Raw genomic sequence first — 57,671 nt, forward strand, 5'->3', positions numbered from 1 at the left:
TGTTTTGGGATAAATAAATTATCCCTGACTAACTACACTTCACTACCCCGGTGGCATTTGGCGCCGGGGTATCATTAAACGGGCCACAAAACGTTGCGGGTTGCTGAAGTAACTGTTTACTCACGAGTGTTCAACTTTTAAAAGTGTGAACAGTTGATATTTTTTCAAAATAAATCACCATTGATAATCAATTACTTAAGGTTGAGTTAAAATCTAATAAATCTCAATTTGAACAAATTATTATTGATAATCAATTAGTTGTGAAATTGTATTTTAATTGATTGAACACCCGTTTTTTAAAAATTGAACACTGACAAGATATTGTCATAATTCCTCGCTGATGCAATTGCGCCTGCGTAACTACGGGTTCCCAAATCCGTAGTTCGATTTTTTAACTAAGCGTTTAATGTCTTTGATCCATATCTTCCGGCCGTCGGTTTCCAGTACGCCTTCCTCTTTAAATTCTTTTAACAAGCGGATCACATTTTCCTGCGCTATCCCTGCCATGCCGGCCAGGTCCATTCTTGAGATATTGAGAATAACATCTTTTTCACCTAATCCGTCCCCTTTAAACTTTTCTCTCAAAATGATCAGGGAAATAGCGAGGCGTTCAGATGCTGTTCTCTGAGAGATCACGGAAATACTATTGGCCAATACACTAAATTCATGGCTCAATGATTTTAATAAGCGCCGCATAAAAAGCGGAGATCTGTCCAGAATGGTTAAAAAGTCCTCTTTAGGGATAAAACTGATCAGGCAGTCTTCCAACGCAGCCGCAGAATCAGGGCAACGCTCTTCCGCCAAAATCGCGTGATACCCTATTAATTCGCCTTTATTAGCTACATATATGATCTGCTCCCGGCCATTCCGGTCAACTTTATATTTTTTTATTTTTCCCTGGTGAATAAAATAGATACCGGAAGGTACAATGCCTTCCTTGAAGATGATTTCTCCTTTTTGATATTTCTGCGCGCCTTGCCGGGAGATTAAAAAGTTATAATCTTCTTCGGAAAGTGTATTAAGAACAGATTGTGTTGTGAATTCCCACTTATCAATTGGAAAAATTCCGGATAAACTCATATTACAAATATATGAATTTAATGCAGCCGATGTTATTGGCTGGTATGCCCGGTATGACGGGTAAAACCCGTACAGCATGTACAGGCGCGGGCTTGCAGTCTAAAACTGATAAATATCAGTTTGTTTGCTGATGTCATACCATATCAAGCCTGTATTAGTAATTATAGCTTTGTATTAATGGTAAGAACATCAAAATCATGGGCAATGCTCCATGCAAAATGCCCGCGCTGCCGCAGGGGTAATATGTTCGAAGGAGCAACATACCGTTTGGGTTCCAACAAGATCAACCTGAATTGCCCGCATTGTCAGATGATCTTCGAGATCGAGCCCGGCTATTTTTATGCGGCGATGTATATCAGCTACGCTATGAATGTAGCAGAGGGAGGCATCTTATGGGCCGCCACTTTCCTGATAACCCAAAATAACGATTCGCCATGGTTATATCTCAGTACCATTCTCGGTGGTTTGTTCTTGCTTGCACCTTTGAATTTCAGGTATTCCCGCGTAATATTGCTTTACTGGTTATCTCCCAAGGTACATTATCACCCCGAACTTGATATTGAAATGCCGGTGGACGGGAATAAATTTAAATGGTTTCAATAATGAACAGGATGATGAATTTGTTCAGGCCCAAGCTGATTGACACCCTTAAAGGTTACACCCCTGCACAATTTTATAAGGATGTTGTTGCCGGAATAATTGTAGGTGTTGTTGCTTTGCCCCTGGCCATAGCTTTTGCAATTGCTTCGGGCGTGTCCCCCGAAAAAGGAATTTTTACGGCTATCATTGCGGGGGTAATTATATCCGCTTTGGGAGGCAGCAAGGTACAGATAGGAGGACCCACAGGCGCGTTTATCGTTGTGGTTTATGGGATTGTTCAGCAGTTCGGTGTTAGCGGGTTGGTTATTGCCACATTTATTGCCGGAATCATTTTGATCATTATGGGGGTAGCTAAATTAGGTAATACTATTAAATACATTCCCTATCCGCTGGTCATTGGTTTTACTACCGGGATCGCCGTCATCATTTTTTCTTCAGAAGTTAAAGACTTTTTAGGGTTGAAAATGGGAAATGTCCCTGCTGATTTTATCAGTAAATGGATCGACTATAGCCGGCACCTGTCTTCGTTGAACCTTTATGCCTTGTTTATCGGGGTTTTTACCTTACTGGTTGTTTTGCTGTGGCCCAGGGTAACCCGGAAAGTTCCCGGTTCGCTGATCGCAATTGTTATAAGCACACTGGTTGTCCGGTACTTCCATCTTCCGGTAGAGACTATTGGCAGCCGTTTTGGAGTGATCACTGCTGCTTTACCGCACCCGGTCATGCCAGATGTAAGTCTGGAAACCATCAGGCAGTTGATCAGGCCTGCTTTTACCATCGCTTTGCTGTGCAGTATTGAGTCTTTACTATCAGCGGTTGTGGCAGATGGCATGACCGGCGGAAATCATCGGTCCAATACAGAGCTCATCGCACAGGGAGTGGCCAATATCTGTTCATCGGTGTTAGGGGGCATTCCAGCCACAGGGGCAATAGCAAGAACGGCTACCAATATTAAAAATGGCGGAAGTACACCCGTAGCGGGGATCATACATGCCATTACCTTACTTCTTATTATGCTTTTTATAGGCCAATGGGCAGCGTTGATCCCCATGGCAACACTTGCAGGTATATTGGTGGTGGTGGCTTGGAATATGAGCGAACTGGAGAATTTTATAGACGTATTTAAAGGCTCAAAAAGTGATGCTTCCGTTTTGTTGATCACCTTCGGCCTCACTATCTTAGTAGACCTGACCGTAGCTATTGAAATTGGGATAATTCTTGCTGCTTTCCTTTTTATGCGCAAAATGATGCAGTCCAGTTCGGTACAGCAAACGATTTTGGCTCCGGATCAATTATCTGATGATGAATTTAATCAATCAGTTATCCCCAAAGGGGTTGACGTTTTTGAGATCAATGGGCCTTTGTTCTTTGGTGCGGCCTATAAATTTAAAGACACGATGAAAGTGCTGGAAAAACCCGCCCGGGTATTGATTATCCGGATGAGGAATGTACCAGTCATTGATGCAACCGGTATCAGGGTATTAAGGGATGTTCATCAGGAAATAAAAAAGAAAGGAACTAAACTTATCCTGTCGGAAGCAAACAGCGAACAGGTAACAGGAGCATTAAAAAAGACGCGTTTATTATTTCAAATTGGGAAAGGGAATGTCCGGGACACATTTGAAAAAGCATTAAAACGGGCAGATGAAGTTTTATCAGACACCGACTACTCAAAAAATCCTATGCAGGTTAATAAAGGCTTTGATCTGTTATAATCCTGTTATTAAATAGGGTAACGCAAGGTCACCGCTCTGCTTATGGCCAGCACCAACCCCTGATCGAGAGGACGATCTTTATCCGGGTCTTTTTCGATCCATAGTTTATTTAAACTCAGAATAAAGGTGTAACTTTTAGCATCTAAAAGAATTTCAAGGGTATGGTTCTTTTTACTCGGGGCAGCGATGATATAATAAATAAAATCTTGCTGCTGATAAGTGACACGTAGGGGAAATCCGATCATATATTAAAAAGAATGATTTATCTGGCTGTTATTGATAAAATAAACCAGGCCAGAGTTGACCAGGTTTATTTTCCCAAAACAGTTCTTAAACTATTATTTATTGTTTTTCTTTTCTGTTATTTCTTTACGGATATCTGTTGCCATAACTTTTAATTGCTGCATAGCATTTCTAACCCTGGTTCCTGCAGCTTTGTTGCCTTTTTCGTAAAAGCCGAACATGTCTTTCTCTATGGCATCTATCAAATCTTTTGCCGCTTTAAATTTTTCCATTGTGTTTTGTGTTAAATGAATGATGTGTTTGATTTTATTTTTTAGCCAGTAAGGTTAAATATTTGGCTTAATACCGTCAAAATGGTATCAACGCAGAGGATTAGTTACCTCCGATCTGTGCCAGGTATTGCTCTGCTGTCAACAGCGACTCGCGGTCGTCTGCTAAGCTTACCAGCACTTTGATCATCCAGCATCCATAAGGGTCCTGGTTCACCAGCTCGGGGTTAGTTTCAAGCAAAGGGTTAACCGCTATTACTTTACCATTTACCGGCATAAAAAGATCTGATACTGTTTTTACCGCTTCAACTGTGCCAAATATGGCCTCTTTAGCAATGATCTTGTTCAGGCATGGGATATCAACATAAACGATATCACCTAATTCCTTTTGTGCAAAATCGGTGATACCGATCAATGCATGGTCTTGCTCGAAGCTGATCCATTCATGGTCTTTGGTATAAAATAAATGTTCGGGGTAATTCATGATTTTTATTTTTTATCGTTCAATAATTATTTAATAAATATTGCCGCGTTTATCAGCCTGATTTTGATGTTTTCTATGGCAAGACTAACCACCGCCTTTACTGCTTGATCCACATTTTCAGCACCCGGCTATAGGAATTGTTCACTAATCGATAACTAATCGGAATCTGTTTTTCCGGGGCATGGAAGGTAACCAACCGGGTGCCGGCCGGTCTTTTGTTCAGCATTTCGTAAATGAACAAAGTATAGTAATTGTACAGATCAAATGAGGTATTGACGCTATAATCGATCCGGATGCTTGGTTCTATGTTTTCATAAAAAGGATTGAAAAAGTAAAAATGATCAAACAGGTCGTAGTCCAGGTTAGTAAGGTTACCATGCATAAACTGCACATTGGGTACTCCTATCTGCGCTTTGGCTGATTCTGCATAATTGAACAACTCTTCCCGTTGCTCAATGCCGTAAAAGGTAGCCTCCGGATGATAAACGCCCGATGCGATACAAAATTTGCCAACACCGCTGCCAATATCGAGGATGCTGGCCCCCGGAGCTGCAAGGAAATTGCTGGCTTCGAGCGAAATGTCCAGGCCTGTCCAGTGCATTTGTGATAGTTCCCGGATATGTATCGGATACAAAGTATCGAAAGCCGCGTCTTTGCGGAAATAAGAAATGCTTATTGTATCACTATACATAAAAAGGAACTGTATGTTATTTATGTGTTTAAGTTAAATCCTAATTAATCTTTGACCCATAGCTGAAGTAAGGAATCGTAAGCGAGATCTTTCATGCTGTAATCTATCGGAATAACTTCTCCGAAACTCTGATAGGTCACTACTCTGGTTCCCGACGGTTTATCATTCAGCATCGATTTTAAATACCGTGAATAATAAGCGTAGAGGCCGTAGGAAGTCTCTATATGATCATCAATAGCATTCTCCTGGTCTAAATTTTCAAAGAAAGAATTATAGAAATAGAAATGGTCAAATTGATGAAAGTTAACCTGAGTGATATTGGCATGTATGAAACTGACATTGTTAATATCCAGGTATCTTTGTGTGGTTTGGGCGTAATGCACCAGTTCATGCCGCTGTTCAACCCCGAAATAAAAAGAATCAGGATAAAAATGCGCCGCGGTTAAGCAGAATTTTCCTATGCCGCTACCAACATCCAGTACTTTGGCGCCTTTTACTGCTAAATATTCGGCGGCCTTTTTGGCGATGGCAATAGGCGTCCATTGTTTTTGTGATAACGACTGCAAATGCTCCGGGTAGAGCCAGTCAAATTCCGCATCATTGCGGAAAAAACAATCATTGGGATTTTTTTTCTTAAAAAGTGTCGTCGCGCGCTGCTGCTGTTCTTCGGAACGGGCGGGAAATGCTGAAAATGGATATTGTGTGGGCACATGCAAATATATCCGCCATTACAGGCCGCTTTACCTGCAAGAAATCAATGATAAAGATGATATTTATCAGTTTTAGGTAGCAGGGTTTGGATAATTGAGGCAGGAATGATCCGACCGTAAACAAGTGCCTTCGCGACATTGTTGGCGAAGGCACTTGTTCAGTTAAACCATATGGCCCGCCACCGGCAGCGGGGAGAGCTATCACATCTGCAGGTGTGCCGAAAGCCGCCGCCATGATTTCATGGGCATATAATTCGAAGCGCGAATCATAGGCGCCTGCCATCAGGATGGCTGCATTCTGCAAGCGCTTATCAAGTGTTTTAACGCCAACCCAGCCCGGGAGCTACATGCTCCAGGATCGAAGACAGCACATGCACATTGTAGTCAACACCTAAGGTGTTAGGTATTGTCAAAAGCACCGTATCTGCTTCCTGGATGGCTTCATCTTTAGATAGTTCGGCGATCAGCCGGTCCGGTTCGGCGGCGTAACTTCTGCCGAAGACCGCCCGCTTGTCTGCCTCGATATAACCGAAGCTGTCTGCTCCTTTCCCTTGCTGGCCAAAATAAAGCCTGTCCTGGTCGTTTACCAATGCAAAAATAGAACGGCTTACTGACACCCTTGGCTCGCGATCATGACCGGCCTTCTTCCACGCCTCTTTATACGCTCTGATTTGCTCGGCCTGCTGTACATGGAAAGGCTTGCCGCTTTCATCGAACTTTAATGTAGAACTTTGCAGATGCATTCCCTGTTCGGCTGCCCAAACGGCCGTGGCGTTCGAAGCGGCGCCCCACCAAATGCGTTCCCGCAGTCCTTTTGAGTAGGGCTCCAAACGTAACAAGCCCGGTGGATTTGGAAACATAGGGTAGGGGTTTGGCTCGGCGAAACCAACACCTTTTAATTTATCCAAAAAAGCCATCGCTTTTTTACGCCCCATATCCGCATCATTTTCGTCCTCAGCAGGCTCATATCCAAAATAACGCCAGCCCTCGATCACCTGTTCCGGAGAACCGCGGCTGATGCCCAGCTGTAACCGTCCGCCCGAGATCAGATCAGCCGCACCTGCGTCTTCAACCATATAAAGCGGGTTCTCATACCGCATATCTATCACGCCTGTGCCGATCTCAATCCGACTTGTTTTTGCACCGATAGCCGATAGCAAAGGAAAGGGAGATGCCAGTTGAGATGCGAAATGATGGACGCGGAAATAAGCGCCGTCAAGGCCGATTTCTTCGGCAGCAACCGCCAAATCAATAGATTGCAGCAAGGTATCAGCCGCGGTACGCGTCTTATATGCAGGGTGATCGGACCAGTGTCCGAATGATAAAAAGCCAATTTTCTTCATACTAACAACAAATCTAAGGAATGAATCGCTGGTTCGGTATCAGCGAAAAGTCAAGGTTTTAGTTCATGAACCGCGGGTTTTTATCCGTACTCATTTTGGATTGAGCGTATTTTGCGGTTTATTTGTTCCAAAAAACAGCATGGAAATCATACAGGTACCGGAAGTTACACGTCACCATTCCCACATTTCGGCTGGTGAGATCACTTTCGTGGATTATCATGATAAGGGGAGCGCTTTCCGTACCCGCGTTTTTTTTAGCCGGTGCGCGGTCAGCTTTGTACAAAATGGTCAAAAGCAGATCTATCGTGCCGCTGAAAACACTGTTCTTACTCCGGGTTACGGCATGTTGATACCTGAGGGCAATTCAATTATTGCCGAGCACAGCAATAATGCCGAGCCCTATGGTAGCGTAATCATCTTTTTTCCGCGCAGCATCGGGCAGGAATTCACGGTAAGCCGCCCCGGCAAGGGGGGAGCCAGCGCCGGCGATGCGCCGTATATTTATTTCAAGACCAACACTTATATCAATGAGTATGTGCGCAACATCAAATCCCTGATCGCCGGCAGGCAAAGCCTTTCTTATGAAATGGCCTTACTCAAACTTACCGAATTGCTCACCGCTTTGCATGAGTTGGCGCCCGAACTTTTGAACGGCATGTTCGGCAACCCTGCAGATATATCCCTTAAAACTGTTGTTGAAAATAACCTGTTAAGCAGCCTTACACTCGATGAACTTGCCTTTCTGAGTAACCGGAGCGTGTCGTCATTTAAGCGTGACTTCGAAAGAGATTACGGGGTAGCTCCTCAAAAATACATCCGGGAGCGGAAACTGGAAATGGCATGTACCGAACTGCTAAAAGGCAAGTCGGCCAGCGAGCTCTACCTGGACTACGGTTATCAGCACGTGTCCAATTTCAACACGGCTTTCAAAAGGAAATATGGCGTAACTCCGGCGAATTACCGCAAAACGCCATAATTTGAGCTTATCTCAATATATTCTGAACTTTCCGCAACAATTGCCTTATGCAATACGCAGGCATATTTGAGGCATGAAAAAGTTTATCCTCTTTTGCGTCTTTGCAATCAGTTATTACTGCTCATCTGCACAGACATTCACCCTTAAAAGTGCAGACCTTGGCGGTCAGTTTACCAATGAATTTGTGGCCGGTAACTTTGGCTGCAACGGACAAAATCATTCGCCGCAGCTCGGCTGGTCAAATGCACCTGCAGGTACAAAAAGCTTCGCGATTACCATGTATGACGCTGATGCACCCACCGGGAGCGGGTTCTGGCATTGGGTAATTGTCAATATCCCCCCGGTTGTTACGGAACTGAAATGTGGAGCAGGTGACCCAAAAGCCAGCGCGGCGCCGGCCGGTAGTTTGCAAAGCATTAATGATACGGGCGGCGCCGGTTACCAGGGGCCCTGCCCTGGTGAAGGAGAAGCACCGCATCGCTACATCATCACGGTTTACGCGTTGAATACAGATAAATTGGGTATTGCAACTGGCACGCCGGCTGCTTTATCAGGATACCTGCTTAACAAAGCGGCCCTGGCTAAAGCCTCCCTCGTGGTTTATTGCAAGCGATAACCTGGGAACAAAGCAGATATGAAAACGATATATATTGCCGGAGCGGGCGTCATTGGCCGCACACTCGCGGTTATATTAAAGCATGCCGGTAAGAATGTGCTGTTGATCCGTGGAACTGTTGATGGCTTGCCGGGCACATCTGAAAGGATCAGGATTAACTTGCCCGACGGATCAGAAGTAAGTGAAAACATTGATGTAAAAACTTTCAGTCAAATAAAAACGATTGATGGTATCGTTGTCATCACCGCCAAATCATTTGCCAATAGCGCTTTAGCGGCGAAGTTAGCTTTGAAGGGAGTCCATTATCCTGTCCTCCTTTTGCAGAATGGTTTGAATGTGGAGAAGCCATTCATCATGCTTGGTTTTACGCAGTTATATCGTTGCGTGTTGTTTGTGACGGGCCAGTTTACTTCCGAAAACGTGGTACGGTTCAAACCGGTAGCAACCTGCCCGGTAGGGGCGATCAATAGCAATGAGGAAAGTCTTGCAGCAGTCGTATCAGAAATAAACAGCCCTGCATTTTCCTTTAAACCAGAATCAAACATCCAGGCAGTGATCTGGAAAAAAGTGATCGTCAACTGCGTGTTCAACTCTGTGTGCCCTTTGCTGAGCATTGATAACGGTATTTTTCACCGTAATAATGAAGCGCTGGCAATCGGAAAACGAATAATTAAAGAGTGTATCCAGGTGGCTAACGCTTGTGGCGTACCCCTTCCGGAGGAAGAGGTAACCGAGACCTTACTTGCCATCAGCCGTTCATCCGATGGACAATTGATATCTACCCTTCAGGACATCAATGAACATCGTCCTACGGAAATCGCCACCCTCAACCTGGAGATCGCAAGGATAGCCAAAGAGCTGGGTATGGAAGATATGGTAAAAGAAACGCGCCTTTTAGGAGAACTGACAGCAATCAAGTCAAGCTTAAGCCTGATTCAATAATTAGCCGGCCTTATATCTATCTATCTATACTACAAACCGAAAGCAACTGACCCGGACAGTGTATTATTTTGCGCGGTTCAAGTGAGGGGCAAAATCTGCGGAGTTTTTGATAGTTGTCGTTTTATTTCGTGAGATACGCAAGGCAAGACAGCGGTTGATCGACCGGGTTTGCTCCAGAAGTGTTCGGAAGAAAAAAAAAGCGAGGATTGTGCGATTCCCTCCCCTGGGAGGGTGTAGGGAGGGGTTTCATTCACAGACTTATTCGCCTGAAATGACGTATAAACCCCTCCCTGCCACCACGAAATCCAGCCGCACCCCTCCCAGGAGAGGGAATTAAAAATCTTCCGAACACTTCTGGGGTTTGCTCCGACAGACAGTTGGGGACGGTTACGGATACGCATTATATATCTTAGCAGGCTGTTTGAAAAAATCGAATTATGATAACTTAGCGGTTGCAATCGCTATAAACCAGCCAAACGGAATACTTGATCATCCGCGCGCAAAGCTACCGATACCTGTTCCCGGAAAATAAAATAAAAGCACTATCGTTTATGAGATTTAAAACTCTTTTGATCTTCACTTTAGCGGTAATGGCAGCGGTCGTTACCACGCCTTTATTCGCTCAAAAAACAAAGCCAGGCAATGCGCCTAAAATCGTTAATATTGTCAATTTTATCCGTGATATCGAACCACGTGATGCGAACATCACCAAAGATGTCCTGTACCAAACCGTGGTGAACCAGATTGCGCTGATGAAGCAATATCACCTGGGCGGAACTTTTTTGTTACAGTACGATGCCCTGATCGATAAACGTTACCAGGAATTGCTGAAAACACTTCCGAAAGGCGAGTTTGAGATTGGAGGATGGTGGGAACTGCCGCAACCGCTGATTGAAAAAGCCGGGATCAAATGGCGGGGAAAATATGCCTGGGACTGGCATTCAGACATCGGTTTTTCTGTGGGTTACACGCCTGCCGAACGCGAAAAGATCATCGACGTTTATTTTGCTGATTTTAAAAGCATATTCGGGTATTATCCCAAATCCATCGCTTCATGGGTCATCGATGCGCATTCGCTGAATTATATGTATGATAAATATAAGATTGTTGCCTCTGCCAACTGTAAAGACCAGGTAGGTACCAATGGTTTCACCCTTTGGGGCGGTTACTGGAACCAGGCATATTACCCCAGCCGTTTAAACGCTTATATGCCTGCCCAGCATGCGGATAAGCAGTTGCCCGTGCCGGTATTCAGGATGCTGGGCAGCGACCCTATACGGCAATATGCCGATGGCAGCTCGGTAACCACGCTTGAGCCTGTTTACCCCCACGCGGGCGGAAATGAACAGTGGATCAACTGGTTTTTGCAAACTTTTGCCGATGATTCCTCGCTCGGCTACAATTATACGCAGGCTGGGCAGGAAAATTCATTCACCTGGGATGCCATGAAAAAAGGGCTGGAGTGGCAGATGCCCGTTATTGCCCGTCTCCGCCAACAGGGCAAGGTTCGCGTAGAAACCATGGCACAGTCGGGCGAATGGTTTCTACGTACCTATAAGGTAACCCCCGCTACTACCTTTACGGTAAGCAGGGATGTGGCAAACAGCGATAAAAAAACCGTTTGGTATAACAGCAGGTTTTACAGGACCAACCTGCTTTGGGAAAATGGAACGTTGCGGATAACCGATATCCACCTGTTTAACGAAATAGTGCCGGATAAATACCTCAATAACGTTGCTACCGTTAATCAAAGTTTCTTTTACACACTCCCGCTGGCAGATGGTTTTCAATGGGGAAAGCGCGGCAAACCCGAGGGCTTTCGCCTGATGATGAACGACGGGGGCGGGGAGGTGCCGGTTCAGGGAGGAGATCCTGTGTTCACAAATCTGAATACGACGACGGCCCATGCTTCATGGCCTGTTGGTAAAGGTTCTTTCGAAATCAATATGAGCGAGAAATCCCTGACCATCACTGCGAAGAACCACCCGGCCGGCGACTGGTTCCTTGACTTGTGCATCGCGGAAGGAGCTAAAACCCCGTTTAAACAATTGACAGGCAATAGCGCCCTGTATGAATTTGATGGCCATACCTACCGGCTTGCTATGCAGCAGGGCACTCTGGAAAAAAGCGCCAATGGCAGTTTATACCGCATCCGGCCACAACACCAGCGAGTTGTATTATTACTGGCAGATCAATAAAAGATCTGCCGGTATACAGGCGGCCGCCTGCTTGTGAGGCCGTATCAATTTATTTTGATACGGCCTCTTAATGTAAACCCGTTTTTGCCAATAGATCACTATAATTATAATAGCTGTAACTGTGAAATAATTTCAGGATGGCCCAATTCGTTGATTGGGAAAATGACTTGGCAGATCGTTCGACAAGACCAGGAAAGCCCGGATAAAAGCAAGAAAACCTTGGATGATGAGACTCCGCTGAGAAGCATTCTTACATGCCGATGCGGTTGCTGTTTTTTCAATTAGTTTATGATGGTTCCGTCTTCCATTTCAATAATTCTTTGGGTCTTACGCGCAAATTCACTGTCATGTGTAACTACAAGTATCGTCTGTTGATAATTGGTAATCAATTCGTTAAAAATATTAAAAACGATTTCAGTGTTTTTTTTATCCAAATTACCGGTTGGCTCATCAGCCATGATGATTAGCGGATCATTGATCAATGCCCGTGCAATGGCTACCCTTTGCTTTTGCCCGCCAGATAATTGATTCGGCTTTTTTTTTGCTTCCGTTTCAATGCCTAATACTTTCAATTTTTCAAAAGCCCGGTGTTCAGTTTCTTCTGCGCTGTATTTCCCAAGTCTCAGGCCTGGGAGCATCACATTTTGGAGTACAGAGAATTCATTTAACAGGTAATGGAACTGAAATACGAAGCCTATTTTTTCGTTTCTTACGTAAGCCAGCTCCGGTTCGTTCTTTTGTTTCATACTGATATGATCAATCCTTAGGTCTCCTTCATAATCAGTGTCCATGGTTGAAAGGATATATAATAGTGTTGATTTGCCGCAGCCTGATTTTCCCATAATTGAGGCGAATTCGCCTTTATTAAGCGAAAAGTTAACATCCCTCAATACTTTTACCGCTTTGGGTTCATAAAAGGTTTTTGAGATGTTTAAAGCTTCTAATATTATTGAGTCCATGTTATTTCCCTCTTATAATGATTACAGGATCAACTTTACTTGCTTTTTTAGAGGGAAAATATCCCGCAAAATAGGTGGTTAGAAAAGAGAACAGACCAGCAATAAAATAAAAACCTATATTGAAATCAATGGGATAGGTTTTAATTGTGGGAAGCGCGGTTGTATTAAATGGGATGTGGTTTATGATAACAGATAAGATGAAACCCAGAATCAGCCCTGCCAGGCCGCCAAAAATACCTATGCCTAATGCAATTGTACTAAATATGCGACTTACATCTTTGCCTGAAAATCCTGTGGCTTTTAATATTGCGATTGAATCGAGCTTTTCATAAATCATCATATTCAGAATGTTATATATCCCAAAACCTGCTACAATCAGTAAAGTTACCCCAACTGTGTAAGATATCAGCGAGCGGATAAAGCTACCAGTATCAAATTGTGAATTGGCCGTTTGAATATCCATCGCATCTATATTAAATACCTGCCTGTAATAAGCTGCAATTTTCGGTGCTTCGGTGATGTTTTTTAATTTGACCTGGATGTCTGTGATATAATTGTTTGATTCGTCAAGTAATTTTTGAGTTGTTGCGATAGAGGTATAACTTTGCTTGTTGTCAATCTCTTCAAGACCGGATTGATAAATTCCTACTACTTTTAAAGGCACCTGGTTGCCATTAGCCGGGGTTACGTGAATGATGTCCCCCAGATGGACTATCATTTTTTTTGCAATGCCTTTTCCTAAAATAATACTGTTGGGAGTGTTTTTCAGGTCAATGAATTTGCCCGCTATAATATAGTCCCCAAATAAAAAAAGTTCATTTTCCATATTCGGATCAATCCCGTTAATAAGGCCGGTGATATTAACCTGTCCGGTATTGTAGAATATTTGCGCTGTAATTAGCGGTGAAAGTCCCTGCACGCGTGGATCGACTGCGATAGCCTTCATTATAGCCTTGCTATTGTAAATGCCCAGGCGCTTGTTCTGCGGCTTAACGGAGCTTACAAAGTTGTAACTGTGGCGATATGCGTTGGTAAGGTCCACTGGTTGGTGCCGTGCAGCTGCAATTTCATTATACAATCTGATATGGGGAGTGCGGTTTATTACCAGCCCATCTAAAAGCTTGTTTAAGCCACCCATAAAACTCAATAGGGCAATAAACATTGTTATGCTAAAAGTTACACCGGTTGCGGCAACAATCGTCTGTCTTAAGTGAGCTAATAATAAAGCTACCGCGATGTTCCAGGTCAGCTTAAAATTCATGGTATCGGTTTTATTAGTTCATCATTTAACTGGAGGCCAGAAATTACTTCTACTTGCAGGTAATCACTAAGACCTGTTTTTATTTTAAGTTTTTCACCGTTGCTTCTTATCACAACGGAATCATTGAGCAAGTAGCTTCTGGGGATAAGCAAAGCCTTTTTTCGGGTTTGGATAATTATATTTGCTTCCAAGGTAGTGTTAGGATACAATTTTAGCGGTGGGGTAGTAAAAATAGCTTCAACACGAAATGTTTTGGTGTGTTCGTTCATTTCCGGATATATTTTGGTAACTCTGGCTTCAAATACCTTGCCTCTGTAACTGTCCATCGTGACAAAAACGGTAAGCCCCGGATTTACCTTAACGATATCATATTCGTCCACTTGTAATTCAAGTAAGAAACTGTCGGCTTTGCCAATGAGGGCCAGCGGCGTTTGCGGGCCAACAGTTTCGCCCGGATTTTTGTAAAGGTTATATACTATTCCGTCTATATTGCTTTTAACAGTAAAGTCACTTTCCTGTTGTTTGTTAATACTGAGATTGTTTATGCTTTGCGCGGCGTTATAACGCAATTGCCTTTTCAATTCTGTGAAATTAATTATGGCTGTTTGTAAGGCTGTTTTTGAATTGACTACAGCTAATTCCCTTTCCTCAAGCTGTACTTTCGTACCGATCTGCTGCCCCCACAGTTCTTTTTGCCTGACCAACATTACCGAGTCGTTCAGCATCCTGTACCGGGCCTGATCAACCACGATTGCCGCTGCGGCCAGTTTATCTTTATTTAGCTTAAAGTCGGCAAATGAAGCCGATATCATCGCGTTTTCAACATTTAGCTTTTGATTTTCTTTTTTAATAGATATTAAGGGGGTGCCAGCAGTAACATATTGACCTTCAGTTACAAATTGCTCCTGAATGATGCCGCTAACTGAGGCAAAAGCTTGATATTGATCCTCGCTTTTAATTATGCCGGACGCATATACGGACTCTGATATGGAATCAACTACCGGCCTTATTTTATCGCCTTTTAATTGACAGGAAACGCTGAACAGAAACGTGGATGCAGTAATTATCGCTTTTACAATATTTATTTGATGGTTTGTTATATTATCAGTAATACTAAAGCTCCTAACAATTTTCATATTGCTAATGTCATCACTCTTAAGTATTTTAAGGTTGATAAATATCAGGATGAATAGTGACGGTGATCACACCAATTTAGTGGCAGTCATGATTTTATGATCTGCATCAACAAGCTATTTGATGTGTGTCATTCTTTTTGCTGAGTGTTATTCAAAACTTTACACAATATCAAGGTAGCCTTGGGCTGCACTGAAGAAGATTTGGATACTCACAAAATATTGCAATGAAAAAGTCGGTTCTTTTGTTATTCACTTTCGGTTCGTTTTTTCTGGTTAATGTATTTGCCCAGGAAAAGAAGGGGATTACCAATTACGCAATTAACGAACAGCTCAAAAGCGCTGCTACGTCGCAACAATTACATTACCCACAAAGCGTTACAAGGTTTTATCGCCAAAACAATTACCTTCCGGTATGGACTAATCCGGAATCACGTCAAAACACCGGGAATGCAATGGTGCTTTTAGATTGTGTGTTACAATACGGATTATCGCATGATGATTTTCATCCTAAAGAGCTTCAGTTTGATATGCTCCGCGATATTTTGGAAAATCCAGGTTCGGTTAGTGACTCCTTAAAGGCACAGTTTGATGTTTTGCTTACAGATGCTGTCATTACCATGCTAAACTATTTGCATTATGGAAAGCTCAATCCTGACTACGGATCCGACAGGGTAGATCATGGAATGGATGTACCATTTCATGCAGAAGCTAAACTGCAGGACATTATACATTCGCCGGAGTTTGCGAAAGATGTTTTGGAAGTACAACCTAATGCAAAACTCTATACTGCTTTTCAGGAAATGCTGCACATAATCAGAGGACAAGCTCCGGATGATTGCTATGGAACCCCAGGAAATGATGTAATGAAAATCGCCGTCAACATGGAAAGAATCAGGTGGGCAAACGTTGATGACGGGGAAAAATATATACAAATCAATATCCCTACCTACGAGCTGACATTTCATTTGCCGGATACATTGGTGGTATTTAAAGCTATTGTCGGGACGCCACAAACTCCCAGCCCGACTTTGCAGAGCCAAATCACCTATTTTACTTCTTTTCCAGACTGGCTTGTTCCTGACCGGATATTTATCCGCGACATCCTCCCGAAAGCAATAGCTGATAGTTTGTTCCTTGATCGGCTTCAGATCAGCATTTATAATAAGGCTGGTCAATTAACAGATATCACTAACGCCCAACTTAAGAGCATATTGGCTTCACCCCAGGGCTATTACGCTAAACAGGCTCCCGGCTGTGATAACACCTTGGGATCGCTGGTTTTTCATTTTCAAAATGTGTACAACATATACTTAAACCAAATTGCTGATCAAAAGCTGTTTGAAAAAGATAAACGTGATTTAAGTAATGGTTGTATCTGGTTAGATAATGCTGCCGGGCTCGCCGCGTTATTGCTCAAACATGACGCTTCAGACCAAGGCGACAAATTGTTTAAAATTCTTAAAAAATCAAAGACACATAATTTCGTGCTTAATAAACCTGTTCCTATAAAAATCACTTACCTGACATGTGACATAAAAAAAGGTGAATTAATCAGGTTTGAGGATATCTATAATATGGACACAAGCCTTGAATTGGCTATTTACGGCAAGCTTCAACGCAATACGAGCATAAGATAAGCTTCGTTTTGCGCAAAAAATGTTAAATCAAATTTTGAACCTTTAACTTATAAGCGGCCACTACTACCAGCGTCAAAACATAGTAGGTGATCAGAAAATTCATCATTTAGTGTATGGGAATAATATAATTTTCTGATATTCAAAACCATGAAAGGTAATCAACAGGTTAAGAAAAAAAAGAACCGCTTTTTGAGATTTTTTTCAATTTTAGGCCCGGGCCTTACTACTGGTGCTGCTGATGATGACCCCTCTGGCATTGCTACTTATTCGCAAACCGGCGCACAGTTTGGCTACAATCAGCTGTGGACAGCGCTATATATGTTACCTTTTATGATTGCCGTTCAGGAAGCTTGCGCACGTATTGGCATGGTAGCAGGTAAAGGCCTATCAGCTGTAATTAAGGAACATTACAGCAAAACTGTTTTATATGCAGTTGTCGGCCTGGTATTAGTGGCCAATACAATCAATATCGGGGCCGATATAGGAGCTATGGCAGCTGCGGCCCAATTACTTATCCCAGCCTCATTTGTTGCATTAACATTGTTTTTTACACTGTTAACCCTTCTTCTGGAGATTTTTACTTCTTATCATTCTTACGCCAGGATACTAAAATGGCTTGCAGTAACTTTGTTGGCGTATCCCATAACTTTGTTTATTGTACATCAGCCATGGCTTACCGTCCTGAAAGCAACTGTTATCCCTCATTTTGAGTTAAATTTTAATTTTCTATTTATCATAACCGGGGTATTGGGAACCACAATTTCTCCATATATGTTTTTTTGGGAAGCCTCACAGGAAGTGGAAGAACAGAAAGAAAAAGAAAGGCTTTCGCGGCATAAACCCAGGCCCGGTTGGATGCAAATTAAAAAAATGCGTATTGATAACACTATCGGCATGATATTTTCAGAATTCACAACCTGGAGTATTATAGTGGTTGCTGCAACCGTTTTGCACAATAGCGGTGTAACTGACATAAAAAGTGCGTCTGATGCGGCAAGGGCAATAGAGCCGTTGGTGCATACCTTTCCTAACGCCGGATTTTTAGCCAAATTAATTTTTTCGATCGGTATTATAGGCCTTGGTTTATTGGCTATTCCGGTACTTTCAGGCTCGGTAGGATATGCCGCTTGTGAGGCTTTTAACTGGAAGGCCGGGCTTAATTTAAAATTGAAAAAGGCGCGCTCTTTTTATGCCGTCATATGCATTGCCACTTTAATTGGATTACTAATCAATTATATTGGCATCGATCCTGTTAAGGCATTAGTTTATGCGGCTGTATTAAATGGGATAGCTGCGGTACCACTATTGTTCCTGATTGCCAGGATCTCCTCTAACCCCAAAATCATGGGAGAGTACAATAGCAAGTTTATTTCCAAATTGCTGCTTTGGAGCAGTTTTGCTGCCATGGGGGCAGCTGCAATAGCTTTGTGTTATACATTGTATTAGCACGGGATTTGGACACTTCAATTTAATGATTTAAATTACACAATATACTGCTCACCGATATGAGTTTTAAAATCTTGATCATTGAAGATTCCGCGGATATTCGCGAGGGTGTAGTGGAAATACTGGGGCTGGCCGGCTATACCGTATTTTCAGCAAGTAATGGTAAAATGGGATTGGAATTGGCTAAAGTCCAGTTACCTGATTTAATACTTTGCGATGTCATGATGCCGGAAATGGATGGGTATGGTGTGCTGTTTATGCTCGGAAAATCGGCCGACACGGCTAATATCCCTTTCATTTTTCTTACCGCCAAAGCCGAACGGATCGATTTACGTAAAGCCATGGAAATGGGTGCCGACGATTACCTGACCAAACCTTTTGATGACGTAGAATTACTTAATGCAATTGAAAGCAGGTTGAAAAAGAAAAAGCAACAAAAGGAATTTTACAGTAAGGGGTTGGACGAACTGAGTAATATAGTTGCCAGGACTGATGGGTTGAACGAACTAAAGCGTGTTATCCGGGAACGCAAGGTCCGTTTTTTTAAAAAGAACCAGGTGATTTATTATGAAGGCGACAGAGGAAATGGACTATACGTTGTTCTTAGTGGAAAGATAAAGACCAGTAAACTTGCAGACGATGGGCGCGAATTGATTACTGGTTTACATATAGCAGACCAGTACCTTGGTATTCAGGCATTGCTTGCCGGTGAGGCATATTCAGAAACCGCAAGTGCCCTTGAGGATAGCCAATTGTGCCTCATACCAAAAGAGCAGTTACAGGAAATGTTGAACTTATACCCTGAAGTAACTGATAGTTTTATTAAATTGATGGCAGGCCAGATAAGGGAAAGCGAAGAGCGATTACTGCAACTTGCGTATTATTCTGTCAGAAAAAAGATGGCGGACGCGATTCTGAGGCTTTATCGCCAAAGCGATTCCCCAAATGAAGGCGTCCGGATCTCGCGTGAAGACCTGGCTGCACTTGCAGGTATGGCCACTGAAACAGTGAGCCGTACCCTGTCGGATTTTCGTAACGAGGGCCTGATTGAAAAGAATGGAAGTGTGATAACAGTGCTTGATCTGCAGCGATTGGTTAAAATGAAAAACTGAATTTGTCGAAAAAGACAGGCGTGCAATAGGGACGCTATTCGCAGAATTTCTGCGCTGAATTTATCTGTTTTTACCAATTAAAAATTACCACGGATAACCATACACTTTAATACCAGACAAAATCATCATCAGTACTATTATTGCTATCAAACTGATAGCAATCCAAAAGGTTATTGCAGTGTTTTTGTGATTCGTAACCATAGCTAATGAGTTAGTGTATGTAATTGATAAGATGGAACCTGCACCAGACCTTGCACAGGTAGCTTCAAATAATTGAATGCTTTTTCTAAGTGACTTTCTTGATCTGTTCTCATGCTCCCTGTTAATGAGTAATTAATATGTAAATAAACTATATATCAGCGATGTATGCTGTGATTTCTGTCAGCAAGATCATTGATTCTCGTCATGAATAACAGGGGAGTGGTACTCATAAAAGCTTTATGTATCTCGTTTCGGGTTAAGAATCGACTGACGCTATAATCGGCTTTGGTGTAATTGATGGTTTAGGGATGACCATTGTCATTTTTGCATAAGCTCCGGTTCAGTAACTTGTATAACCAAATCAAATTACCGGTATGAATGGAATTATTATTTATCAGGGCAAATATGGTGCAACCAGGCAGTATGCGCATTGGCTTGGAGAAACATTGCAGATGCCGGTATCAAAAGTGGAGAATGTAACACCTGCAGTTTTAGCCCTTTATGATACCATTGTTATAGGCAGTTCAGTTTATATCGGCCGGCTGGTACTACGCGATTGGTTAAAGGAAAATGACATCAGGCTAAAGGACAAAAAGCTTTTCATTTTCATTGTTTGCAGCTTCGCAGTTAATGACATAACGCAACAACTGGAGATAATAAAAAATAATCTTGGTACCAAGATCAAAGATGTTGCCGAAATATTTTTCCTGCCCGGCAGGTGTGTCGTTTCCGGACTATCGTGGAAAGACCGGCTTATGCTAAAATTGGGCGCCTGGATTGAAAAAGATCCTGAAAAGAAATCAGTGATGCGTAATGGGTTTGATCATCTTGAGCGGAGCAACCTCAAACCGCTCATCGAAAATATTCACCGTATGGCTGATGACTGACTTTTATAGGTTTGTATGCATAAAGCAAGGTTTGTAAAAGGAGGTATTTATCGATAAAAGTAGCTGCTTATCCCAATATGTACACGTATGCCCAGTTAGCGAAATGTTAATTACATATCGTTCATAACCAATACAGCAGCTCCGCTAATTTGGCCTGATCTGAATTGATTTATCGCCTCATTGGCTTCAAACAAGCGGAATACCTTCGTTTGTGTTAATACTTCGATGTTTTTTAAAATAGAAAAGAAATTCAAACCATCCTGACGGGTTAAATTAGCTACCGACTTAACAGACCGTTCGCCCCAGAGCAAGCTATATGAAAATTCGGGTACATTGCTCATATGGATACCACCACAGATTACCTGGCCTCCTTTGTCTACATCTTTTAAAGCTTTGGGAATAAGTTCCCCTGCGGCAGCGAAAATTATGGCCGCATCCAACACTTCGGGTGGTACGTCGGAACTTCCGCCAACCCAGTGTGCACCCATGGTCTTTGCAAATCGTTGCGCACGCTCGTCCCCATCTCTGGTGAACGCGAATACTTGTTTACCCTGCGCTATAGCTACCTGGATCAAGATATGAGCAGCAGCACCAAATCCATAGAAACCAACATTTTTGGCCGATGGTGCGATCATGCTATAGGAACGAAACCCGATCAAACCTGCACAGAGCAGGGGTGCTGAAGCCGGCTGATTATATCGTTTGTCTAATATAAAACAAAAACGTGCGTCGGCAACCGTATATTCGGAATAACCGCCATCAATAGTGTATCCCGTAAATAAGGGGGCATCACAAAGGTTCTCCATGCCCAACAGGCAAAATTTACAACGCCCACAGGTATGACCGAGCCAGGGAACACCCACTAACTGACCGGAAGAAAGTTCAGTTACTGTACTGCCTGTTTTGACGATGGTTCCGATAATTTCGTGGCCGGGTATCAGCGGAAGCTTTGGTTTATCCAGTTCGCCATCTAATATATGGAGGTCGGTACGACAGATACCACAGGCAATAATTTTGATCAGCACCTGATAGTCAGAAGGCTGAGGAATGGGAACCTGGCGATATACCAGTGGCCCGCCGGCTTTTTCAAGCACCATTGCCTGCATGTTACCAGTGTGTTTCATATTAATCTTTTATTACTTTACAATAATCTTAATATCCTGTTTCAGAAAGTTACCTGTTCATTAATATACCATTTGAGAGTAACCGATATATCGCAGATCTCCGGCTCTGTTGCCAGTAGATGGTTAGAGAAAAACATTTCCTCCGGCGAGGCATAGCTATGCGTTACATTGCCGGCGCGCCAACAACCATAAAAATAGATTTTCGGCAAGTAAAAAAAGATGATATTATCGGCCTTTGAAAATGATAGTGGTCACTTGTCTTAAAATCAGCAACAATCAGTAATAACATGACCAATATCATTATCCTGGTTGCCGGATGTCATTCATCCGGAATAACGCACGTTGTAACCTTGTGTTATGAAAAATCAAATCAACATTAAGCACATTAAGAACCTTAACAACGATGTGTTAAGGGGCATCGCGTTCTACACACAGGAGTTGGCTATTTTACAGGAAAGGTTGCAGGAGATTGCCGGCGACAATACGGCCCGCGAAGTACAGGAACAAGTGGAACATTTTCAGAATCAGTTCATCATCCATGAAAAATGCCTTACGGAGCTAAAACAAGACATTCACCGTAATGACCTTGACATAAAAGCAGATCTTTTGCTTTCCGGTACTATGGTTTCTGAAAGTATAGCTGCCGAACATTCCAGAGTTCATGAGCGCTATCTTAACGAAGAAAAAATATTCAACGATTTGCGCCACGAGTTTAACCGGTTTTCTGCGGAGTGGTTGTAATTGATTTAAGGGATAGTGACTACCGGGGGTATGTTTCCTGTTGCTGCCACTGTAAAAACCGGTGGCAGCAATTAAATCAGAAAAACAAGCCCGAATTGTTTCTTGAACAAAGCTTAATATGCTGTCCAGCCTCCATCCGCTGTTAGCACGGAGCCATTAATAAAGCTTGATTTTACCGAAGCAAGGAAAAGGGCAACTTCAGCAATTGCTTCGGGAGCCGCAGCACCTGGTGCATTGCCTGTTCCGGCGTTCATCCTTTCAAAGCCAAACGGATTGGGTTCCATGCCAAAAACGATATTGGTATTTACTCCCCCCGGTGCTATAGCGTTGCAGCGGATATTTTTATCCGCATATTGATATCCTATGTTTTTAGTTAAACCGATTATTGCATGCTTAGATGCTGTATAAGCGGCACCGGCCCGGCCTCCCTGGAAGCCGCTGATGGATGCAATATTAATAACTGTACCGGAGCCGCTTTCCAGGAAAAGAGGTATAGCTTCACGGCAGGCAAAAAAACAACCGTTCAGGTTTGTTCCTATTACTTTCTCCCATAATTCGTCTGTTACATCGGTCACCGGAGTAAAATTGTCCATAGCGCCGGCATTATTTACCAAAATATCAAGTGTGCCGAAAGTGTTGTGAACATACTTCATCACCAATTGCACATCGCCCTTTACGGAGATATCTGCAGCGATACATGCTACCATACCGCCATTTGCGCGAATTTCAGCCGCGACGGCTTCAATATTTGATTGATGGATATCGGTAAGCATAACTTTTGCGCCCTGTTCGGCGAAAAGCTTTGCAATGGCTTTTCCAATCCCTGATCCGGCCCCGGTTACAAGGGCCACTTTTTGTGATAGTTGTTTCATAATTGGTTTAACTTACATATACAAAAATCACTCGTAAACAACATGTAGAGAATGATTCCGGTCATTAAAAAATGTGATTAGAGGCGAATTACAAAATTGTAAACATGTTAATAGTCATTTGCCACTATATGCTATTTATGAATTTGCATATTAAAATATATTGCCCAAATGCTTATTGAGATTGCACAGCCTGTTGTTTTCTTTGCGCTTTTTCCTGGCTTTTGAAATAGCCCCTAAAAAGGAAATTGTGCTTGAGCGCTTCCATGTTTTTATTGAATCCATCTGTACCCTGGCGCAGGTTATACATAGTTGCCCTTAAGTCTTTGGCAAATGCTGAATCTTTTAAAATCATTGGCAGCGAGCCATTCCCGCTGTTTAAATGGCTGTTTACGGTACGCGCCAGGTTATTCAGCTGCCAGGTTAACGAATCGGCGTTATCGCTTGCTTTCCTGATACTCGAAATAGCCGCCTGTAGGTTGCCGGCAGCTATGGTGTCCCTGAGCAAGACCCCCGCCGCTCCTTTTCCATTTTTTATCCCTACAATCAGATCATCTATGCCATTGGTAATTTTGACAGCATTTGCGCTCGCTTTGTTTAAATTTTGCAAAGAGGCAAGTAAGTTGCCGGAGACATTTTTATCGTTCAGCAGGGTCATGAATGTGCTGCCGTTAACCTTCAGGACAGTAACCTTTAACGCTTCTGAGATAACTGCAACGTTATTATTGGTTTTGGATAAGGTCTGCAACATTTCATCGGTACTGATTTTTTTTTGCGCTATAAGAAGATCATCTTCAGTAACTTGTGGGCTTGGTAAGTTTGAAGGAACTATGTTTACTATTTTATTGCCCATCAGCCCTTCTGTGCCAATTGAGGCGACCGCATTTTTATGAATATAGGATGTGAACTTGTTGTCGATTGATAATGTTACCTCAATTGTAGTATCATTGATCATGTTGATCTTTTTTACCGTACCAGATTGAATTCCGGAGAACTGTACGTTATTGCCAACGGTGAGGCCATTGAGGTTAGAAAACCTCACCCGTATGTTGAAATCGCTACCAAACAGGTTATGATTTTTGCCGATAAGATAGAAGGCAAGTATTAACACAAATAGGCCTGATAGTACGAATGCGCCAAGTTTTATATTGCCTGCTGTTTGGTTTGCCATAATTTATTCGAAAAATTGATGAATATTTGGATCTGTCGAATGTTCGAAATCGGTGTATGTACCTTGTGCATAACAACGACCGTCCAGCAGCAGAGCCACTCGGTCGGCGGTGTTTTTTACACAGTTCATGTCGTGTGTGATGATAATGGATGATGTATGGTATTTATCCTGCAGTTTCAAAATTAATTTATCGATTTCCCGGGCTGTAACCGGATCGAGCCCTGTTGTTGGTTCATCATATAATATCACTTCCGGTTTAAGGATCATGGTCCTGGCAAGAGCAACACGTTTTAGCATGCCGCCGGATAATTCTTCCGGCATCAGATCAACAGTATGCGCCAGCCCTACGTTTTCCAAAGCCTCCATAACCAGGGCTTCCACCTCGTTCTGCGAAGCAGCAATCCAGTGACGGCGTAAAGGAAATTCCAGGTTCTCACGAACGGTCATGGAATCGTACAATGCGTTGCCCTGGAAAAGAAAGCCAATGCGGGCGCGGACCTGATCGAGTACTTCGTGAGACATATCAGGGACATTTTGACCAAAAACTTTGATATTTCCGCTATCAGGTTTCAACAAACCGATAATGCATTTGATCAGTACTGACTTGCCGGATCCGGACTTGCCAAGCACTACCACATTCTCTTCTTTTTTGACTGATAATGCAAAGTCTTGCAGCACGGTATGATCGCCGAAATGCTTACAAAGTTTTTCTATCACAATCACATTGTTTTCGGTGGCTGTTTGTGTTTTCATGCTTTAATTTAAACCAAGCAGATCCGTGAGTTGCACAGCCAGCAAGTCGATGAAAAAGATTACTACAGATGATAACACAACCGCTGAGTTGGCCGAACTTCCAACACCCCTGGTACCTTTGCTTGATGTGTAACCTTTATAACAACCAACGATTCCAACAGCAAAACCAAAGAAAAATGTTTTAAAAAATGCAGGAAGTACGTCGCCGAAACTGAGACTTCTAAACACCTGAATAAAAAAAAGATAAAAGCTGGTGGCCGACCTGATATTAACGCCTATGTATGCTCCGAACAAGGCGATAGCGTCGCCCAGGACAGTGAGCACGGGTAGCATTAATGTAGTTGCCACGGTACGCGTAGCGACAAGGTACTTGAATGGATTGGTTCCGCTTACCTCCATTGCATCAATTTGCTCTGTGACCTTCATGGATCCAAGTTCGGCTCCTATACTGCTGGCTATTTTACCTGCAAATATCAGCGCTGTTATAACCGGACCTATCTCCCTAACTATGGCAATGCCTACCATCACCGGAAGTTGAGATTCAACACCATAGGCAACCAGGGATGGCCGCAGCTGCATTGTAAGAACAAGGCCCATAATAAAACCTGTGAGGCCGATAAGCGGCAACGATTTATATCCAATTATATAGCATTGGTTTAATAATTCGCGGACCTCAAAGCGCGGTTTAATTCCGGTAGAGAAAAACTGGCCGGCAAATCCTGCGATATCCCCAGTGTCATTCAAAAAGGCTTTGATATTTTTAGTGAAAGCCATCGTTATATCTGTTTAACTTGATTTGAAAAAATGATCTACGGTAAAATTAATATGGGCCCGAAGAAAAATTTGTGATATCGGACAGCATTTTTTTTGATATCTATACCACTGATAAGTGACGCAAATCATTTTTAAGCCCGACGGAACAACTGGTTAACCAGGATATGAAAGATGGTTTTAACAGGTGTGTCATAGGCAGAAACCGGTTTGTGTTTATCCAAGAGATAGCTCATGGTTCCCTTTCTTATACCGCACTTGGTTGAGACTTGTTCTTGCTGGATTTCAAGGCAGCATTAATATTTTCAATACCTTTAATCAATGCGTCCGCGTTAAAAGCGATGCTGTCGATGCCGGTTTCAACCAGTAGCCTGGTGAACGTTTCTGAATCGCTTGCCGCCTGGCCGCACAGGCCTACTTTTTTTTTCAGTTTATTTGCCTTTTGTATCATCATGACGATCAGTTGTTTGCTCGCGGCGTCCTGTTCGTCAAATAAGCCTGCTATGAGTGCTGAATCCCGATCAATGCCTAATGTTAATTGTGTAAGGTCATTTGAACCAATTGAGAAACCGTCAAATACTTCCGCGAATTCCTCGGCAAGTAATACATTGCTGGGAATTTCTGCCATAACGAAGATCTCAAGGTCATTCAGGCCCCGTTTAAGCCCGCAGGACGACATCAGATCGATGACTTTTTGTCCCTCTTTAACTGTCCGGCAAAAAGGGATCATCAATTTAATATTATTGAAGCCCATTTCATCACGAACTACTTTCATGGCCTCGCATTCAAGCAGGAAGCCGTCGCGGTAATGATCATCATAATACCTGGAGGCCCCCCTGAAGCCAATCATCGGGTTCTCTTCCTTTGGCTCAAAGTACCTTCCGCCAATTAGGCCGGCATATTCATTGGTTTTAAAATCGCTCATCCTCACGATCACATCTTTCGGGTAAAATGCCGCTGCTATCGTGGCAACACCCTGTACAAGTTTATCTACAAAATAAGCTTTTTTATCGGCATAGCCAGCTGTTAGGTGAGCGATTTTTACCCGTTCCTGCTCGTCCAACACCTGGTTAAAGTGTACGAGTGCCATCGGATGTATCCCAATTTGGTTCGCGATAATAAATTCAATTCGCATCAATCCAACACCGTGGTTGGGAAACATCGATAATTTAAAGGCCTGTCCGGGATCGGCTATGATTAGTTGGGCTTTCGGGTGTACCGGCAGGTGGGTTTTGCTTACATCACTGACCGTTTCAGTCCACTCCAGTTTGCCCCTGTAAACCATCCCCGTCTTTCCTTCGGCGCAGCAAATGGTTATCATCTCACCATCCTCAATGTTATAGGTTCCGTTTGTTGTTCCAACTACAGCCACCGCGCCGAGTTCCCGGGCTATAATAGCGGCATGGCTGGTGCGGCCGCCATTATTAGTAACAATTCCCGCTACCTTTTTCAATACGGGGTCCCAATCCGGGCTGGTTGTTTCGGTAACCAGAATTTCGCCTTCTTTAAGCAGGTTAGCCTGGTCAGGAGTTTTGAGCACGCGTGCCCTGCCGGCTGTAATGCCATTGCCTATGGCAGCCCCCATGGTTATAACTTCTCCTTTTTCGGCAATTTTGAAACTTTTTACCTGTATCTTTTTTTCTTGATTATGTACAGTTTCGGGACGAGCCTGGATAATATAAAGTTGGTGATCGAACCCGTCCTTAGCCCATTCAAAATCCATAGGCTGACGGTAATGGTCTTCGATGATCAACGCCCAGTTGGCAAGCTTTTCAACTTCCTGATCGCTGAGCACAAATTTTTGCCGGAGTTCCCAGGGCGTATCCTGATTTATTGTTGGATTGGTTGCATCGTCGGTAGTTGCGCAAACCATGGTTTTGTTTTTGCTGCCAAGGTTTTTTTGGATAATGGACCTTAAATTTTTTTTAAGAGTTGGTTTAAACACCAGGAATTCATCAGGCGTAACAGTGCCTTGTACTATATTTTCCCCTAATCCCCACACACCCGAAATATGTATAATATCCTTGAACCCACTTTCTGGTTCCAAAGTAAATCCGATACCGGAACACCCCATATCAGATCGCACCATTTTCTGGACTGCAACTGAAAGATAAACTTTCCCATGATCAAAATTTTTATCTTCCCGATATTTAATAGCCCGGTCTGTATAAAGTGATGCAAAGCATTGTTTTACGGCAGTTAATAAAGCACTATGGCCTTTAATATTCAGGAAGGATTCGTGCTGTCCTGCAAAACTTGCCCCTGGCAAATCTTCTGCTGTGGCACTGCTTCGCACCGCCACAGTCGGTTCTGCATTTTCAAAAATATAATCGTAGGCGTCTATGATTGCCATTTGCAGGTCATTCGGCATAACGGCGTCCATGATCAGTTTTCGGGCTCTGGCGCCGCTCATCGTCAAGTTAGAGAAGTTCTGCCGGTCTAAACCGGTCATCAAATCAATAAGCTTTTTTTCGAGCCGGTTGAACCCGATGAAATAACGAAAAGCTGCTACAGTTACAGCGAAGCCGTTTGGCGTATTTATTCCATTGTTGGTTAGTTGATTGTAAATTTCCCCCAATGAAGCTGTTTTTCCACCAACATCACCAATATCACCTATGGTGATTTCACTAAACTTTCTGATAAAATGTTCCATGTTACTGTTATTAAGCCGGCCGAAGAGCGTCCGGTTGTCAAAATCGCCGGTGTTGCCGGCAAAATTTTTTTAGTCTACTTTAATTTCTTTCTTTGCCGCTTGGTTTCTGCCGCTTTTTTTAAGTTCGATTTCCAAAAGGCCATTGTGATAATTGGCATTCATCCCGTCTTCCTCAACATTGTCTGGCAGCTTAAATGTGCGACGGAAGGAAGCAAAGGAAAATTCTTTACGTGTATAACTATCAATCTCTTCCTTTTCTTCTTTATTGGTTTCCGCACTGATGATCAGTAAGCCGTCTTCGGTAATGATTTTGAAATCGTTTTTTTTAAAGCCCGGAACAGCAAGGTCAAGCTTATAATGATTTTTGGTTTCACGGATATTTACAGCCGGGAGAAATTCTCCGCCGCTGGAAGTTTTATCAAAAAAACGGTCTGGACTCCAAAAATTCTCCATCATTGATTTCCATGATGGAACGCGATGTGATTTTATTAAGGCTGTCATAAATTTGTTTGTTGAATGATTGGTTATCCAAATTTCGCCATGGGAGACATTAAGTATAATGACCACTGTCACGCTTTGGTGTGATTCATGTCAGTTTGGCGGTTTCTTTATCGCAATACCTTTATGGTAACAAGTAATAAGCTATGAATGAATCTTTTAATGGCATGGAATCGGCAATAGAAACCGGGCCTGCAATACAAAATGTTTACCTGCAATCATTAGGTGCAGCAGGTACTGTAACCGGATCCAAGCATCTGCTGCTTACCCCCGGGGGGAACGTTATGATCGATTGCGGCCTGTTTCAAGGGATAAAGGCTTTGCGGGAAAAAAACTGGGAAAGCCTGCCTGTTAACCTGGCTGATATTAGTGCACTGATACTGACCCACGCACACCTCGATCACTGTGGCTATATCCCTTTACTGGTACGGAACGGGTATCGTAACAAGATTTACATGAGCCAGCCGACCAGGGACCTTGTAGAGCTTATTTTGCGCGACTGCGCCAAACTACAGGAAGAAGATGCCCAAAAGGCTAATAAATACGGCTACTCCAGGCATCATCCGGCAAAGGCCCTTTACACCGTGAAAGATGTTGAGGCTGCGTTGCCCTATTTTGAAGTTTGTGAAATACATAAAACAATCAGCCTGGCTAAACAACTAAGTTTTAGTTTGTACCCATGTGGGCACATCGCGGGTGCTTGTTCGGTCAAAATAAGTTGCTTTGAGAAGACAATTGTATTTTCCGGGGATATCGGGCGTGACCAGTCAGAGCTATTACCTGGCCCCGAGCTATTAGGGCAAGCCGATTTTGTAGTCATGGAGTCTACTTACGGTGATCGCCTACACTCTAAAAATGACACTTCACAGGATTTGGCGGGTGCTATTAATGATACTGTTTTTAATAAGGGTAATGTCCTGATCCCATGTTTTGCAGTTGGCCGGGCGCAGGAAGTGATGCACCTGATCTATCGCTTAAAACAACATAATCTGATTCCGTCATCCATTCCGGTATACCTTGATAGCCCGATGGCCGCAGTTGCCGGAAAGACCCTGGTACACTTTCCCGAATGGTTTACTATTGATGAAAAAGAATGTGCCGACATGTTTAACAGCGTAACTATCAACAAGGATTATAAGGATACCGAAAAGATCATAAAAAGGGCAGGGCCTAAGATCGTTCTTGCGGCAAGTGGAATGCTAACCGGAGGCCGTGTGCTGGAATATTTGAAGCGTTATTTGGGCGATGAGCGTAACACTATACTCCTGATTGGTTTCCAGGCCGAGGGCACACGGGGAAGGGCGTTGCTTAACCATATCCACGAATTGAAAATTCATGGTCAATATTACCCGGTGGTGGCGAAGGTACAAGAGATAGAAGGTTTGTCCGCTCACGCCGATCAGTCCGAATTGATTACCTGGTTAAAGCAGTTTCAAAATTCGGTATCGGGGGTTTACCTGGTACATGGCGAACCATGCGCACAAGACACTCTTCGGGTTAAGATCCAGGATGAGTTGAAACTAACAGTAAAGATTATGCAGCCTTACCATAAGGAACTTTTATTCACTTTAAATCAACAGTTGTAATGTGATCAGTGGTACTGCTTAATATCTTGACTTTGAATGCAACAATACTGTTAATCGGTGCCTGGTGCTGTAAATTGACTGTATTGGTTAATTTAATGATAAGCGTCATTTTTCTTTAGCCAGTATTTATCAATATTTGAATACTGGTTACTTTCTAAGCCATTTAAAGCAGGGTTGTTAAATTGCAATGTTACGCGAACTTATTAAGTGCGGATCATGGAAAAGCTCACTTTTAATTTTTGCCATCCCGTAAAAGGTCTCCTCAGGCTTTTGAATAAACTTTATCCGGCAGAAATACGCGTAGTACCAATTGATGACCAGCACGGGGGCTTAATTGAAATTTCGGTAACAGGTCTCTGCAGCGGTAAATGGAAGGCAATGCTTGAGTGGGAACATGATGGCATGAATTATTATTATGAACAAGAATTTGAGATACCCGAAGTAAATTGAGTTTTAAATACCTATAATCCCCAATATAATTCTGGTGAAAATAATTGATTTACCGACAATCAATCCCAAGCTCCTTATAATCACTTATTAAAGTATGGGTAAATGAAAAAAATCGGACCGTGTGCCTAAAATCTTTTCGAGGTCACCTTTATCTATTTCTTCCTTAGTTAACAATAGGGTTGCTAACTGATCCAATAAAGGCTTCTTTTTGGCAAGAATTCCTTTCGCGTTCTGATAGGCCTGTGCCAGCAATCCTATTATTTCATCGTCAATAATTTTGCTGGTAGATTCGCTGAAGGGTTTTTGTATTGCCAGATCGGTTTGACCGGTTGAATCGTAATAACTGACGTTTCCAAGCTTTTCGGCAAAACCATAATACATGACCATTGATCTTGCTTCTTTGGTCGCTTTTTCCAAATCATCCAACGCCCCGGACGATATTTCGCCAAAAGTAAGTTCTTCTGCCGCCCTGCCTGCCAGGGTAGCACATAGATGTTCCACGAAAGCAGTTTTGTTACGCAGTTGCCTCTCTTCTGGCAAGTATAATGCCGCGCCTAAAGATTTCCCGCGGGGAATGATCGATACCTTAACCAATGGTTCCACATTTTCCAACAACCAACTCGCAACTGCATGGCCGGCCTCATGATAAGCGATTACTTTCTTTTCGGCCGGCGTAATGATTTTGCTTTTCTTTTCAAGCCCTGCAATTATACGGTAAATGGCTTCTGAAAAATCGGCATTTTGTATACTGTCGGCTTTTCTCCGAGCAGCAATTAACGCTGCCTCATTACAGATATTTGCAATATCTGCGCCCGAAAAGCCCGGCGTTTGGGCCGCGAGCATAGGGATGTCAATGGTATCGGCCATGGTTAACCGCTTGGTGTGCACTTTGAAGATAGCTACTCGTTCCGTTAAATTGGGTAACTCAAGGTAAATATGACGATCAAACCTTCCTGCCCTAATTAAGGCTGGGTCCAGCATATCAGCCCGGTTGGTTGCCGCCAACACAATAACCCCAGCATTGGTAGCAAAACCATCCATCTCGGTCAATAACTGGTTTAATGTGCTTTCACGTTCATCATTGACACCGCCTAAATAAGCACCTTTGCCTCTTGAACGCCCGATTGCGTCAATTTCATCAATAAAAATGATACAGGGTGCCTTTTCTTTGGCTTGTTGAAACATATCGCGCACCCGGGAAGCACCAACACCGACAAACATTTCAACAAAGGCAGCTCCGGAGATTGAAAAGAACGGCACCTGCGCTTCGCCGGCCACGGCTTTTGCAAGCATTGTTTTACCTGTTCCAGGTGGGCCTACTAAAATTACACCTTTAGGTATCTTTGCCCCGAGTTTGGTGAATACGTCAGGCGTTTTTAGAAAGTCGACAATTTCACTGACTTCTACCTTGGCTTCTTCCAGCCCGGCAACGTCGGCGAAGGTGACAGTGCTGTTTTGTTTTTCAATCAATGTAGCCCTTGATTTTCCGAAGCTAAAAATCGAAGATCCCCCTGGCGCTCCGGTACCCGCCATACGCCTCATGATGAAATTCCAAATAAGAAACATCAGAATGAAAGGTACAGTCCAACCGAGGATATTAACGAACCAGTTGCTTTTGTTAATGTACCTTACCGAAACCCTTTCACTTAAGGGAAAACCTTGCTCCGCTTTATCGAGATTAAGTTCAAAAGATTCAACTGATCCTATTGTAAAAGTGTAATGTGGCCCGTAGTTCAGGCCCTTGCCAACCACTGGTTTAAATGCGGCTTTGAAAGCGGTATCGCCTGCAAATGAACTTTTGATGTATACGTTAACATGCTCTTTATTGATCACCTCTAACTTTTCAACAGCTTTTCGGCTTAGCATATCTTTTGAAAATTGCTGCCATGTGATCTCTTTGACATTATCTCCAGACAAGAATGGGGAAAGAATCAAATACAGCAAAATGATCACATATACCCAAGCCCAACTGAATGTTGGTTTATATTTTTTTTTAATGTTTTTATTTGCTGTTGGCATCGCTTTTTTCATAAAATAAAGATGGGTTGAAGCGTACAAACCTGAAATGACGGTTGTTTGCCGAAAATGTGACTTTTGTCGTGATGAAGTGTGACAAAACTCCAATAGTTTGGAGCAAAAGAAAATTAAAGAAACCAGTATTACTCCCCGAGTTTATTCATGGGTAGGGCCACTTGAACAGGTTGCATATAACGCAGGTGGCGTCATGCTCCGGTTGGCCTGGGATGGATAACTGAACTATCCCTTTGGCTAAGTTCAGATAAACATCTTTTTTTCAGAAGTATATTATAATATAAATGGGGGAGATCTGACACAGTAACCCGGCTTCGTGGCTTGTTATTTTTTCAATAGCTCAACTACTCAGGCCTACTCGTCTTTTTCGCACATGGGATATTCTTTTTTAACTGCTGTTGATAGTTACCAAATGTCTCCGGCTTTTTCAGGTTGCGTTTTTCTTGATTTTTCATACGATAAATTTTGGCAGCACTCTTTGGTCAATAAATGACCAGAGGCATGGTAGCAGCTAATAGATGGTACTTCGGCGGCCTGATAGTAGCCAGGTTAAGGGAACTCAGAAAGATAATGTTTAGGGGTCTTATCTTATTGATGATGAACATCATATCAGTTCATGATCGCCATCATGGTGATAGCTGCCGGCTATTCGGTTCTTTGTTGTAGTTAATTACATTCAAAAATCATGAGAACAGACAATCAAATCCAAAAAGATGTAATGGATGAATTGAAATGGCAGCCATTTCTAAATTCATCTGAAATTGGCGTTGCTGTAAAGAATGGCATTGTGACATTATCAGGCAATGTAGATTCCTTTTCCAAAAAGCTAACTGCCGAGCGGGCGGCCAAAAAAGTTGCCGGTGTCAAGGCCATCGCTGAAGATATTCATATTGGTGTGTCGCCAGCCTACTGGAGAACAGACGCGGAAATTGCTGAGGCAGTACTAAATGCACTTAAATGGCACTCGGTAGTACCTGACGATAAGATAAAAATTAAGGTAGAAGATGGTGACGTTACCCTGGAAGGTGAACTTGAGTGGGAATACCAGCGTGTTAATGCCCAGACGGCGATTCAATACCTTTCAGGAGTACGTTCGGTGTTCAACCGGATCACCATTAAACCGAAATTAACCCCATTGGAGTTGGAAAAAAAGATTGCAGATGCTTTCCGCAGGAATGCAACTGTCGACGCCAGCAAAGTAACTGTGGATACAATCGGAAACAAAGTTGTCCTGACCGGGAAGGTACGTTCCCTTACCGAAAGTGAAGATGCCGAAGATGTTGCGTGGGAAGCTCCCGGTGTACGCCATGTAGAAAATAAGCTGACTATTGAAGAACCGGAATTTGTTTATTAATTCATTAAAAACAAAACAACATGAAAACGTTCAAATCCATGCTTATGCTAACCGCGCTGATAGTCGGTTTTGCTCTATGCTCATCGGCTCAGGTAATTTTACCTGAAGTGCGGATCGTTGCTTCAACTTACAAATATTTAAATGCTACGGATAACCGTGAAATGTCGCAACCAGTTAGGATGCTCGAATTTAAAGCAGCCAGTTACGATGTGAAAAAATCAGAATTTTATGATGATGACTATGATGGGTATTATATCTCATTTTATATACCTGACGGGAAAATACTCGCGGCTTATGATAAAGATGGCAAACTCCTTAGAACAGCCGAAAAGTTTAAAAATACAAAATTGCCCGAGGCAGTCAGGACTGCTGTTTCGCAGCGCTTTCCAAACTGGCGTATTTCGCAGGATGTTTACCAGGTTAATTATTTTGATCATAAGGATAAGGCTGATAAAATCTTCAAGCTCCTGCTGGAAAACGGCGATAAACGCATGAAAGTAAAACTCAACGAAAAGGGAGAATTTCGCTAAGTAACTGACCTCAATACCTTGCATCCCTGTCACAATAAGGGAAGCTCTGGCAGTCAAAGACGGAAGCTTCCCTTTAAACAAACGGTTATGAAAAAGATTATGCTCGCGTTAAACGCAGAAAAGCCGGACCCACAATCTGTGGCATTCGGTGTTTATTTGGCCCGGTTAACAGGATCTCAGCTTTGCGGAATATTCTTGGAAGATCAGACCCCTACGCACGAGGCTGGTGTTAAATTCGCCTACGGCAGTGTTTATGTAGAAACCATAGATGCAGATGAAGAACCAATAAAGGCTTTTAAGGAGAAAGCTGCTCAATTGAACATACGCGTGTTCAAAGAAGCCTGCGAAGCCCAGGGTATCAATTGCAGGGTCCATCGTGATCAGGGTGTCCCGCAAACAGAATTGATCAATGAAAGCCGATATGCGGATGTCCTGGTTTCAGGGCCTGTATTGTTCGCTTCGTCCGCTCTCGAAATGCCGGCTGGCTTTGTAAAAACATTGCTGGCCAAGTCAGAATGCCCGGTAATTATAGCACCACACCATACCCATCTAATCAATAAGATCCTTTTTGCTTTTAACGGCAGCGCTTCGGCTTTATTCGCAATCAAGCAGTTCACCTATCTGTTTCCGGAGTTGAAGGACACGGAGCTGGTGGTAATGCAGGTTGACGAAGATGCTGTATTCAATGAAGAGCAAAAAGAAAAACTTTATGAATACCTACGCGTACATTATAGCCTGATCAACTTTAAAGATTTACGGGGAAAACCAAAGGATGAGTTATTTGATTATTCCCTTAGAGAGAACAATGCATGCCTGGTTATGGGAGCGTATGGGCGTAACTGGCTGTCTAAATTTTTTAAAGATAGTACAGCAGAGTTGATCATTAAATTGAATAATCTTCCTGTATTTATTACCCATTGGTAACGCCGAAACAAGTTGATTGGTTTGAAAAAGTTTAAGTTTATCCATTAACGCTTGCTTATTATGTTGTTCAAGTTACCAATGCTATGTAATCCAAAGTAAAAGAAGCCAGTTTAAATTAATATCTTACTTATCCTTTTTACAAAAAATCTATTATTTCTATCTCCTTTAAAAAGAAACAACTTTAATCACCGGCCTGATTGAGCGCCTAAACCGTCGGGTGACCTGCCGGGGGCTATAGTACTGGCTACTTTAGATAATTGTCGGAATGAGATCCCATATATTCGGCGTTGGTAAGTGAGCTGTTGAGTAAATTATCTTTGCACAATTGAAGCCGCTGCACAAGCCATACACCCAAAGTGTGGAAAAACCTCAACTAATAAAAGCCATGACCATGAAAACAAAACATTTAACTCAAATTGCCCAAAAGTCGCCCAACTGGTTGCGCGGCAATTGGCCGCTTATTCTTTTGCTCTCATTTGTATTACTTATCATTACAGGAATGGCTGTGTTTCTCTTTTTTTTCCTGACAAATTGATAAAACGATCGGCGAATGCCGATCGGCCATTAGAAGCACACATTCAATTAACGGCACCTTTTGTTAATTTGTAAGTTCGTAATTTTTTAATGCTTATTTACTATTAGTTTTTGTTTAAAACTTTTGGGAATTTTTTTTAACTTTATTAAACAATCGCAAAATATCTTATACCCAAATCTCTCGTATTATGAACGAGTTAAATACTTTATCTCTTTGAAAATGAAGCGGGGTTTAAAGCTTTATTTCAGTACACTACAGTTGGGGTTTTGGTGATAAGTGAAGGGGGGGAGGATCGAGTTATCTAACCCATGTGCATAAAAATTGTTCGGCTATGATAAATCCGAGCTTGAAGGGCAATTGGTAGAATTATTTTTGTAAAACAATACGTAGAGTTATTGAACGGTCACATCAGTTTTATCAACAACGCTAACCTCGGAATAACTTTCATTATTGAATTTCCAATGAATCTAAGGCTATGAAAACGATCTTACTGGTAGAAGACAATAACGACATTCGCGAAAATACCTGCGAATTGTTGGAATTGGAAGGCTATAACGTCATCCCCGCATTGATGGAAAAACAGGATTAATATTAGCTATTGAACACCTGCCTGATTTAATACTTTGCGATATTATGATGCCTGAGGCTAATGGTTATGAGGTTCTTAAATATTTGCAAGACAATGCCGCGACCAGGGCTATTCCATTTATATTTTTAACGGCCAGTGCTGAAAAAAAGGATGTAGCGATCGGCCTGGAGATGGGGGCGAGCGGCTACATCCGCAAGCCATTTGACCCTGAAGAACTTTTTCAAGCCATCAGGCATTCGCTGCAGGAGTCGGTTTAACTAAATATTTGTTATCAATATGTGATAAACTATTTAAAATAGCGTGCCCAAGGTCATTTGTTCTAATATTCTGAGGAGCGATTTTTGTTGATAAATAAATAATCAATGAAAATCCCTGAAGGAAGCGAAAGCAGGAATATTTTAACCAGGGGAGGATTACGTATAACCAGACAATTGGCCCCAACCGCGCTCAAAAGCTTTCGGTTCGATTTTTACATCGGTTGTGCTGCCTCAATTATACTTGTCATATTAACAGGGGCAGTTTCTTATAATACGTTAATCCAACAAGAAAGAAATGAAAAACGGATAGAACGTACCTACCAGGTGCTTAGAAAAACTGACTCGCTGAACATGCTGTTTAATCAGGCTATGGTGTACCAAACGTATTCAAAACCGTTAGCGCCTAAAGATAGTTCCGGCTTAAATACGCAGCAGTATGAAGGGCTTAATACAAAAGTTAATTCCTTAAAAGCTTTGGTAATTGATGATAATCAATTAACGCAGGTTATTAACTTGAAACATCAAATAGACACGCTGCGGAGAACGACCTTTTCAGAAAGAAGTAACCTCAGGTTAAAAATTGAAAAAATTAACGAAACCATCCACCGCTTTAAGCACCTGGAAGAAATGTCCCTGTCTTCGCAGGAGGCCGGTTATAAACTATCCTCTAAACAAACCAGGGTTGTTATAGTTGCCGGTTCTGTTTTGATAATGGTTATTGTATCTTTTTTAGTTTATCTAATTCTGAAGGAATTAAACGCCCGTATCAGGGCATATAGGGAAGAGTTTGAATTAAACCAATTAAAAAGCACGTTTGTGACTTTGGCATCACATGAATTTCGGACACCGTTAAGCTCTATTTTACTGTCAGCCACTCTAATCGCTAAATACCTGGAAAAAGATGAAAAAACATCAATTGTCAAACATGTTGCCAAGATCAAACAGGTAGTTCATAATCTTGAAGATATCCTTGAAGATTTTTTATCTGTTGAAAGGCTGGAAGAAGGTTTGACTGAAGCCGAATTTTCATCTTTCGATTTGGTACCGCTTTGTGAAGAGATTATGGCTGCTATGAAACAAATGGCCCGGCCCGGCCAGGAATTAACTTACAAACCGGTTCAGGAAAATGCCGTTGTTTGCCTGGACCGGATGCTGATCTCAAAATCAATCAATAGTCTTTTATCCAATGCCATTAAGTATGCGGGTGATGAAACAAATATCGAACTGGTTACGAATTTGACCGCCGAAAATTTGTTAATCAGTGTGAGAGATAATGGTATAGGGATTGCAAAACAGGATCAAATGCAACTGTTTTCAAAATTTTACCGAATCAATAATACCGGGCATATTTCCGGAACGGGATTAGGGCTTAATATTGTGAAGCGGTATGTTCAGTTAATGAACGGTACACTCCAATTTTGGAGCACCCCTTATAAAGAAACCTGTTTTACGATGATCTTTCCTGTTAAATAAATAGGATAGTTCGGGACAATTTATTTATACTTTAGCAAGGCAGGCACTCCAGATTATTTTCCGGTTTTGAAAGGTAGTTTTATAAAAAACAAACCTATGATCAAATATGGGTATCACTTTTCATTTGCTGCGACAATATTGATAACGTTATAAGGCACATCTCTGAGAAATTGGATATCTGAAAAACGGTTTTTAAAGGTAATTGAGTTGGTGTTTAAGCAAAGTATCAAATATCAATATAAGTTTGCTGCCATTAGAAATTCTGAACCTTTTCGAAAAAACCACGCAGGCGCTCGCAAGCTTAATCTTTTTAAACAACTCGCGATAATACTGGTAAGCCAGATAGACGCCCCGGCGGGAAGATTTTGGTAGCTTTCGGATGTCCTTCAACGCTTCATTGAAGTCTTGTTCAATCTCTTGTTCTATATTTCTTTTATCTGTTTCGGAAAAATGCTTAAGGTCAATCCCCGGAAAGTAGCTTCTGTTGAGCTGAAGATAGTCCGCGCCGATATCCCTCAGGAAATTAATCTTTTGAAAGGCCGCGCCTAAGCGCATGGCTCCCGGCTTAAGAGCTTCGTAACTGTCCTTATCGCCGTTTGTGAACACGTATAAGCACATCAGGCCAACCACCTCAGCAGATCCAAGGATATATTCCTCAAATTTTTGTTGATCATAAAGCTGGTCGTCCAGGTCCATTTCCATGCTATGCAGAAATTGGTTAATCAATTGATGATCTATACGGTATTTATTGACTGTTTCCTGGAAAGCGTTAAGAATGGGATTTAGGCTGATACCCAGTTCTATCGCTTCAAAGCAATCCTTTCTAAATTTATTTAGTAATTCACGCTTGTCATAATTATGAAAGCTGTCCACGATTTCGTCAGTAAGCCTTACAAAGCCATAGATGGCATAAATAGGCTTATGCAATTCTTTATCAAGAAAATTGATGCCCAGAAAAAAGCTGGTACTGTACCTGCGTGTTGCCAGTTTACTACATTCCGCAGAAAGGCGGTCAAATTTTTCTTTCATCGATTAGATTTTCAGATAGTTTAATAATTGATGTATTGAAACATTGCCATAAACGCCGGCAGGCGGAACACCTTGTTCTGGTACGCTCGGGTGTCCTGCAAAAATAAGTACGCCGCGGCGCTTAATCCGGCAATGTCAGTGCCTGTTATCGCGTACCCTTTTCGTTCCTTTTTGCTCATATAACCGGCGCGATTATTTGTTCAAAATCCGGAAGCGTTTCCAACCAATACACGTTTTTGGGAAAGTGAACACTATTTATAACTTGCTTGTTGCCAGATAAGTATATTTTAACGGATTTGAAAGTAGACGCGAGCTGGTCAATATACGCCTGTGCATTAGCAATTGGCCTTACACGCGTCATAAAAAAAAGGAGATTGTGAGGTTGCGTGCTTTCAACCGTATGGTTTAAAGCCAACATTGGCACCTGCGCACCTAAATAAATCACCCGATGGCCGGCCGTCCGCAACATATAGCTTGAAAGGAGCAGGCCAATATCATGATCTTCGTCTTCCGGTAAAAATAGCAGCCATAACGGTTTGCTATTTTGCTGTTGCTCCAAACAATCATTGATTGCTGAAAATAGCTTTTGCCTGATGATGGACGAAAGAAAATGCTCCTGTGATGGACAAAGCGAATTGTTTAGCCACATTAAACCGGCACGGACTAACATGGGGTATATCACGAATTTATATGTTCCTAAAACTCCATTCTGCTCGAACGATTTGGTTATAAGTTCATTTACCGCATACTCATGAAAAATTAATGCATTGCTGATGATCTGAGAAATGAAATACTCATGCTGATGTTGCGCTGGCCGCGTTTTATCTATTTCATTCTTGAGTAGTTTGTTCATTTCCTCCCGGCTTAACGCGCAGGCTTTAGAAATTTTGTAGCCAGCGTGGTAAAGTCCGGCTATGCTCAATAATTTCTTTAGTTGGTCATCATCATAAAAGCGCGTATTCCCAGCTGTTCTTGAAGGGGTAAATGCCCGGTACCTCCTTTCCCAAATACGGATATTATGGACAGAAACACCTGACAATTGCTCAAGATCAGAAATGGAATAATTCATTTTGTCTAAGTTTTATTAATTCAAATTTAGACAAAAAAATGAATTAACAAATGTTTCTTTATGAAGTATGCCAAATTTCTTAAGCGTAAGTATTGCAGGGAATATACAGGTTGCTAAGCACAGAAAAACCGGAGGTAGTGACAAGAGGCACAATGAAGCTATAGAACCTCTGAAAAATATTAACCGATACTAACTAAAACCGGTAATATGAAACCGAAGAAGATCATGTCTTAATTAATTGATAAGGGGCGTCATCAGGATTAATTATCCATCTAAAGCGCTTGTTTCAAAATCTTAATGTACGATCAACGTACTTTCTATCACTAGGTTTTTACTTCTGAGTCCTTACGTAACCATGCTTTATAAAGCTCGAACCAAATGACGGAGGTAAACCCTATAATTATACTCATCACCAGGTCACTCACATTTAGCGAGTTGAAACCGAAGAAAACTGCCAAAGGGCGGATGTATATCAGTGAAGATGATATAAAGATTGTAAGCCCGATAACCAGCAGCACAAGGTTATTTTTATATTTGATAGTTGTAAACAGCGAGTAGTAAAACGAACGATTGACTAAAGTGAGCAAAATATTAGCCGATATCAGGGTGGTAAATACCATGGTACGGGTTACTTGTTCATCTGCTGCTTTGCTTATGGCATATTGGTAGACCGTTAGTGTTCCGATTGTGATGGCTGCCCCCTGTACTATGCTGGTCGCCAACTCTTTCCAATTAAAGAACGTGGTGCTGAACGGACGTGGCTTTTGCAACATTGCATTCTTTTCTATGGGCTCGTTTTCATAAATGATCGAACAAGTCGGCCCCATAATCAGTTCCAGGAAAATAATATGCACCGGTGAAAAAATATTCGGATAAATCCAACCTAAAGCCAGTGGTATAAATACCGTTAATACGATGGGAATGTGGATAGAAATAATATACTGTATGGCCTTTTTTAGGTTAGTGTAGATACGCCGGCCCATGGCTACAGCATCAACCATTTTCGAAAGGTCATCCTCCAATAAAATTAATGAAGCAGCCTGCTTCGCTATCTCTGTGCCCTTTTTTCCCATCGCAATGCCAATATGCGCCGCCTTCAGTGCGGGGCCGTCGTTAACTCCGTCTCCGGTCATAGCTACTATCTCATTTTGGGCTTTTAAAGCATTGATGATCTTTAGCTTGGCATCCGGGAACATACGTGTAAAAATGTTCGCTTTCTTCACTTTCTCCCTAAGTTCCTGTTCTGACAATTGCATCAGCATGTCTCCGCTGATGCATTGGTCTGCTCCATGGAAGTCAATTTGCTTCGCGATAGCGCCGGTGGTTTCTGCATTATCGCCCGTGATGATTTTAACCTTAATGCCAGCTTTGTAAAAGCCCTGTAATACAGCAGTGATGTTTTTCTTAGGCGGATCATAAAATGCAACCAGCCCTTTGAATACAAAATGAAACTCCTGCTGTGTAGCAGGAAAATCACTTCCCACAAAATTTGCTTCGCCTACGGCCAATACCCGGTAACCTTCGATAGCCAAAGCCGCTATTGCAGCAGTCACGTGTTCTTTCTCGATTTGATTTAGGTTGCTGACGCCGATCAATGCTTCAGGTGCACCTTTGGCTGCGATAATGCGATTCCCTTTTCCATTTTCAAAAAGGTGGGTCATCATAGGCGGCTTGCCGCCCAGCGGATATTCGTGGATCATTTTATAATCCGAACGCTCATCTGCCCGATTTGTGTGGGTGTAGGCATTGTGCAGGGCAACTTCCATCGGATCAAAAGGGATCGGTTCGCTGGCCCACATGGCAAGCGCGATTAGCTCTGTTGCTGCGCCGGTCGATAGCTTTTCATTAAGATTGTAAATGCAATCTTCCTTCAGGACATACGCTTTCGCCAGGCTCATCTTATTCTCGGTTAGTGTGCCGGTTTTATCAGTGCATATTACCGATGCGCTGCCCAAAGTCTCCACCGTTTTCATTTGCTTGACAACGACGCCAATTTTCATAAGCCGCCAGGCCCCCAGCGCCATAAAGGTGGTAAATGCAACAGGGATTTCCTCGGGCAGGATACTCATGGCCAGCGTAAGCGCTTTAAGGAGACTGTCTAAGATATTTGCCGAATGAAAATAGTTTATTCCCCACACCGTCAGAAACACAATTACTCCCACGATCACCATTTTCTTTACAAAATTGCTGATCTGTATTTCCAGGGGTGTTTTTTCTTCTACTATAGATTCCAGGCTCCTGCCAATTTTACCTAATCGTGTTTGGTTACCTATTGCCGTTACGGTTGCAATAGCCAGTCCGCTTGCTACTGTTGTGCCACTGAAAATCAGATTGTTTGCTGAGGAGCTGTCTTTAAAAACAGCCAGGGATTCGCCTGTGAGAATGCTTTCGTTGATTGAAAAATCATTGGAATGTTCAATAACACCATCAGCAGTAATAAAAGTGCCTTCCTCTACTATCAGGCTGTCGCCAATAACAAGTTCTTCTTTTTTTACTTCTAAAACTTCTCCGTGCCTGATCACTTTGCATTTAGGTTGCGAAAAGTCCTTCAATTTTTCGAGCGCGTTCCGGCTTCTGGAGTCCTGATACAAAGATATGCCCGACACGAGTACAATTGCTGAAGCCAAAAAAATACCGTCGCCCGCCTTTCCGCTAATAAAATAAATACATGAGGTAACTAACAATAAGATTACCATCGGTTCTTTTGTCAATCCTATCAACGCATTAACAAATCCGTTTTCTTTCTTAAACGAAAGGCTGTTCGCTCCGTATTTAGATCTCGCCGCAAGTACTTCCTGTTCGCTCAGGCCATGTATATTGAAATTATTTATTGCCATTTGTCTGATCAGCTAATAGTTAGTTACGAACTGATCAGATCATTTCAGACGGAATGACCATCAGAGGTAAATGCTGGTTGTCTAAAGCGGCCACCGTTGTAGACTTGTCAAACAGCCCCGACAAAAAAAAGTTTTGATGATGAACAAGTGTAAGTATATCCGATCCGTTATCTTTGCATAGCCTATTTAATCGTTTAATCACGTCTTTTCCCCTTATTTCCTGAAAGGTTATATTATCCTGTTTGATTGCATCAATATGGTTAAGTAAAGCCTTTTCTTTTACAGTATTGCCTTCCTCTTCTATGGCGGATACGTGGACAATTTCCAGGTGAAAGTGTAACTGTTTTTGTAAGCCGGTTAAGTAATTGATTGCATTGATATCGGCCAGTTCGAAAGCCGTGGCTAATGTTACTCTTTTAAGCTGGGCTAAATCCGCTTTTGGCGGGATGATCAATACGGGGCGGGACGAATGATCTATCACCTGCATCGTATCTCTGCCGAAGATTAAGTGGTCTAAAGAGCTATCTGTACTACTGCCGATTACAACAAGATCAATGTTATTATCCTGAATAACCGCCGCTGTATTTCGACCAAGTGAACCTTCACCAATTTGATAATCAATTTTAGGTTCAACGCCTTCTATAGTTAAATCTGCAATAATATGCCTTAGTTGACTAGCCAATTGGCCCAGCCGTACCTCGCTTTCGTCTTTACGAAAAACGAATTCTTCTACCACCCAGGGGCCGCCAGCATATGTAGGAAGTATAGGGTGGTCATAATAAGTGTTGTAAAGCAATATATCTGCATTTAAATTCCTCAGAGCTTTTGCGGCGGTTTTTGCGGCGTGGTTTGCATTTTCCGAAAAGTCAGTGAGCATTAGAATTGTGTTCATGGTGTAATTCTTTAGATTGTAAAGCTATCCGTTCATTATTCGCCAATAAATGATTAAGATCATTTATTGGCTTGATTACTATTATTTAAACAGTGCTATTAGTTGATCACCTTTGATAAAAAAGTCATGAACCAAACACACATCCACCTGCTGATCACGCACCTGCCTATCGTTGGTACGGCTTTGGGTGCATTTGTCCTGATCCATGGAATATGGAAAAGAAACAAAGGTACACTAATCGCTGCTTATAATGTTTTGATTGTCTCAGCAATTGGGGCCGGTATAGCCTATGCAACCGGCGAGGGTGCTGAAGAAACCATTGAACATTTAAAAGGGATATCTAAATATCTCATTGAAGATCATGAGGAGTCTGCCCTGGTATCTTTGATCGCTTTAATACTTACAGGTGGGGTTTCTCTGATTGGGCTCTTTGCAACATTGAAAAATACATCACAGGTTAGGCGTGTAGCCTTAATAGCGCTCACTGTATCCTTGATAAGCTTTGGACTGATTGCAAGGACTGGCTATTTAGGTGGGCAAATCAGGCATTCGGAAATCAGAACTGATACGATGTCTACATCAAAAGAGAAAAATGATAAGGATAATGATTGAATAGAATTATGTTTGTCAACCTTGCGCATAAACGGAGTTATTATATAGTAAATGCCATTACCTTTTATAGGTTATTGACGGCTCCGTTACTTTTGACATTATTATTTTATGAGCGGCTTTCAATTTTTAAATGGTTGCTTATTGTAAGTTTTCTTACAGATGCGGTGGATGGCCATCTGGCGCGCAAATTCAAGGTGACCAGTGCGTTTGGTTCAATTCTGGATTCTGTCTCTGACGACCTTACCATCGCGGTAGCGATTATCGGTATTGTTTTGGTGAACCCTGCGTTTCTTAGACAGGAACTTGTATTAGTTGTAATTCAAGTGTTTCTCTTTTTCGCGCAGATCGCGGCAGCATTATTTCGCTACCGTAAGATTAGTAGCTTCCATACCTACCTGGCCAAATTTGTTGCGGTTTTTCAGGCTGTATTCCTTATGCTCTTCTATTGGTTACCCCAACCGGTTTACATATTGTTTTACTTTGTGTCAGCTTTAACCATTCTTGATTTGTTAGAGGAGATCGTACTCGTACTTATTATTCCGAAATGGGAAACTGATATAAAAGGCTTATATTGGGTAATCAAAAAAAGCGCACTTCCAAAAGTGTAAAACTGCACCCCATGGTAAAAGAAATGCCGGTGACCGTGAAGCGGGCCATAGAACTAATTGGCCTGTTTGTTTTAGGAACTATTATAATAGCTGGTAATACGATCATTATGCCTTTGTTAATGGCGTTCTTCTTCAGCCTGGTACTTTTACCCGTCTTTCGTTTTTTCAGGAAGCTCAAAGTACCGGAGGTTATTGCGGTTTTTTTGCCAATATTGTTATTGACGATTGTCGTGGCGCTGATCATCTGGCTGTTTTCCAGTCAGATAGGTGCTTTGTTGGATGATTTTCCGCAGATTCAACGTACCGTGGCCAAACACCTGGATGACCTAAGTATCTGGATCAGCAAGTCATTTGGATATTCCCCGGCAGAACAAGTGAAATTCATTAATGTGCAAAGCAAAAAGCTATTCAGTTCCTTAGGCGGAGTTTTAAGCGGCGCGGCTGGATCTTTGTCTGGCATGGTTATATTTATTGGGTTATTGCCGATCTATATCTACCTGATCATTCTATACAGAAACCTTTTTTTAAGATTTCTGCTGATGTGGTTTAAAAAAGAGCAGTATCTAAATGTAGAGGAAGCAGTAAGGCAAACTGAAAAAATGGTTAAAAGTTATCTTGTGGGGCTGCTGATACAGATTACCTATATCATTATTCTTTTAGGTGGCCTATTATGGTTTTTCGATATTCAGAATGCACTGCTCATTGGTATTATCTTCGCTTTTCTGAACCTGATCCCGTACCTGGGCGCCCTGATCGGCAATATTCTGGGTGTGCTGTTAACGCTCGCTTCGTCAGATAGTATTGCAGATGTGCTGATCGTATTGGGAGCTATTACAGTAGTACAATTTCTGGATAACAATATTTTAATGCCGCGTATCGTAGGGTCGCAGGTAAAAATTAATCCGCTTGTTTCCATCGTTGGTATTATTATTGGTGGAAGCATGGCGGGGCTTTCGGGCATGTTCCTGGCGATGCCGGTACTATCCATTTTAAAGATCGTGTTTGACCGTAGCGAAAATTATAGGCAATGGGGTGTATTATTGGGCGATGAGCGGCCTGTAAAGAGCCAGATGCACGTTTAACTCTCTCGGCTATATATTTTCTGGAAAGCCTTGTAGCCCTGAAAAATAACTAATGGTAACAGGCTGGCTGTTGTAGCGGACAGCCACAACTTAAATGAGAGCTGCGATAACCCTAATACTAAACGCAGGCCGGGCAGTGCAAAAACCAGTAAAAGAAGACCGCTGCAAATCAAAATGGCAATCCATATCCATTTGTTCCGGGTAATTTCATTATTTATAAATCCGGAGCCTTCCGAAGACATGTTGAATACGTGAAATAGTTGAGCAAGGGTAAGAGTGATAAACGCGATATTATTGCAGGTTTGATCATCACTATGCAGCGCTACTTTGCAATAAACAACCGCAATGACCACAGTTGAGGTGATTGAAGCCGAATATAGTGCTATTGCCAGCCACTTTTTGTTGGTGATGATATTCTTTCCTGGTGCTCTTGGCGGTCTGGACATCACAGTCTTATCCCCTGTGCCTAAGCCCAGCGCCAATGCAGGAAATATATCTGTCACCATATTCAGGAACAGAATTTGTAATGGCAATAACGTGGCACCAGGTATAATTACACCTAAAACGGTAACAATGAATATCTCGCTTAAGTTGCAAGATACCAGGTAGACCACAAATTTTTGAATATTTTGAAAAATCTCCCTTCCGTGCGCCACTGCCTGAACGATTGAAGTGAAAGAGTCATCTTTCAAAACAATACTCGCCGTCTCTTTCGCTACCTGGGTGCCTCTGATACCCATTGCAATACCCACATCTGCATTCTTTAATGCCGGGGCATCGTTTACACCATCTCCTGTCATTGCAACTATTGATCCGGCTTGTTGAAATACATGAGCGATTTCCAGTTTCTGTTTGGGTGAAACCCTTGCAAAAACAGCAGCAGCCAAAATACGCTGCCGCCAATCATTTGTCAATAGCTCGGCCCGTGGTAACTCAGTGCCGGTAATTACCCCTTTGTCGTCCTCATCAATTAAGCTTACCTTCCGGGCAATGTTTAAAGCAGTTTTCGGGTGGTCGCCAGTGATCATCACTACCCTGATGCCGGCTTTTCTGCAACTAAGCATAGCACCTTTAATATCTACCCTGGGTGGGTCAAGAAAGCCGGTCATTCCAATGTAAACAAGGTCATTTAAATAATTGTGCGTATCAAGGTTGTTACCCGACCGGTAGGCAAATGCCAGCACCCGCAGCCCTTCAGCCGCCATCTTCTCCGATTGTAGCAGGATGGATTTACGGGATGCGCTATCAAGTATTTTGATGTGTGCACCCGACTGTAAATAGTTGCATTTATCCAGCAATCTTTCAACCGAGCCTTTGGCAGCAGTGAAGTATCCTGACGATGTTTTATGTAAAGTTGCCATCATCATGATCTCCGAACTAAAGGGTACTTCTGCAATACGTACAAATTGTTTGCTTAACAAATGGTTGTCTAAACCCGCTGCAATGGCCGTTTTTATTAACGCAACTTCTACAGGGTCACCGGAAAGTTGATCCGGCTCAGGATATTTTTCTTCAATAGTAGCATTATTGCATAAAATACCGGTTAAAAGTAGTTTGTCCAGATTTTCGGCGCTTTTAACTGTTCCGTTAGGAAATTTCAGCAGGTTGTTTTCTACTTGTGCTTTTACGGTTTCTTCCGGAAACGCCAAAGTATCGGTAAATATCTTGTTTTCGGTTAGGGTCCCGGTTTTATCAGTCAGGATAACCCCGGTGCTTCCCAACGTCTCTACGGCAGATAGTTTCTTGACAATTGCATTACGCCTGGCCATCAATAGCATACCATAGGATAACGCGACGGTAGCAACGATAGGTAAGCCTTCCGGTATAGCTGCCACTGCCAGCGCAATTGATGTTTCTATAATAGTTAATAAGGCTTTGCGTTGGATAAATCCGGTTATTGAAAATATTGCGGTCATGACCAGTGTAACCCAAATCAATTTCCGACTTAACCTGTTCAGCTTTTTATCAAGCGGGGTGATTGTATCAACCGAAGTTTCTACAAGCGAAGTTATTGTGCCCAACTGTGTATTTGCCGCTATACCGGTTACTACCATTTTACCGTTACCATTAATAACTGAGGTACCCTTAAAAACCATGTTATGCTGGTCGCCAACAACGGTGTCTTTTTTTAATGTTTCAACAGTTTTATCAGTAGGAAGGGACTCGCCGGTGAGCGATGATTCGTCGCATTGTAAACGGTTTACAGCAACTAAACGACCGTCTGCAGGTATAATATCTCCAGCTTCGAGTGGAATCAGATCGCCTGGTACCAATTGTTCGGAGGGGATCGATCTGGATTTACCACCACGAATAACCTTTGCCGTTACTATATCCATTTTTTTTAGCGCATTCATAGAGTTGCGTGCCTGAAACTCCATAAAAAAGCCGATCAGCGCATTAATTAAGATAACCGCCAGGATGGCTGTGGTTTCCAAAATATCTTTAAAGTAAAGTGAAGCGAGTGATCCGGCTATAAGGAGATAGACGATGGGGTTTTTGAATTGATATAGCAGAATTAACCAGAGGCTTTTTTGTTTTTGAGTTTTATAGCTATTTAAGCCATAAACACGGCTGCGTTTTTTTGCTTCATAATAAGTAATCCCCTCAACAGTATTGGCTTGAACCAATTTAGCAACTTCTTCAACTGTTAACGAAAACGGCTGATCTATAGGGTATTTCATGGTCATGCTGAAAATGGTTTTATTTACCGCTACTCAGGGACGGGACCTTGGCAAAATTATTTGCCATCCTTTTTTTTAAAGGTGAGTAAAGGAACCTTTCCATAAAAGGAATATTCTGTGGCATTAGAAGGGAAAAATAGTTTTTCGAGCATAGACCTGGACTGATGAGTGAATAAGACCAAAAGGGACGGTTTGCTGATCTTAACAGCGTGATCTATATCTTCCAGTAAATTATTGTTGACATCTCTTTGCAGGTTTAAAAGGCTAATTTTATAATTATTTTTTTTCTGTAAGGTGGCTTCAGCCAACTCTTTGTCAAAAGCAAATTCATTAGGATAGGCGATATGTACCATCTCGACACTGGCACCAATTGGCCTGGCAAAATCGACAACCTCTTTTAATTCGTTTTCATAATCAGTCATATCCGAAGCATACAGGATGTGTTTCAATTCTTTTAAATGGTATGCGCTTGGTATGCATATAACAGGAACAGTTGAACAGCTGATTAATTTTGCGGTATGCGTGCCGAATATTTTTGCAATAGTGCCCGCTCCACGAGTACTGATGCAGATATAAGAACAACTGTTCCTGCTGGCATAGTCCGTGATGCCATCAACTACATCGATATTGGATACTAAAACTAATTCGTAGTTAATTTCGCGTTCATCGATATCATGATAGATGCCTGCAATAAATGATGACAATTCGTCTGTCGTTTTTTTTCTGAATTCAGTTGTATACGCCGCAAAAGCGTGGTCTGTCCATTTGAAGGGTTTTAAAAGATGGTATACGTGAAGGATGGTTAATTGCGCTTTACGCTGACTGGCCAGTTTAATCGCAAAACGGATAGCCGCTTTGGAATTAACGGATTGATCTGTTGTAACTAATATCTTTTCCATGATTTATTCGAGGTTTAACTGTTGTGATGTTGTTTTATTCGGCATGTATATGCGTGTTGTTTAAGAACTTAAAATAACTTTCAGCGCTTTCTCTTCGGCTGCATTGCCAAATGTATCGTATGCTTCTGCCACCTGATCTAATCTGAAACGATGTGTGATTAGTTTGGCGGGCGCTATTTTCTTTGATTGTATCGTTTTTAACAACATTGGTGAAGTCACTGTGTCCACGAGCCTGGTCGTGATAGTAATGTTTTTCGACCACAGGTCTTCCAGGTGTAAACGGACACTTTTTCCATGAACGCCAATGTTGGCGATACGGCCGCCGGGGGCGATAATCGCCTCACATAGCTCGAATGTCTCGGGAATGCCGACAGCTTCTATTGCCACATCAACGCCGGTTTGGTTGGTGAGTTTCATTACCGCTTCAATTGTATTTTCATTGCGGGTATTAATAATCTGTGTTGCACCGAATTTCCTGGCCACATCGAGCCGGTTATCATCCTGATCGATCATGATAATTTCCGCAGGTGTATAAAATTGTGCGGTAAGTAAAGTGGCAATCCCGATAGGGCCGGCACCTATTATGGCTATAGTATCTCCAGGTTGTACCTTGCCGTTCAACACGCCGCATTCAAAGCCTGTAGGCAATATATCACTTAACATCACCAATGCTTCTTCGTCAGAACCGCTGGGTACCAGAAAAAGGCTGTTGTCTGCATGGGGGATACGAACATATTCTGCCTGTGTGCCATCAATCAGGTGTCCTAATAACCAACCGCCATCTGTACAGTGAGAATACATACCCTTTTTACAGTAGGTACATTTACCGCAAGATGTGATACAGGATATAATCACGTGGTCGCCCGGCTTAAAATTACTAACAGTGGTCCCCACTTCTTCGATCACGCCCACGCCTTCGTGCCCTATGATCCTGCCATCGGCAACTTCAGGAACATCACCTTTCATAATGTGCAGATCTGTACCGCAAATCGTTGTTTTGAGGATTTTTACAATGGCATCGCTTGTTGATAACAGTACCGGTTTGGGCTTTTCTTCCCAGGCTTTCTGACCTGGGCCGTGATAAACTAATGCTTTCATATTTTCTGCTTTAACCTACTTATGTTAAGCACAAAATTGCTGTTGTTTTGTTTTTTTATGATGCTGGCCGTCAGGTAAATAAATGATATATATCACTATTTAAAAATGAGAGGTAATTGACTCGTTATTTGTATATTAAACATGTGGGCGGTTTATCTGCAATGGTATTGCACTTGAAGGCCTTGAGACATGTCTGCAAAGGGCAAATCATTTTGAATGATGAGCGTCACCATTATAGTTGATCTTTATCCTGGCCAGGCTTAGGGCGGCGGATTAACTTTGTATCAACCGATGGATGGAGTTTATTCCTGTTTCGGTAAATGATCGCGGGCAGGGATTGAACCATTGTCCGACGTCGTTGCGGAACCGGAAAAACCGGTTCCGCTTTTTTTAAATATTGCAACAGGCTTCATTATCAACCAAAGGGATTCTCTATCTTTCTCCCCCCGCAGTATTATTATACCATCTGTAAGTTGTTGGCTTATAGTTTATTGTTTGCTCTGTTTTTTCGTGCAATGTGATTCCGACAATCTGAATGGATATTGAATGGTGATCGTTTTATGTACATTAAATGGCAATAATTGTGTTTACAATAAGCCAACATAGTTTTGAAATATAGTTGACTTTAATTAACTCCAGTAGCAAATTGGATTTTTACCGTAATCTTCTGCGTACCTTTTTTAGCGCCAGGTCTTTTTCTTTTTCTCGCCCCTTTTTTAATATTTTAAAATTCGCGATCTGTTAAAATCTGTTAAATACCCGAGATTTCATTTAAACTACAGAATGTAAAGATACTATTGCAATAATTAAATAAACGCACCTGAAGCTGAATTGCTTTACTCAGAGATTTACCTTCAGGAGGCTTGTTTAAGTTAGTTGAGATTTATTGATATACCCCGATCTTAAATTTATGGACAGAAAAGAATTTCTATCAATTGCCGGAATTACGGCAGCGTCATTCGCGCTGATTAACTGTATGGGCTGCAGTAAAAAATCCGACAATGCGTCGGCAGGTATCACCGGGCCAACCGGCGTGGATTTTACACTTGATCTCAGCCTTTCGGCAAACTCGGCTTTACTCGTGAACGGCGGCTATCTTGCCTCAAAAGGTGTAATAGTGGCTAAAACAACAACCGGCAGCTATATTGCTGTTCAGCAATCTTGCACCCATGAAAGCTATCCTCTTATTTATCAGAGCAGCGGACAGCAGTTTTTTTGCAATAATCATGGTTCCGCTTTCACGGAAGCCGGAGTTGTTAAAAATTCGCCTGCAAACCGCAACCTTACCGTATATCAAACAACTTTAACCGGCACCTCGTTGCGGATATTCTCTTAACCAGTTAATAAAATGAAATTACTGATCATCTCATTATTGTTGTTTACAGGCAAGCCGGTTACATGGCTTGGTGATTTTAAGAAAGCGCAGACGGAAGCGGCAACGTCGCATAAGCTCATAGTAATAAATTTTTCCGGCTCTGATTGGTGTGGCCCTTGCATCCGGCTGAGGAAAGAGATTTTGGAATCCGAAAAATTTAATGATTTCGCTGCAGATAAACTTGTTCTGGTAAGGGCTGATTTTCCCCGCCAAAAGAAAAATCAACTAAGCAAGGAGCAGGTACAATTAAATGAAGCGCTTGCAGATGAATACAATCCTGACGGTAAGTTCCCGTTTACGCTGCTTGTTGACGAACATGGTAAGGTACTAAAAGAGTGGGACGGCTATCCAAATGAATCCACTGAACAGTTTATTGACCAGATCAAAGCGTTTGTCCAATGACAGCCATCGGCAGCGGGGCAACCGTACATCAACGTGTGCTGAAACTGATGGGTAACCGTTTTGAGATAAGCGTTGTAGGAGATGACGGGCAATGGGCCGCAAAATGTATTGATCGGGCTGTAGCGGAGATAAGCCGCATAGAAAAATTACTAACTACATTCAGTGACGATAGCCAAACCAACCAGATCAATGCCGCCGCCGGAATAAAGCCGGTAAAAATAGATCATGAGGTTTTTCAACTTATTCAGCGTTCGCTAAGGATATCAGAGCTTACGCAGGGAGCATTTGATATTACCTATGGATCAATTGATAAAAGCCTGTGGAATTTTGATGTAAATATGAAAAGTCTGCCTAATGCCGAAACCGCGCGAAATGCTGTACGACTGATCAATTATAAAAATGTGATCATGGATTCTGATCACATGACTGTGATGCTCAAAGAAAAAGGTATGCGTATAGGTTTTGGAGGAATAGGAAAGGGGTATGCAGCTGATAGGGCGAAAGCCATTTTACAGCAAAATGGAGTAAACAGCGGGATAGTAAATGCAGCCGGCGACCTGATTACCTGGGGAACACAACCTAATGGTAAGCCATGGACTATAGCAATAGCAGATCCGAATAAGCAGATGACGCCGTTTTCAACGCTCAATATCAGTGATATGGCTATTGCCACATCCGGTAACTATGAAAAGTACGCTGTGATAAATGGAAAAAAATATTCCCATACCATCGATCCTAAAACAGGTTTGCCGGTAACCGGAATTAAAAGCGTAAGCATTATTTGTCCGAGCGCGGAGTTTGCCGACGCTATGGCCACACCCGTAACAGTAATGGGGATCAGCGTTGGATTGGACCTGGTAAATCAACTACAGCAACTTGCCTGTGTGATCATCGACGACAATAACCGCCTTTACACCTCCAGTAATATTAATATTAAAAATTAGTACATGAAAAAAATACCCCTGATTAAATTAATGCTGGTAAGTAGCTTACCGGCGATCGGCCTTACATCTTGCATGTCGGTAAAAGCATATCAGAAAAATCGCCTTAATGATGCAGAGATGGAGCTATCAGCCCGTAAATCGCAAAAGTTTGAGCAAAGTTTCCAATTGTACCGTGAAGGTGGTTCAGGAGCAAATGGCGGAAAGAGCGGCGGTGGCTGCGGATGTAATTAAAATGGCGACCGGAAATGAGGAAAATATATTTATGCGTTGCCGCTCTGTATTTAGGAATAGTTGCTTCGCATGCGCAAACTAAAGCCTTGCCCGTTAAAGATAGCAGCAATTACCAGGCACGTAAGCTTAAAATTGATGAAATTAACATCATATCTGCCTATTACCACCAGGATGGTAACAACTCGGCAGTTACAGGTGGTATCGGCACAGAAAAACTAACTGATTTTGCTAATACCTTCGATCTGCAATTATCCAAATATGGAATAGGAGGAAATAAACACACTTTTACTTTTGAATTAGGTGTTGACCATTATACATCCGCTTCTTCAGATAAGATCGATCCTTACAGTATTTCTTCCGCATCAAGGCAGGACACCCGTGTATACCCCTCGCTAAATTGGACAGTATCTAATGATAAAACGGGAAATGCATTTGGCTTAACCGGGTCTTATTCACATGAGTTTGATTACCAGTCTTTCGGTGGGGGTATCAACCTAACCAGGGTATCAAAAGATAAAAACACGCAGTTTGATTTTAAGGGACAGGTGTTTCTTGATACGTGGAAAGTTATATTGCCGGTTGAATTAAGGCCCCCTGGATATGGGTCAGGGTCAGAGAGGGACGGGCGGGGTAACGTAGACCATAGCCCGCGCAATTCATTTAGTACATCGTTTTCAATTTCGCAGGTGCTTACCACACGTTTACAGGCTTTGTTCATTATCGAACCGTCCTATCAGCATGGGTTACTGGCAACAAAATATCAACGTGATTATTTTACCGATGGATCTGAAAGGGTTGAAAACCTGCCGGGTAGCCGTTATAAATTGCCAATTGCAGTAAGGTTCAATTATTTTCTGGATGATCATTTTGTGATCAGAACGTTTTACAGGTACTACATGGACAATTGGGGGATCCGGGCGCACACAGCCGAATTGGAGATACCCATAAAGCTTACCTCTTTTGTATCGGTAAGTCCATATTATCGGTATAATAATCAGAAGGGTACAAGGTACTTTGCACCTTATGGGCAACATGATCCAACCGCTGTGTACTATACCAGCGATTACGACCTGTCAACGCTCCATAGTAGTTTTGTTGGTGCCAACATCAGGTTATCACCACCAACCGGCGTATTTGGATGGCAGCATTTCAATTCGCTGGAGATCAGGGCGGGGCATTACATGCGCTCGACAGGCTTAAATTCAAATATTGTAACTTTAGCAATGAAGTTTAAATAAAGCCTTATGCATCGGGAACATCATGTAACAAGTTCAGAAACCATCAGGGATATCGTTATCGGTATGTCTGATGGTTTAACCGTGCCTTTTGCACTTGCAGCCGGGCTAAGCGGAGCAGTAAGTTCGTCGACCCTGGTGGTTACCGCGGGTATCGCCGAAATAGTAGCCGGATCTATTGCCATGGGGTTGGGCGGATATCTTGCCGGTCGAACAGAAGCTGACCACTATCAATCCGAGTTGAAGCGGGAATATGATGAGGTTGAACGTGTACCTGAGCAGGAAAAGGCAGAAGTAAAGAAGGTATTTGCAGATTTCGGACTTTCAAATCATCTACAGGACGAGATTGCAGATGAGATGGCAAAAGACAAGAAACAATGGGTTGAATTTATGATGCGTTATGAATTGGGCCTGGAGGAACCTAATGCAAACCGCGCTACCCAAAGTGCCATCACTATTGGCATTTCCTATATTGTGGGTGGTATCATCCCGCTTTCACCCTATATCATTATTCATGAGGCGCAAGAGGCACTTTATTACTCATGCGGGGTAACAATAATTTGCTTGTTCATTTTTGGCTATTTCAAAAGTAAAATGACCGGCCAGCCTGCGTTAAGTGGCGCGTTAAAAGTGGTATTTATTGGAGCTCTTGCCGCAGGGGCCGCGTTTATTATGGCAAAGCTGATTACCGGTAAATAATGGTTATTTATCATTACCGCCGTTGATCATGTCTGAAACTATACCCTTGTCATCTTTCCGCTCAGCCAAAAATACGCCGGTCAAATGAACGAGTATAAACGCGATAATCAGGTACATACAAAAGCCGTGAACTTCTTTAACACTATGCCTGATCGCCTTAAATGGCGCTAACAGATCTTCAAATGCCAGAAATAAACCCGTTACTGCCATTATAATAAGTAAGATATAGAATGCTGCATAAACGGCTTTCACAATGAGCTCATGTTTGGCAAGTTCACGCTCTTTTCTTGTGGAATGAAACTGACGATAAAGGTCCTTTATCCGGCGGATGAATTTTTGATCGGTTACTTGAAAAAGTTCAAGGATGAGCCTGAACAGTAATAATCCCGCTAATACATAACCAAACCAGGTATGTATGCTCCAAACACTATCGCCAAGCGCATGAGCAACCGAGCCAGATTGATCGTCGGTTATGGTGGCGCCCTGGGTTTTCAGTTGCGTTTTAATTATTTTTGTTAAAGTTCTTCTGTCAGTAATAGTGGAATTGATCAAAACAGTAATTAATGAACCACTAATAACTATTGTGTTTGCCCAATGCCAAAAACGCAAGGGAGCTGAGTATACCCGGCGAGTGAGAGGCCGACTATCAGGTTGGATTATTGCCATAGTTGTTTTAACTGGAATCGGGTTATTTGTATCCTCATTTAAAATGTTTGTAAATTACCTGATAATTTTGAAGTAAGTCTGTAGTGTTGGTAATACTTCAGGTTCTCTTCAGTTTCAATTTTTAAATTTGATTAAAAAGCTTTGAAAATACTGGTAATAGAAGACGAGCAAGGTTTACGCGAAAACATCACGAGTTATTTGAATGTAGATGGTAACATTTGTGAAAGTTGTAATGCATTGACCCCCGCACTGCAAAAACTATCTGATTATGATTATGACTGTGTTTTGCTTGACATTGGCTTACCCGATGGCGAAGGGTTTGGTGTACTTGAATACTTAAGCACACAACAAAAAAGCGAAGCTGTTCTGATTATTTCTGCCCGCAACTCGCTCGATGATAAATTGAAGGGGCTCAACATAGGCGCAGACGATTACTTGACCAAGCCTTTCCATTTGGCCGAACTTAAAGCCAGGCTGATGGCTGTTTATCGCAGGAA

General features: G+C 42.3%; 57 protein-coding genes (2 of these 57 cut by a window edge). 30 read left to right on the forward strand and 27 right to left on the reverse strand.

Translation table 11 applies throughout. The features are described 5' to 3' along the window. On the forward strand, positions 1-17 hold the 3' portion of the coding sequence (locus tag J3L18_RS07500; RefSeq protein ID WP_129570017.1) for a SusD/RagB family nutrient-binding outer membrane lipoprotein. It extends 1,495 nt beyond the left edge of the window; 17 of the gene's 1,512 nt are visible here — the last part of the coding sequence; the start codon falls outside the window, past its left edge; it ends in the stop codon at positions 15-17. Positions 18-360: 343 nt separating this feature from the next. Here the strand turns inward: J3L18_RS07500 and J3L18_RS07505 are convergent, their stop codons facing one another. Further along, the gene (locus J3L18_RS07505) at positions 361-1,080 is read right to left on the reverse strand and encodes a Crp/Fnr family transcriptional regulator (RefSeq protein WP_129570018.1); all 720 of its coding nucleotides are present in this window, start codon (positions 1,078-1,080) and stop codon (positions 361-363) included. A 177-nt stretch (positions 1,081-1,257) separates the two neighbouring features. Between J3L18_RS07505 and J3L18_RS07510 the strand changes: the two genes are divergently transcribed. After that, complete coding sequence (locus J3L18_RS07510; protein WP_090526097.1) at positions 1,258-1,683, forward strand: DUF983 domain-containing protein; 426 nt, start codon at positions 1,258-1,260, stop codon at positions 1,681-1,683. Further along, a complete protein-coding gene (locus tag J3L18_RS07515) occupies positions 1,683-3,395 on the forward strand; it encodes a SulP family inorganic anion transporter (protein ID WP_223266189.1) in 1,713 nt (570 codons plus the stop codon). The genes J3L18_RS07510 and J3L18_RS07515 overlap by 1 nt, the downstream gene beginning before the upstream one ends. Positions 3,396-3,403: 8 nt before the next feature. Here J3L18_RS07515 and J3L18_RS07520 read toward each other — a convergent pair whose 3' ends face one another. From J3L18_RS07520 to J3L18_RS07550, 7 genes are all read right to left on the reverse strand, one after another. Next, complete coding sequence (locus tag J3L18_RS07520) at positions 3,404-3,640, reverse strand: hypothetical protein (protein ID WP_091164133.1); 237 nt, start codon at positions 3,638-3,640, stop codon at positions 3,404-3,406. 93 nt (positions 3,641-3,733) lie between these two features. Further along, positions 3,734-3,910, reverse strand: coding sequence for a BF3379 family histone-like protein (locus J3L18_RS07525; RefSeq protein ID WP_129570019.1), 177 nt, complete (start codon positions 3,908-3,910; stop codon positions 3,734-3,736). Between the two features lie 100 nt (positions 3,911-4,010). Next, a complete protein-coding gene (gcvH, locus tag J3L18_RS07530) occupies positions 4,011-4,391 on the reverse strand; it encodes a glycine cleavage system protein GcvH (RefSeq protein ID WP_129570020.1) in 381 nt (126 codons plus the stop codon). A 97-nt stretch (positions 4,392-4,488) separates the two neighbouring features. Beyond that, entirely contained in the window at positions 4,489-5,082 is a 594-nt protein-coding gene (locus tag J3L18_RS07535; RefSeq protein ID WP_129570021.1) for a class I SAM-dependent methyltransferase, read from the reverse strand. A 44-nt stretch (positions 5,083-5,126) separates the two neighbouring features. Continuing rightward, positions 5,127-5,648 carry a class I SAM-dependent methyltransferase gene (locus J3L18_RS07540; RefSeq protein WP_208102481.1) on the reverse strand — a complete coding sequence of 174 codons (522 nt, stop codon included), beginning with the start codon at positions 5,646-5,648 and terminating at the stop codon, positions 5,127-5,129. 67 nt (positions 5,649-5,715) lie between these two features. Beyond that, complete coding sequence (locus J3L18_RS07545) at positions 5,716-6,096, reverse strand: hypothetical protein (protein ID WP_129570022.1); 381 nt, start codon at positions 6,094-6,096, stop codon at positions 5,716-5,718. Between the two features lie 16 nt (positions 6,097-6,112). Beyond that, positions 6,113-7,135, reverse strand: a complete 1,023-nt coding sequence (locus J3L18_RS07550) for an LLM class flavin-dependent oxidoreductase (RefSeq protein WP_129570023.1) — start codon at positions 7,133-7,135, stop codon at positions 6,113-6,115. Positions 7,136-7,274: 139 nt separating this feature from the next. Between J3L18_RS07550 and J3L18_RS07555 the strand changes: the two genes are divergently transcribed. The 4 genes from J3L18_RS07555 (at position 7,275) to J3L18_RS07570 (ending at position 11,867) form a co-directional block, all read left to right on the forward strand. Beyond that, a complete protein-coding gene (locus J3L18_RS07555) occupies positions 7,275-8,111 on the forward strand; it encodes a helix-turn-helix domain-containing protein (protein ID WP_129570024.1) in 837 nt (278 codons plus the stop codon). Positions 8,112-8,184: 73 nt separating this feature from the next. Then, positions 8,185-8,727 (forward strand): YbhB/YbcL family Raf kinase inhibitor-like protein, encoded by a 543-nt coding sequence (locus J3L18_RS07560; protein ID WP_129570025.1) that lies wholly within the window; start codon positions 8,185-8,187, stop codon positions 8,725-8,727. Between the two features lie 18 nt (positions 8,728-8,745). Further along, entirely contained in the window at positions 8,746-9,669 is a 924-nt protein-coding gene (locus J3L18_RS07565) for a ketopantoate reductase family protein (protein WP_129570026.1), read from the forward strand. Between the two features lie 551 nt (positions 9,670-10,220). Then, positions 10,221-11,867, forward strand: coding sequence for a hypothetical protein (locus tag J3L18_RS07570; protein ID WP_129570027.1), 1,647 nt, complete (start codon positions 10,221-10,223; stop codon positions 11,865-11,867). A 281-nt stretch (positions 11,868-12,148) separates the two neighbouring features. On the opposite strand, the gene J3L18_RS07575 is transcribed toward J3L18_RS07570, so the two are convergent. Genes J3L18_RS07575 through J3L18_RS07585 form a run of 3 tightly spaced genes read right to left on the reverse strand, consistent with a single transcriptional unit; the run spans position 12,149 to position 15,223 of the window. Next, positions 12,149-12,826: an ABC transporter ATP-binding protein gene (locus tag J3L18_RS07575; RefSeq protein WP_091164152.1), complete on the reverse strand. Its 678-nt coding sequence runs from the start codon at positions 12,824-12,826 to the stop codon at positions 12,149-12,151. Between the two features lies 1 nt (position 12,827). Continuing rightward, positions 12,828-14,087 carry an ABC transporter permease gene (locus J3L18_RS07580; protein WP_129570028.1) on the reverse strand — a complete coding sequence of 420 codons (1,260 nt, stop codon included), beginning with the start codon at positions 14,085-14,087 and terminating at the stop codon, positions 12,828-12,830. Next, positions 14,084-15,223: an efflux RND transporter periplasmic adaptor subunit gene (locus J3L18_RS07585; RefSeq protein ID WP_129570029.1), complete on the reverse strand. Its 1,140-nt coding sequence runs from the start codon at positions 15,221-15,223 to the stop codon at positions 14,084-14,086. Before J3L18_RS07585 ends, J3L18_RS07580 begins: the two co-directional genes overlap by 4 nt. 224 nt (positions 15,224-15,447) lie before the next feature. Between J3L18_RS07585 and J3L18_RS07590 the strand changes: the two genes are divergently transcribed. From J3L18_RS07590 to J3L18_RS07605, 4 genes are all read left to right on the forward strand, one after another. Beyond that, on the forward strand, positions 15,448-16,860 hold the full coding sequence (locus tag J3L18_RS07590; protein WP_129570030.1) for a L,D-transpeptidase scaffold domain-containing protein: 1,413 nt from the start codon (positions 15,448-15,450) through the stop codon (positions 16,858-16,860). Between the two features lie 147 nt (positions 16,861-17,007). Further along, the gene (locus tag J3L18_RS07595; RefSeq protein ID WP_091164163.1) at positions 17,008-18,306 is read left to right on the forward strand and encodes an NRAMP family divalent metal transporter; all 1,299 of its coding nucleotides are present in this window, start codon (positions 17,008-17,010) and stop codon (positions 18,304-18,306) included. 59 nt (positions 18,307-18,365) lie between these two features. Further along, the gene (locus J3L18_RS07600) at positions 18,366-19,418 is read left to right on the forward strand and encodes a response regulator (RefSeq protein WP_129570031.1); all 1,053 of its coding nucleotides are present in this window, start codon (positions 18,366-18,368) and stop codon (positions 19,416-19,418) included. 575 nt (positions 19,419-19,993) lie between these two features. After that, positions 19,994-20,506: a flavodoxin domain-containing protein gene (locus J3L18_RS07605; protein ID WP_091164168.1), complete on the forward strand. Its 513-nt coding sequence runs from the start codon at positions 19,994-19,996 to the stop codon at positions 20,504-20,506. Between the two features lie 110 nt (positions 20,507-20,616). Here the strand turns inward: J3L18_RS07605 and J3L18_RS07610 are convergent, their stop codons facing one another. Then, positions 20,617-21,630, reverse strand: a complete 1,014-nt coding sequence (locus J3L18_RS07610; protein WP_208102480.1) for a zinc-dependent alcohol dehydrogenase family protein — start codon at positions 21,628-21,630, stop codon at positions 20,617-20,619. A gap of 357 nt (positions 21,631-21,987) precedes the next feature. Between J3L18_RS07610 and J3L18_RS07615 the strand changes: the two genes are divergently transcribed. Beyond that, on the forward strand, positions 21,988-22,371 hold the full coding sequence (locus J3L18_RS07615; RefSeq protein WP_112653711.1) for a hypothetical protein: 384 nt from the start codon (positions 21,988-21,990) through the stop codon (positions 22,369-22,371). Between the two features lie 113 nt (positions 22,372-22,484). Here J3L18_RS07615 and J3L18_RS07620 read toward each other — a convergent pair whose 3' ends face one another. From J3L18_RS07620 to J3L18_RS07645, 6 genes are all read right to left on the reverse strand, one after another. Beyond that, on the reverse strand, positions 22,485-23,243 hold the full coding sequence (locus J3L18_RS07620) for an SDR family oxidoreductase (RefSeq protein WP_129570032.1): 759 nt from the start codon (positions 23,241-23,243) through the stop codon (positions 22,485-22,487). A gap of 172 nt (positions 23,244-23,415) precedes the next feature. Further along, positions 23,416-24,411, reverse strand: a complete 996-nt coding sequence (locus J3L18_RS07625) for an MlaD family protein (RefSeq protein WP_129570033.1) — start codon at positions 24,409-24,411, stop codon at positions 23,416-23,418. A gap of 3 nt (positions 24,412-24,414) precedes the next feature. Beyond that, positions 24,415-25,164, reverse strand: a complete 750-nt coding sequence (locus tag J3L18_RS07630; RefSeq protein WP_091164175.1) for an ABC transporter ATP-binding protein — start codon at positions 25,162-25,164, stop codon at positions 24,415-24,417. Between the two features lie 3 nt (positions 25,165-25,167). Further along, positions 25,168-25,938: an MlaE family ABC transporter permease gene (locus J3L18_RS07635; protein WP_112653708.1), complete on the reverse strand. Its 771-nt coding sequence runs from the start codon at positions 25,936-25,938 to the stop codon at positions 25,168-25,170. A 244-nt stretch (positions 25,939-26,182) separates the two neighbouring features. Further along, on the reverse strand, positions 26,183-28,588 hold the full coding sequence (gene ppsA, locus J3L18_RS07640; RefSeq protein ID WP_129570034.1) for a phosphoenolpyruvate synthase: 2,406 nt from the start codon (positions 28,586-28,588) through the stop codon (positions 26,183-26,185). Positions 28,589-28,657: 69 nt separating this feature from the next. After that, positions 28,658-29,089 (reverse strand): Hsp20/alpha crystallin family protein, encoded by a 432-nt coding sequence (locus J3L18_RS07645; RefSeq protein WP_129570035.1) that lies wholly within the window; start codon positions 29,087-29,089, stop codon positions 28,658-28,660. A 143-nt stretch (positions 29,090-29,232) separates the two neighbouring features. Between J3L18_RS07645 and J3L18_RS07650 the strand changes: the two genes are divergently transcribed. Together J3L18_RS07650 and J3L18_RS07655 are read left to right on the forward strand one after the other, a co-directional pair. Beyond that, positions 29,233-30,672 (forward strand): MBL fold metallo-hydrolase RNA specificity domain-containing protein, encoded by a 1,440-nt coding sequence (locus tag J3L18_RS07650; RefSeq protein WP_208102479.1) that lies wholly within the window; start codon positions 29,233-29,235, stop codon positions 30,670-30,672. A 216-nt stretch (positions 30,673-30,888) separates the two neighbouring features. Continuing rightward, on the forward strand, positions 30,889-31,122 hold the full coding sequence (locus J3L18_RS07655) for a hypothetical protein (RefSeq protein WP_091164184.1): 234 nt from the start codon (positions 30,889-30,891) through the stop codon (positions 31,120-31,122). A gap of 87 nt (positions 31,123-31,209) precedes the next feature. On the opposite strand, the gene ftsH is transcribed toward J3L18_RS07655, so the two are convergent. Then, positions 31,210-33,153 (reverse strand): ATP-dependent zinc metalloprotease FtsH, encoded by a 1,944-nt coding sequence (gene ftsH / locus J3L18_RS07660; RefSeq protein ID WP_208102478.1) that lies wholly within the window; start codon positions 33,151-33,153, stop codon positions 31,210-31,212. Positions 33,154-33,838: 685 nt separating this feature from the next. Here ftsH and J3L18_RS07665 point away from each other — a divergent pair. The 6 genes from J3L18_RS07665 to J3L18_RS07690 all read left to right on the forward strand — a co-directional run bounded on the left by J3L18_RS07665 (position 33,839) and on the right by J3L18_RS07690 (position 38,815). Then, a complete protein-coding gene (locus J3L18_RS07665; protein ID WP_091164186.1) occupies positions 33,839-34,507 on the forward strand; it encodes a BON domain-containing protein in 669 nt (222 codons plus the stop codon). Positions 34,508-34,527: 20 nt separating this feature from the next. Further along, positions 34,528-35,037: a nicotinate-nucleotide adenylyltransferase gene (locus J3L18_RS07670; protein ID WP_129570036.1), complete on the forward strand. Its 510-nt coding sequence runs from the start codon at positions 34,528-34,530 to the stop codon at positions 35,035-35,037. A gap of 87 nt (positions 35,038-35,124) precedes the next feature. Continuing rightward, on the forward strand, positions 35,125-35,961 hold the full coding sequence (locus J3L18_RS07675) for a putative universal stress family protein (RefSeq protein WP_129570037.1): 837 nt from the start codon (positions 35,125-35,127) through the stop codon (positions 35,959-35,961). 391 nt (positions 35,962-36,352) lie between these two features. Then, positions 36,353-36,496, forward strand: coding sequence for a hypothetical protein (locus tag J3L18_RS07680; RefSeq protein WP_208102477.1), 144 nt, complete (start codon positions 36,353-36,355; stop codon positions 36,494-36,496). Positions 36,497-37,129: 633 nt separating this feature from the next. Continuing rightward, positions 37,130-37,342, forward strand: coding sequence for a response regulator (locus tag J3L18_RS07685; protein ID WP_243771466.1), 213 nt, complete (start codon positions 37,130-37,132; stop codon positions 37,340-37,342). Between the two features lie 105 nt (positions 37,343-37,447). Continuing rightward, a complete protein-coding gene (locus J3L18_RS07690; RefSeq protein ID WP_129570039.1) occupies positions 37,448-38,815 on the forward strand; it encodes a sensor histidine kinase in 1,368 nt (455 codons plus the stop codon). 192 nt (positions 38,816-39,007) lie between these two features. On the opposite strand, the gene J3L18_RS07695 is transcribed toward J3L18_RS07690, so the two are convergent. From J3L18_RS07695 to J3L18_RS07710, 4 genes are all read right to left on the reverse strand, one after another. Further along, positions 39,008-39,844, reverse strand: coding sequence for a phytoene/squalene synthase family protein (locus J3L18_RS07695; RefSeq protein WP_129570040.1), 837 nt, complete (start codon positions 39,842-39,844; stop codon positions 39,008-39,010). Positions 39,845-40,019: 175 nt separating this feature from the next. Continuing rightward, a complete protein-coding gene (locus J3L18_RS07700; RefSeq protein ID WP_129570041.1) occupies positions 40,020-40,913 on the reverse strand; it encodes a MerR family transcriptional regulator in 894 nt (297 codons plus the stop codon). 323 nt (positions 40,914-41,236) lie between these two features. Continuing rightward, positions 41,237-43,750, reverse strand: a complete 2,514-nt coding sequence (locus J3L18_RS07705; protein WP_129570042.1) for a cation-translocating P-type ATPase — start codon at positions 43,748-43,750, stop codon at positions 41,237-41,239. A 34-nt stretch (positions 43,751-43,784) separates the two neighbouring features. Further along, a complete protein-coding gene (locus J3L18_RS07710) occupies positions 43,785-44,642 on the reverse strand; it encodes a universal stress protein (RefSeq protein ID WP_129570043.1) in 858 nt (285 codons plus the stop codon). A gap of 126 nt (positions 44,643-44,768) precedes the next feature. On the opposite strand from J3L18_RS07710, the gene J3L18_RS07715 reads away from it, so the two are divergent. The 3 genes from J3L18_RS07715 to J3L18_RS07725 are packed head-to-tail and all read left to right on the forward strand — an operon-like array spanning position 44,769 to position 46,944. Next, positions 44,769-45,254, forward strand: a complete 486-nt coding sequence (locus J3L18_RS07715) for a DUF2231 domain-containing protein (protein ID WP_091164210.1) — start codon at positions 44,769-44,771, stop codon at positions 45,252-45,254. An 8-nt stretch (positions 45,255-45,262) separates the two neighbouring features. Then, complete coding sequence (locus J3L18_RS07720; RefSeq protein WP_223266190.1) at positions 45,263-45,862, forward strand: CDP-alcohol phosphatidyltransferase family protein; 600 nt, start codon at positions 45,263-45,265, stop codon at positions 45,860-45,862. Between the two features lie 11 nt (positions 45,863-45,873). After that, positions 45,874-46,944, forward strand: a complete 1,071-nt coding sequence (locus J3L18_RS07725) for an AI-2E family transporter (protein ID WP_091164965.1) — start codon at positions 45,874-45,876, stop codon at positions 46,942-46,944. Here J3L18_RS07725 and J3L18_RS07730 read toward each other — a convergent pair. The 3 genes from J3L18_RS07730 to J3L18_RS07740 are packed head-to-tail and all read right to left on the reverse strand — an operon-like array spanning position 46,941 to position 51,622. Further along, complete coding sequence (locus J3L18_RS07730) at positions 46,941-49,625, reverse strand: cation-translocating P-type ATPase (RefSeq protein WP_223266191.1); 2,685 nt, start codon at positions 49,623-49,625, stop codon at positions 46,941-46,943. The genes J3L18_RS07725 and J3L18_RS07730 overlap by 4 nt on opposite strands. A gap of 56 nt (positions 49,626-49,681) precedes the next feature. Continuing rightward, positions 49,682-50,524: a universal stress protein gene (locus J3L18_RS07735; protein ID WP_129570045.1), complete on the reverse strand. Its 843-nt coding sequence runs from the start codon at positions 50,522-50,524 to the stop codon at positions 49,682-49,684. 60 nt (positions 50,525-50,584) lie between these two features. Continuing rightward, a complete protein-coding gene (locus tag J3L18_RS07740) occupies positions 50,585-51,622 on the reverse strand; it encodes a zinc-dependent alcohol dehydrogenase family protein (RefSeq protein ID WP_129570046.1) in 1,038 nt (345 codons plus the stop codon). Positions 51,623-52,532: 910 nt separating this feature from the next. Here J3L18_RS07740 and J3L18_RS07745 point away from each other — a divergent pair. Genes J3L18_RS07745 through J3L18_RS07770 form a run of 6 tightly spaced genes read left to right on the forward strand, consistent with a single transcriptional unit; the run spans position 52,533 to position 56,508 of the window. Next, entirely contained in the window at positions 52,533-52,958 is a 426-nt protein-coding gene (locus tag J3L18_RS07745) for a QcrA and Rieske domain-containing protein (RefSeq protein WP_112653692.1), read from the forward strand. Between the two features lie 12 nt (positions 52,959-52,970). After that, a complete protein-coding gene (locus tag J3L18_RS07750; protein ID WP_129570047.1) occupies positions 52,971-53,399 on the forward strand; it encodes a thioredoxin family protein in 429 nt (142 codons plus the stop codon). Then, complete coding sequence (locus tag J3L18_RS07755) at positions 53,396-54,343, forward strand: FAD:protein FMN transferase (protein WP_223266192.1); 948 nt, start codon at positions 53,396-53,398, stop codon at positions 54,341-54,343. Before J3L18_RS07750 ends, J3L18_RS07755 begins: the two co-directional genes overlap by 4 nt. Positions 54,344-54,346: 3 nt before the next feature. Beyond that, the gene (locus tag J3L18_RS07760; protein WP_129570048.1) at positions 54,347-54,574 is read left to right on the forward strand and encodes a DUF4266 domain-containing protein; all 228 of its coding nucleotides are present in this window, start codon (positions 54,347-54,349) and stop codon (positions 54,572-54,574) included. Between the two features lie 14 nt (positions 54,575-54,588). Further along, positions 54,589-55,812, forward strand: coding sequence for a DUF3570 domain-containing protein (locus tag J3L18_RS07765; RefSeq protein WP_129570049.1), 1,224 nt, complete (start codon positions 54,589-54,591; stop codon positions 55,810-55,812). A 6-nt stretch (positions 55,813-55,818) separates the two neighbouring features. Next, on the forward strand, positions 55,819-56,508 hold the full coding sequence (locus J3L18_RS07770) for a VIT1/CCC1 transporter family protein (protein ID WP_091164231.1): 690 nt from the start codon (positions 55,819-55,821) through the stop codon (positions 56,506-56,508). Positions 56,509-56,511: 3 nt separating this feature from the next. Here the strand turns inward: J3L18_RS07770 and J3L18_RS07775 are convergent, their stop codons facing one another. Next, on the reverse strand, positions 56,512-57,174 hold the full coding sequence (locus tag J3L18_RS07775) for a cytochrome b/b6 domain-containing protein (protein ID WP_129570050.1): 663 nt from the start codon (positions 57,172-57,174) through the stop codon (positions 56,512-56,514). Positions 57,175-57,315: 141 nt separating this feature from the next. On the opposite strand from J3L18_RS07775, the gene J3L18_RS07780 reads away from it, so the two are divergent. After that, on the forward strand, positions 57,316-57,671 hold the 5' portion of the coding sequence (locus J3L18_RS07780; RefSeq protein ID WP_091164237.1) for a response regulator transcription factor. 319 nt of this gene lie beyond the right edge of the window; the window shows 356 of its 675 coding nt (coding positions 1-356); it begins with the start codon at positions 57,316-57,318; its stop codon lies off the right edge, out of view.

This window comes from Mucilaginibacter gossypii, from assembly GCF_017569325.2.
Taxonomy (GTDB): Bacteria; Bacteroidota; Bacteroidia; order Sphingobacteriales; family Sphingobacteriaceae; genus Mucilaginibacter; species Mucilaginibacter gossypii.

Coding starts and splice junctions, on each gene's coding strand:
- J3L18_RS07505 (WP_129570018.1), bottom strand. CDS start 1,080: ATGAGTTTATCCGGAATTTTTCCAATTGATAAGTGGGAATTCACAACA.
- J3L18_RS07510 (WP_090526097.1), top strand. CDS start 1,258: ATGGTAAGAACATCAAAATCATGGGCAATGCTCCATGCAAAATGCCCG.
- J3L18_RS07515 (WP_223266189.1), top strand. CDS start 1,683: ATGAACAGGATGATGAATTTGTTCAGGCCCAAGCTGATTGACACCCTT.
- J3L18_RS07520 (WP_091164133.1), bottom strand. CDS start 3,640: ATGATCGGATTTCCCCTACGTGTCACTTATCAGCAGCAAGATTTTATT.
- J3L18_RS07525 (WP_129570019.1), bottom strand. CDS start 3,910: ATGGAAAAATTTAAAGCGGCAAAAGATTTGATAGATGCCATAGAGAAA.
- gcvH (WP_129570020.1), bottom strand. CDS start 4,391: ATGAATTACCCCGAACATTTATTTTATACCAAAGACCATGAATGGATC.
- J3L18_RS07535 (WP_129570021.1), bottom strand. CDS start 5,082: ATGTATAGTGATACAATAAGCATTTCTTATTTCCGCAAAGACGCGGCT.
- J3L18_RS07550 (WP_129570023.1), bottom strand. CDS start 7,135: ATGAAGAAAATTGGCTTTTTATCATTCGGACACTGGTCCGATCACCCT.
- J3L18_RS07555 (WP_129570024.1), top strand. CDS start 7,275: ATGGAAATCATACAGGTACCGGAAGTTACACGTCACCATTCCCACATT.
- J3L18_RS07560 (WP_129570025.1), top strand. CDS start 8,185: ATGAAAAAGTTTATCCTCTTTTGCGTCTTTGCAATCAGTTATTACTGC.
- J3L18_RS07565 (WP_129570026.1), top strand. CDS start 8,746: ATGAAAACGATATATATTGCCGGAGCGGGCGTCATTGGCCGCACACTC.
- J3L18_RS07570 (WP_129570027.1), top strand. CDS start 10,221: ATGAGATTTAAAACTCTTTTGATCTTCACTTTAGCGGTAATGGCAGCG.
- J3L18_RS07575 (WP_091164152.1), bottom strand. CDS start 12,826: ATGGACTCAATAATATTAGAAGCTTTAAACATCTCAAAAACCTTTTAT.
- J3L18_RS07580 (WP_129570028.1), bottom strand. CDS start 14,087: ATGAATTTTAAGCTGACCTGGAACATCGCGGTAGCTTTATTATTAGCT.
- J3L18_RS07585 (WP_129570029.1), bottom strand. CDS start 15,223: ATGAAAATTGTTAGGAGCTTTAGTATTACTGATAATATAACAAACCAT.
- J3L18_RS07590 (WP_129570030.1), top strand. CDS start 15,448: ATGAAAAAGTCGGTTCTTTTGTTATTCACTTTCGGTTCGTTTTTTCTG.
- J3L18_RS07595 (WP_091164163.1), top strand. CDS start 17,008: ATGAAAGGTAATCAACAGGTTAAGAAAAAAAAGAACCGCTTTTTGAGA.
- J3L18_RS07600 (WP_129570031.1), top strand. CDS start 18,366: ATGAGTTTTAAAATCTTGATCATTGAAGATTCCGCGGATATTCGCGAG.
- J3L18_RS07605 (WP_091164168.1), top strand. CDS start 19,994: ATGAATGGAATTATTATTTATCAGGGCAAATATGGTGCAACCAGGCAG.
- J3L18_RS07610 (WP_208102480.1), bottom strand. CDS start 21,630: ATGAAACACACTGGTAACATGCAGGCAATGGTGCTTGAAAAAGCCGGC.
- J3L18_RS07615 (WP_112653711.1), top strand. CDS start 21,988: ATGAAAAATCAAATCAACATTAAGCACATTAAGAACCTTAACAACGAT.
- J3L18_RS07620 (WP_129570032.1), bottom strand. CDS start 23,243: ATGAAACAACTATCACAAAAAGTGGCCCTTGTAACCGGGGCCGGATCA.
- J3L18_RS07625 (WP_129570033.1), bottom strand. CDS start 24,411: ATGGCAAACCAAACAGCAGGCAATATAAAACTTGGCGCATTCGTACTA.
- J3L18_RS07630 (WP_091164175.1), bottom strand. CDS start 25,164: ATGAAAACACAAACAGCCACCGAAAACAATGTGATTGTGATAGAAAAA.
- J3L18_RS07635 (WP_112653708.1), bottom strand. CDS start 25,938: ATGGCTTTCACTAAAAATATCAAAGCCTTTTTGAATGACACTGGGGAT.
- ppsA (WP_129570034.1), bottom strand. CDS start 28,588: ATGGAACATTTTATCAGAAAGTTTAGTGAAATCACCATAGGTGATATT.
- J3L18_RS07645 (WP_129570035.1), bottom strand. CDS start 29,089: ATGACAGCCTTAATAAAATCACATCGCGTTCCATCATGGAAATCAATG.
- J3L18_RS07650 (WP_208102479.1), top strand. CDS start 29,233: ATGAATGAATCTTTTAATGGCATGGAATCGGCAATAGAAACCGGGCCT.
- J3L18_RS07655 (WP_091164184.1), top strand. CDS start 30,889: ATGGAAAAGCTCACTTTTAATTTTTGCCATCCCGTAAAAGGTCTCCTC.
- ftsH (WP_208102478.1), bottom strand. CDS start 33,153: ATGAAAAAAGCGATGCCAACAGCAAATAAAAACATTAAAAAAAAATAT.
- J3L18_RS07665 (WP_091164186.1), top strand. CDS start 33,839: ATGAGAACAGACAATCAAATCCAAAAAGATGTAATGGATGAATTGAAA.
- J3L18_RS07670 (WP_129570036.1), top strand. CDS start 34,528: ATGAAAACGTTCAAATCCATGCTTATGCTAACCGCGCTGATAGTCGGT.
- J3L18_RS07675 (WP_129570037.1), top strand. CDS start 35,125: ATGAAAAAGATTATGCTCGCGTTAAACGCAGAAAAGCCGGACCCACAA.
- J3L18_RS07680 (WP_208102477.1), top strand. CDS start 36,353: ATGAAAACAAAACATTTAACTCAAATTGCCCAAAAGTCGCCCAACTGG.
- J3L18_RS07685 (WP_243771466.1), top strand. CDS start 37,130: ATGATGCCTGAGGCTAATGGTTATGAGGTTCTTAAATATTTGCAAGAC.
- J3L18_RS07690 (WP_129570039.1), top strand. CDS start 37,448: ATGAAAATCCCTGAAGGAAGCGAAAGCAGGAATATTTTAACCAGGGGA.
- J3L18_RS07695 (WP_129570040.1), bottom strand. CDS start 39,844: ATGAAAGAAAAATTTGACCGCCTTTCTGCGGAATGTAGTAAACTGGCA.
- J3L18_RS07700 (WP_129570041.1), bottom strand. CDS start 40,913: ATGAATTATTCCATTTCTGATCTTGAGCAATTGTCAGGTGTTTCTGTC.
- J3L18_RS07705 (WP_129570042.1), bottom strand. CDS start 43,750: ATGGCAATAAATAATTTCAATATACATGGCCTGAGCGAACAGGAAGTA.
- J3L18_RS07710 (WP_129570043.1), bottom strand. CDS start 44,642: ATGAACACAATTCTAATGCTCACTGACTTTTCGGAAAATGCAAACCAC.
- J3L18_RS07715 (WP_091164210.1), top strand. CDS start 44,769: ATGAACCAAACACACATCCACCTGCTGATCACGCACCTGCCTATCGTT.
- J3L18_RS07720 (WP_223266190.1), top strand. CDS start 45,263: ATGTTTGTCAACCTTGCGCATAAACGGAGTTATTATATAGTAAATGCC.
- J3L18_RS07725 (WP_091164965.1), top strand. CDS start 45,874: ATGGTAAAAGAAATGCCGGTGACCGTGAAGCGGGCCATAGAACTAATT.
- J3L18_RS07730 (WP_223266191.1), bottom strand. CDS start 49,625: ATGAAATACCCTATAGATCAGCCGTTTTCGTTAACAGTTGAAGAAGTT.
- J3L18_RS07735 (WP_129570045.1), bottom strand. CDS start 50,524: ATGGAAAAGATATTAGTTACAACAGATCAATCCGTTAATTCCAAAGCG.
- J3L18_RS07740 (WP_129570046.1), bottom strand. CDS start 51,622: ATGAAAGCATTAGTTTATCACGGCCCAGGTCAGAAAGCCTGGGAAGAA.
- J3L18_RS07745 (WP_112653692.1), top strand. CDS start 52,533: ATGGACAGAAAAGAATTTCTATCAATTGCCGGAATTACGGCAGCGTCA.
- J3L18_RS07750 (WP_129570047.1), top strand. CDS start 52,971: ATGAAATTACTGATCATCTCATTATTGTTGTTTACAGGCAAGCCGGTT.
- J3L18_RS07755 (WP_223266192.1), top strand. CDS start 53,396: ATGACAGCCATCGGCAGCGGGGCAACCGTACATCAACGTGTGCTGAAA.
- J3L18_RS07760 (WP_129570048.1), top strand. CDS start 54,347: ATGAAAAAAATACCCCTGATTAAATTAATGCTGGTAAGTAGCTTACCG.
- J3L18_RS07765 (WP_129570049.1), top strand. CDS start 54,589: ATGAGGAAAATATATTTATGCGTTGCCGCTCTGTATTTAGGAATAGTT.
- J3L18_RS07770 (WP_091164231.1), top strand. CDS start 55,819: ATGCATCGGGAACATCATGTAACAAGTTCAGAAACCATCAGGGATATC.
- J3L18_RS07775 (WP_129570050.1), bottom strand. CDS start 57,174: ATGGCAATAATCCAACCTGATAGTCGGCCTCTCACTCGCCGGGTATAC.